The sequence below is a fragment of the Algibacter sp. genome (assembly GCF_039977455.1).
In the GTDB taxonomy this organism is placed as follows: Bacteria; Bacteroidota; Bacteroidia; order Flavobacteriales; family Flavobacteriaceae; genus Algibacter_B.
Genome location: NZ_JBDWDG010000032.1, coordinates 57,672 through 100,937, shown reverse-complemented (window position 1 = coordinate 100,937; position 43,266 = coordinate 57,672). Strand labels below are relative to the sequence as shown.

Genomic DNA, 43,266 nt, shown 5'->3' with positions numbered 1-43,266 from the left:
ACCAACTGCACCTAGTGTTAATGATGCTTGTGGAAATGTTATTGATCCTGTAATTACTGCAAGTACAGATCCTGATTGCGAAGGTCAAAAAATATATACGTTCACCTATACAGACTGTGCTGGAAACGAAGCGGTTTATACGTACACATATACCATCGAAGTACCAAATGCACCTATTGTTCCGGCTAATGATTCTTCAACCGTAGAGTGTCTTGCTAATGCAACGCAACCAACTGCTCCAGAAGTAACGGATGCCTGTGGTAATGATATAGTACCTGTAATTACACAAAGTGCAGATCCAGATTGTGAAGGCGAAAAAATATATACATTCACGTATACAGATTGTGCGGATAATGTATCGGTTTATACCTACACATATAATATTGATGTTAATACAGCACCTTTAGTACCAGAGAACGATGAATCTACAGTACAGTGTCTTGCCGATGCAGTTCAGCCCACTGCACCAGAATTATCTAATGCTTGTGGCGATAGTATTGTTCCTGTAATAACTGAAAGTACAGATCCTGTTTGCGAAGGTCAAAAAATATATACGTTCACTTATACGGATTGCGCTGGAAACGAAGCCGTTTACACCTATACTTATAACATAGAACTTAATGCATTTATTTTACCACCTAATGCTATAGAAACTGTTGATAATTTAGATGAAGCTGTTGAGCCTACACCACCGACGGTTACCGATAACTGTGGTAACGAAATTACACCGTCAGAACCAACAAAATCAGAAACTCCTGATTGTCAAGGCTCGGTAGTTTACACATATACTTATACCGATTGTGCTAATAATACAGCGGATTGGACATACACATATACTATTGAACTAGCACCTTTTACAGTGCCAGAAAACGAAAGTTCTACAGTAGAATGTTTAGCAGATGCCACGGCACCTGTACCTCCTACAATTAACGATGCCAATGGTACTGAAATTACACCGGTAATGACTCAAAGTACGGATCCTGAATGTGAAGGTGATAAAATTTACACCTTTACATATACCGATTGTGCTGGTAATACCGGTATTTGGGAATATACGTATACAATTAATACAATAACATTACCTACGGTACCTACAAATGATAGTTCTACAGTACAATGTCTTGCAGAAGCTACACAACCAACTGCACCTAGTGTTAATGATGCTTGTGGAAATGCTATTGATCCTGTAATTACTTCAAGTACAGATCCTGATTGCGAAGGTCAAAAAATATATACGTTCACCTATACAGACTGTGCTGGAAACGAAGCGGTTTATACGTACACATATAACATTGAAGTAGCAAATGCACCTATTGTTCCTGCTAATGATTCTTCAACCGTAGAATGTCTTGCTAATGCTACGCAACCAACTGCTCCAGAAGTAACGGATGTTTGTGGTAATGATATAGTACCTGTAATTACACAAAGTGCAGATCCAGATTGTGAAGGGGAAAAAATATATACATTCACGTATACAGATTGTGCCAATAATGTTTCGGTTTATACATATACATACACTATCGATGTAACCACTGCTCCTACGGTTCCTGATAATGCAGAATCTACAGTACAATGTCTAGCTAATGCTATTCAACCTGAAGCACCAGAAATAACTAATGCTTGTGGCGATAGTATTGTTCCTGTAATTACTGAAAGTACAGATCCTATTTGCGAAGGTCAAAAAATATACACGTTCACTTATACGGACTGTGCTGGAAATGAAGCCATTTACACCTATACTTATAACATAGAACTTAATGCATTTATTTTGCCTGACAATGTGGTTGAACCTATTGATAATTTTGATGACGCAGTAGAACCAACACCACCAACAGTAACAGATAACTGTGGTAACATAATTACTCCATCCGAACCAACAAAATCTGAAACTCCAGATTGCCAAGGCTCAGTAATTTATACATTCACTTATACCGATTGTGCAAATAACACAGCAGATTGGACCTTTACTTACGGAATTGAATTAGCACCATTTACAGTCCCTGAAAATGAAAGTTCAATTGTTGAATGTATCTCTGATGCTATTGTTCCAACACCTCCAACGGTGTTTGACTCTAATGGAGATGAAATTACACCAGTAATGACTCAAAGTACAGATCTTCAATGTGAAGGAAACAAAACATACACGTTTACTTATACAGACTGTGCTGGAAATACTGATATTTGGGAATACACCTATGAAATTAATCTTACTGTAGCACCTGTTGTACCAAATAATTCGGGTTCTACAGTTAATTGTATTGACGATGCCGTTTTACCTATAGCACCAATAGTTACAGATTCTTGTGGAAACGCTATTATACCAACAGTTTCTCAAAACCAAGACCCTGAATGTGAAGGTGAAAAGATTTACACATTTATTTATACGGACTGTGCAGGAAATGAATCGGTTTTCATTTACACCTATACTATCGAAGTGCCAAACGGCCCTATTGTTCCAGATAATGACAGCTCAACAGTAGAATGTCTAGCTAATGCTACGCAACCTGTAGTGGCCGAAGTATTTGATTCATGTGGAAATGAAATTATACCTGTAATTACTGAAAGTCCAGATCCAGATTGTGAAGGTCAAAAGATTTATACATTTTCATATACGGATTGCGCTGGAAATGAATCTATTTTCACATATACTTACACTATTGATATAACAACTGCGCCAGTTGTTCCACAAAATGATGGTTCGATAATAGAATGTATTGAAGATGCAACACAACCAGTAATTCCGGACGTAACAGATCCTTGTGGTAACGATATTACTCCTGTTATCACTCAAAGTCCCGATCCAGATTGTGAAGGGGATAAAGTTTATACATTTACCTTTACCGATTGTGCAGGTAACCAATCTGTTTATGTTTATACATATACCATTCAAAAAACGGCTCCCGAAGCACCTACTAACGATAGTACTACCGTAGAATGTCTTGAAGAAGCCTTACAACCTACAGCACTTGTGCTAACAGATGCTTGTGGTAATAATATAACACCTATTATAACAGAAAATGAAGATCCTGTTTGTGAAGGTGAAAAGATATATACCTTTACTTATACAGACTGTGCGGGAAATGAAATTGTTTATACGTATACTTATATAATTAAGGATACAACTCCACCTGTAATCACAATACCAGAAAGTGTAACCGCAGAATGTAGTGACGATTTTTCTCCATTAACATTAAATGAAGCTACAGCAATTGATAATTGTGATCCAAACCCAATTATTACATATAATGATGTTAGAACTAATGGGACATGTAGCGGTGTTTACACTATTGTTCGTACTTGGACTGCAACAGATGCATGTGGGAATTCAGTAAGTAGAGATCAAGTAATATCAATTGCAGATACAATTGCTCCAACATTCGATCAAGATACATTACCAGGAGATATCGTTGTAGAATGTGATGCTATTATAGCACCAGAAACGTTAACAGCAACCGATAATTGTGGTACGGCAGTAGTAACAGTTCAAGATGAAAGAATTGATGGAAATTGTCCTAACAATTATGTAATAAAGCGCTCTTATATTGCAACCGATGACTGTGGTGTTTCAAATATTCATGTTCAAACTATAACAGTACAAGACACCACACCACCTGTTTTTGTCGAAAATTTACCAAGTCCCAATATAGTTGTTGAATGTGATGCTATTCCAGAGCCAATAATATTAACGGCTACCGATACTTGTGGTAATGCTACAGTTAGCATAACGGATTCTAGAACCAATGGAGGCTGCTCAAATAACTATACAATAACACGAAGATGGGTGGCTACGGATGAATGTGGATTAACAACAACGCATACACAAAATATTATTGTTCAGGATACCACTGCTCCAACGTTTGTTGATGCTTTACCTGAAAATATAGTCGTGGAATGTGACATGGTTCCAGAACCATCCACCCTAACAGCAATGGATAATTGTGGAGAAGCTATTGTAACAGTAAGTGATGTAAGAACGCAAGGCGATTGTCCTTCAAATTATATCCTTGCACGTACTTATTTAGCAACCGATGAATGTGGATTAACAACGTCGCATACCCAAATAATAACTGTTCAGGATACCACTGCTCCAATTCCTACAACAGAATTTGAACCAGTTCTAAATGTGAGTTGTACGGATATTCCGGAAGCCATAACTATGGAATTTTCTGATAATTGTTCTTCAACGGTATTCCAAGAATTTAATGAAACAAATTCTTTTGATGAAAATGTTATTGCAGATTACCAAATTGTAAGAACATGGACAGTAAGTGATGAATGCGGAAATCAAGAAGTTTATACACAAACATTAAATGTAGCACTTGATGAAATCATAAATGAAGTGGTTGCACAAGATATATGCTTTGATAATGGTGTGGTTAACTTAGATGGCTTTTTAGCAGAAAATGTAATTGGTGGTTCATGGGAGCTTATTGAAGGAAGTCCTGTAGCAACCATAAATGGAAGCATCTTTGACCCTACCAATCTTGATACTATTTATTCTGAAGAGTTTAATCCTAATACCGAGGGTATGGAATACATTTTAAGGCATACTGGGTTTCAATCCGGATGTTTAAATATAACCGATGTAATAATGATAGTTGATGCTAAATGTAGAGTATTACCTTGTGGCGCAAAAGACATTAGTATTTCAACGGCTATAACACCAAATGGTGATAAATTTAATGAAACATTTGATATTGAAGGTATTACTTTATGTGGCTTTGTTGCAGAGGTAAAAATATTTAACCGTTGGGGCGCACTAGTTTTCGAATCTAATGAATACACATTAGGAAGTGAAAGAGAAGGTAATGCTTTTGGAGTATTCGGAAAATGGAATGGTTCTTCAACCAAAGCATCCTTCGGAAACAATGGAAAATTACCTAACGGAACATATTATTATATCATTAACTTAAGAAATAGTGGATTGGACCCAATTACTGGTCCTGTATACTTAGGAACCAAATAAAAACTTAACCTATGAAGTTTATTAAATTTAATATAATCGCTATTGCATTATTAAGCTGTACGATTGGAGTTGCCCAACAATTACCCCAATTTACGCAGTACATGTATAACACTATTTCAATTAATCCTGCTTATGCAGGTAGTAGAGAAGCTTTAAGTGTTGTTGGATTGCATAGAAGTCAATGGGTCGGTTTTAAAGGCGGACCAATTACACAAACGTTATCAATTCATACACCGCTAAGAAATGAAAGAATTGGATTAGGTTTGTCATTAATTGAAGATGATTTAGGTCCGCAAAATTTCACGTATTTATATGGAGATTTCTCATATAATATACCAACTGGAAGAAATGGAAAATTAGCCTTCGGTTTAAAAGGTGGTTTTACCCAATTTAGTTTCGATACCAATTTCAGATTGGATGAAGATAACCAAAGTGACCCCTTAATATATGGAACTGAGGATAGATGGTCTCCAAATATTGGTGCCGGTATTTATTGGAGCACTAACCGTGTTTATGCAAGTTTATCTGCTCCTAGAATATTAAATAATGGTAGTAATAACAATCGTAGTTTTGAAGCTTTAGATAATATAAGTTATTATTTTACTGCAGGTGGTGTTATTGATCTTACAAAAAGTATTAAATTTAAACCAGCTACATTAATTAAAGCAACTAATGGTGCTCCCGTATCTTACGATTTAACTGCAAATTTCTTATTTAACGAAAAATTTTGGGTAGGTGGTTCATATCGAATAAACGAAAAAACTGCTGCCATTGGTGGCATCGTAGATTTTCAAGTATCTAGACAATTACGTGTTGGATATGCCTATGAAAAACCAACATCAGAAATTGCAGATTATACAACAGGAACACACGAAATTTTACTTATGTATGAGTTTAAATTCTTAAGTTCTAAATTAAAATCACCAAGATATTTCTAATCCTAACTTATCTATGATCACTAAAAATTACATATTAGTTTGTATGGCTTTATTGCTTAGTCTTTCTATGTTCCCTCAACAAAGAAAACAAAAGAGAGCAGACACTTTATTTAATAAATTCTCTTTTGTTAAGGCTGCCAAACTTTACAGAGAACTTGTTCAGGATAATTACAACAGAAACTATGCCACCAGAAAACTTGCGGATAGTTATGCCCTTTTAAGAGACCCTAGAAATGCATCTAGATATTATAAAAGTGCCGTAAAACAAAAAGACGTTCCAGTTGAATATTATTATAAATATGCTCAATCGTTACGTGGTATGAAAAAATACGACGAATCTCAAATATGGCTTCAGCGCTACAAAGATTCAGGAGGGGTTCTTGATACCAATGATTTTTCGAAAGACCTAAATTTTATAACAAGTGTATTTGGTGCAAAACAACAGTATTTTTTAGATCGTGTACGCTTTAATTCAAAATATAGCGATTTTGGAGCCTTCGAGCATGATGGTTTAGTTTATTTCGCATCGGCAAGGGATGAAGGTGTAGCTATTAAACGCTTATATGGCTGGGATGAACAGCCCTTTTTAGATATTTATGTTACCAAAGCTGGCTCAAAAAGAAATGTAGATCATACCGCCAAATTAAAGGGCGATATAAACTCCATATATCATGATGGTCCTGTAGCTATCACTAAAGATGGTAAAACCATGTATTTTTCTAGAAACAATTTCAAGGATGATATTGAGCTGAAAGATAAAAATGGACTTACCAATATGAAAATTTATCGCGCTACCAAAGTTGATAGTTTATGGACAAACGTAGAAGACCTTTCCATTAATAGCGATGAATTTTCAACACAACATGCCGCTTTAAATATTGATGAAACAAAATTATATTTTACTTCAGATAGACCTGGGACCTATGGTGGCTCCGATATTTGGACTGCCGATATTGCTCCTGATGGAACATTAGGAAACGTTCAAAACCTTGGAGATGTGGTTAACACAGAAAATGCAGAAGGATTTCCTTTTATAAATAATGAAGGGGTTTTATTCTTCTCTTCCGATGGTCATACCGGTTTAGGTTTATTAGATATCTATGCCGCCATAAAAGGTGAAGATGAAGAAAGTATTGTCGATGTAATTAACCTTGGTGTACCTTTAAATTCTAATAAAGATGATTTTGCTTTTACGATGAATCAAAATGGCATTACTGGATATTTCGCATCTAACCGTCAAGGTGGTAGAGGAAGTGATGATATTTATGCCTTTAATAGAGAACCTGCTTTACATGTTGAAGGTGTGGTTACTGATGCCATTAACACGTTCCCTATTGTTGGGGCGAAAATTACATTGTTTGACGAAAACGATAACCAGATTGCCTTTATGGAAACCGATGAAAACGGTTATTTCCAAATTAATATAGATAGAAACCAGGATTACAAAATAGTTGCCAATCAAGATAAATATATTGAAGATTATAGAGAATTTACGTCAAAAAACTTACAAACAGAGTTAACTTCAATTGGAGCCAACTTATTACTTAACCCAGTTCAAGATGTAGTTAAGCTGGCAGAAATAGATTTAAATACTATTTACTTTAACTTTGATAGCCATACCATTAGGGCCGATGCCGAAGCACAGTTAAATAAAATTGTGAACCTCATGCAAAATGACTATCCAGAAATGATAATCCGAATTGAATCGCATACCGATTCTAGAGGAGCACTATCATACAACGATAAACTTTCTATTGATAGAGCCAATAGTACTTATAAGTATTTAATTTCTAAAGGCATTGATCCTGCTAGAATTACTGAGCACGAAGGTTTTGGAGAACGTAGATTAACTAATGGTTGTGAAGATGGTCAAAAATGTGAAGAAAAAGATCATCAATTAAACAGACGTACACAATTTATAGTAGTAAAAATGGAATAGAAAAATTATTGTAAAGCAAATGTATTCTAACAAATAGTATGTGTTTGCTATATTATATTTTAATATTTTTTTAATTAAACAAGACCCCAAATGAAATTAAAAAACTATACCGCAACAGTTTTAGCACTGATAATATCAGTGTTTAGTTGGGCACAAAATGCTCAGCAACAAAAAGCCGATAACCTATTTAATAAGTTTGCTTTTGTGCAAGCTACAAATGCGTACCACAATTTAATAAACCAAGGCATTAATACAGATTATGCGACAAGGCAATTAGCAGACAGTTATGCTTATTTAAGAAATCCAGATAGTGCCGTAATCTATTACGAAAAGGCTGTAAAACAAAACCACGTACCTATCGAGTATTACTATAACTACTCACAGGCTTTACGTGGTGTTGGCGACTACGAAACGTCTAGAACATTAATGAAACAGTTTAAAGATGCTGGAGGAAATATTCAAGAGGCTAGATATCTAAAAGATTCAGATTTTTTAAATGCCATTTTTAATGCTAAAAAGCAATTTACTTTAAAGAGTGTTAAGTTCAATTCTAAATTCAGTGAATTTGGTGCCTATAAACACGGTGATAAAATTTATTTTACTTCTGCAAGAGATAAAGGCAATATCAAAAAACACATTAATTCCTGGAATGAAGAACCTTTTTTAAATATTTACGCCATAAATGCCAACTCTAACGATACCCTTATTGGCAATAAAACTAAATTAAAAGGCCCTGTAAACTCTATATATCATGATGGTCCACTTACCATTACTAAAGATGGTAAAACCATGTATTTTTCCAGAACAAATTTTATAAAAAACGTATTAGGTGGCAATGATAACGGTATATCTAACCTTAAAATATATAAGGCAACTTTGGTAAAAGGAAAATGGAAAAACATTGAAGAATTACCTTTTAATAGTAACCATTTTTCTAATGGACACCCTGCTTTAAGCGAAGACGAAACTAAGCTATATTTTACTTCTGACCGATCTGGAGGACATGGTGGTTCAGATATTTATTATGTCGATATCAATAATGGGGTCTTTGGTAAACCTAAAAATCTTGGTAGTGTTGTAAACACTAATAAAAATGAAAAATTTCCCTTTGTTAATACTGAAGGTGTTCTATTCTTTTCTTCTGATGGTCACCCAGGATTAGGATTGCTAGATATTTATGGGACTGTTACAGATGAAAATAAAATTATTGTAAGTGTTATAAATCTAGGGACACCTGTTAATTCGAGTAAAGACGATTTTTCATTTTTCATGGACGAAGATGGATTATCTGGATATTTAGCATCCAATAGAAAAGGTGGTTCTGGTAGCGATGACATTTATGCTTTTGAAAGAAATACAAAATTAAAACTTGAAGAACCTAAATCAATAAAGAAGGTAATACCTGAAAACGACAGTTTAACTTTAACACCAAATAATGGTAATGAAACCCAAGGAAACGACCCCAAGGTGGTTGATTTCGCTCCTATTTACTTTAATTTTAATAGTGCTTCCATTAGAAATCAAGACAAAATAGCCTTGGATAATATTATAAATACTATGGTAAATATTTATCCAAACATGACTATAGCCATTGAATCTTATTCTGATGCTCGAGGTCCTGAAACTTATAACGACAAATTATCTCAAAAAAGAGCAACTACTACTTATGAATATTTAGTATCCAAAGGTGTCAATCCTATAAGAATAACAAGCTATAAAGGTTTTGGTGAGGAAAACCTATTAAATAACTGCTATAGCAACACCAAATGTACTGAAGATCAACATCAACAAAATAGACGCACACAGATTAATGTAGTAAAAATGAATTAATATCAAACGAACTACATCACATCAACTAAAAAACCATCAAAAGAAATAACTTTTGATGGTTTTTTAATTTACAATTTTATGAGTTAAAGAAATTTAACACCCCGTGTATAAAACTTGTTGGCTACCCCATAAAAAATTAAATCCTTTTTTTGTAAATTAATTAAAAATAAAGAACCTAGTTTAGACGACCATAGTCTTTTGTTTTAATACTTTATGAAAAACGAAAATTTTTATATTAATAAACAAGAACCAAACAAAGGCTGTTTGTTAACATTACGGGCTATTATTTTAAAGCAGGACGAACATGTAACCGAAACAACAAAATACGGTATGCCTTGCTTTTGCTATAAAAATAAGATGTTTTGTTATTTATGGATGGATAAAAAAACAGAAGAACCTTATATACTTTTTGTTGAAGGCCAATACTTAAATACTCCTGAATTGGAAATAGGAAGTAGGAAACGAATGAAAATTTACAGAATAAACTCAAATAAGGATTTGGAAATAAACCGCATTGAATTCTTATTAAATATAGCCTTAGACTTATACAGAACGGGTAAGATTAAAACCTAATGGTCTATAAATTTACTTAAATTAATGAATAAGGCATACAATAATAAATTAAATGTTTATTCTTCAACTATAAACGTAAAAAAACCTCACGGATCGAGAGGTTTTTAATTTGGGGCTATTAATTATAACTAATTTAAAACATTTTTAAAGCTATTAAAAAGGTTTTTTGAGTACGTATTTTAAACAATAAACCTTATTTTTTTATAAAAATATTGGTATAATACCATCTACCTTCTGCATTCTTTTCGGCCGATACATCAAAATTTGTAAAGTCTCCTTCTAAATTTTCTTTATGTGCTTCACTTTTTAACCAAGCTCTAACAACAGACTCTGCCGAACTATATCCATAAGCCACATTTTCCGAAACATTTTTAGCACCTGCATTTGCCTTTAAATAGTCGCTACGTGTAAAAAAATTATGATGCGAGACGTCACCACTATCAACCATATAATCTGTGTGACTATAAGCTACAGATTTTACAATATTCATTTCAGACAACGTATTTAAACCTACTGAAGATCTATGGGTATTTATAAGCTCTAAAATTTCAACTTCAATTGCTTTGGCTTCTTGCTCTACAATACTTAATTCAATGTCTGTAGAATTGTTTTCATCGCTATCGGTACTACATGAACTAAAGGTTAGAACAGCACATAAGGCTATTACGGGTAATTTTGTAAATAACTTCATAGGTTAAGTTAATTAGATTTGGTTCTGTAAAATTAACCCTATACTATGAAATAATCGTTAATGAAATGTTAAAATCGTCTAAAAACATGTATTTCGTCGATTTTATATGTTTTTCATCGTTGAAATACAAAATTTGAATTGAAATTCATGTATTTCAACGTTGTTTTAAGGAGATAGTCGATTTACTAACCAATTGTAATCCTCTTGAAGTTGATACCGAATTCGATCGTGGAGCCTATTTGGTCGCCCCTGCCAAAATTCGATTTCAACAGGCTTAATAATATAACCACCCCAATAATTTGGTCTCTCAATATCTTTACCTTCATACTCCAATTCCAGATCCTTAAGCTTGTTTTCTAAAAACTGCCTATTTGGAACAAGTTCACTTTGGTTAGAAGCTATCGCTCCTAACTGACTACCTCGAGGTCTTGACTCAAAATAACCATCACTTAAATTATTAGCGATTTTTTCAGCTTTACCTTTTATAATAATTTGTCGTTCTGCACCATGCCAAAAAAAAGAGATACAGACATTAGGATTAGCAGCTATAGCCCTACCTTTTTCACTATTATAATTCGTGAAAAATATAAAACCTTCGTACGTGAATCTTTTAAGTAAAACAACCCGGTTTTTAGGGAAACCATCCAAACCAACTGTAGATACGGTCATGGCGTTGGTTTCGTCTTCTGTAAAATGTTTATCAACTTCGTAAAACCACTTTTGAAATAATTCCATAGGATTTTCCGGAACATCATCTAATAACAATGCCCCTTTTTCGTAAGATTTTCTATAATTACTTAAATCTTTTTCCATAGTATGCAAATTAAATGATTTTTAAAAAAACTACTATACATTTTTATTTTTTTTAATATTCTCATTTATAAAGGGTTCAATATTCGAAGCCCAAAACAACGATATTTCTGCCTTAAATTTTGTTAAAACATCTTAGAAACACCCCATTTTATAAGGCCTATTTTATAGAATTCAGTAATTTCGCGTAACCCTAAGCAACAATTATGACCATTGCGAATTACTCCAATTTTAAAACTTTTAAATTCACCAAACTAGAAATGCCTTTCGGGAATTTTTTTATTTGCGATAAATTTTGCGTTGGGGAAATACATGAGGGAGTTCATTATGATTGGGATAAACTTTTTGAAGTTATGGAAATTTTACAAGACTTTTATAGTAAGGATACTCAATTTGCCTATATTTCAAACAGAATAAACCACTACTCTACTGATCCCAGTAATTGGACTAAAGTTGAAAAAAGTAGTTATAATCTTATTGCAAGCGCTATTGTTATTTATAACAACTCCACTTATATGAATGCTTCAATAGAAAAACAATTCACTAATTTAAGTATTAAACGCTGTATGTCTTTAGAGCAAGCTATAGATTGGATCCTAAATTTAAATGAGTTTAATTAAAATTCAAAACTTTTACCATCTTCCGCTAATTCTACAGCTTTAAATACGGTTTTAGCTTCGTCTTTAAAAGCATCAATACTGCCATAACGTGTTGAGTAGTGTCCTAATATTAAAGTGCCTATATCAGCTTGTTTTGCAATCAAGGCAGCCTCTTTAGCAGTAGAATGTTTCGTTTTTACTGCTAAATGTGCATGTTGTTCCAAAAAAGTAGATTCGTGATATAATACATCCGTACCCTTTATAAGGGGTACAATATCTTCCTTATACATCGTGTCACTACAAAAGGCATAACTTTTAGGTTTAGCACCTGGTTTTGTAACGCTTTCATTTCTTATCATAACACCATCTTCATTTTCAACATCAAAACCTTGAGTAAGCTTTCTATAGTATGCTATATTAATATTGGCATCTTCAACAGCATTCATTTTTAATTTACGCAAGCCTTCTTTTTCTTTAAACAAATAGCCATTTGTATAAATTCTATGGTTTAGTGGAATGGTAAAAACTTCTACCTTATCATCTTCAAAAATTAACTCTGATTTTGTTGAAGTTAATTCATGAAAATACAAATTATAGTTTGTCCAGGAATCGGCTAACTTCATTTGTAAAACCACAATTTCTTTTATCCCCTTTGGACCATAAATATGTAAATCTGTTTCACGTGTAAGTAGTCTAAACGTAGAAATTAAACCTACCAAACCAAAAAAATGATCGCCATGTAAATGCGAAATAAAAATATGTTTAATTCGGTTAAACTTAATTTTATGTTTTCGTAATTGTACTTGAGTACCTTCGCCACAATCAATTAAAAACATGTGGTTATTAATTTCTAAAACCTGCGATGTTGTATTATTTAATGTGCGTGGTGTTGCGCTATAACATCCTAAAATAGATAATTTCATAAGCTACAAATGCTTTTTATAAGTTAAGGCTTCCGCTAATGAAAATTTATTTTTAAAGCTAAACGCATAAGGTGTATCGCCATTTTTGTTTAAAAAATCTAAACGGTGTTTAGCATCTTGAAAAGTAGGTTCATAGCCTTTTGGCACATACCAAAATGCCATATGCATCAATTTCATTTTTTTACTAAACCATTCTTTTTTACGTTTAAAAACTTCTATGTGTCCAGATTTATAAGTGTAGTTAAAGAGCGCATCTAAATTTTCCCAAACGGATATATTAATTATAATGTCATCATCTTTAAAAACTAGATTAGCCTCGTCTTTATCTTCATCCTTTAAACGCCAAATAAAACCTTCAGACGCGTCTGCAATAGCATTCATTTTATCCACATTATTGACAAAATCTTGCATAATTGGATCGTCCATTGGTGCTAATCGTCTAGCAATATTAACTTGAGCGAGATGATATTCATCCATTTTACAGTCCTAAATCCCGTTCCATGACATCCATTTCAATAATATCATGTGCTTCTTGAATAGTAGGCACAACAACTAATTCATCTGGGACAGTATCTAAATTTATTTTATTAGAAACTATTACGAAAGAATGTTTTGTTGCCTTATGTGTTTTTGATAAATCCAAAAATTCTACAATTTCGGCTTTAGTAAGTTTATCTAGACTTGTTAACGCCACAATTATATTATTGTTTTTATATTTTGGGTATAGCGCTTGAAGTTTTTTAACTAACTCAATAAGTGAAACTTTTTCTTGAGTGATTATTACTGTATTTCCATCTTGGTCAAAAATCATAATTTATTGTTTTATTTTAGAGGCCAGTAAATAAATTACGGCCATTCTTACTGCAACACCATTTTGTACTTGGTCTAAGATAATAGATTGTTTTGAATCTGCAACATCGCTAGTAATTTCTACACCTCTATTTATTGGTCCTGGATGCATAATTGTAATCTCTTTATCTAAAGAATCTAATAAATCTTTATTAACACCATACTGTTGAGTATATTCCCTAGTTGAAGGGAAATAACTAATATCCATACGCTCGTTTTGCACACGAAGCATATTTGCAACATCGCACCAGTTTAAGGCCTTACGAAGATTAGTTTCTACTTTTACACCAAGTTCATTTATATATTTAGGAATAAGGGTTTTTGGTCCGCAAACCATAACTTCTGCGCCTTGTAATTGTAATGCGAATATATTAGACAATGCCACTCTACTGTGTAAAATATCACCCACAATGACTACTTTTTTACCTTTAACTTCACCTAGTTTTTCGCGAATAGAATACGAGTCTAATAAGGCTTGTGTAGGATGCTCATGCGCACCATCGCCCGCATTAATAATACTTGCGTTAACATGTTTAGATAAAAATACACCAGCACCAGGATTTGGGTGTCGCATTACTACCATATCTACTTTCATAGATAGAATATTGTTTACCGTATCAATTAAGGTCTCTCCTTTTTTAACCGACGATTGCGCAGAAGAAAAATTAAGTACATCGGCAGATAATCGTTTTTCGGCAAGCTCAAAAGATAACTTGGTTCTTGTAGAGTTTTCAAAAAATAAATTGGCAATGGTTATATCTCTAAGCGATGGGACTTTTTTAATTGGCCTATTTATAACTTCTTTAAAATGGTCGGCAGTTTCAAAAATAAGTTGGATATCTTTTTCTTGAAGATATTTAATTCCTAATAAGTGATTTACACTTAATTCGCTCATGGTATTTTATATTCAGTTGGCAGCCTTAGTCTGCAATTACACTCGATAATTTAAAATCTATTTCTCTCTCTTTGTTGCCTCCCGTAAAATTGAGATGCACCATTGCTTCCTTCAAAAAATGATAATCCTTCAAAACAGGAAGCATACACTTAAATAATTTTTCGGCATTTTTACCGTAAGTAAAAAACTTCCCATGAGAATCATCCAACGCTATTTCATGCATATCGTGATTACCCAATTCTACAGGGATAATTCGCATTAATTTCGCATCTATTTCTTGAATAACTTCTAAGCTATCAAATTTTCCAAATTCTATAATTACAGAATCTTGCTTTTCAACTGGCTTAAAATTTAACTCATCAATTTTCAAAAGTTCCTTATTTGTTACAATCTTTTAGCGTCTATCTTAGCTCTTCAGTCTTCTATTAATCCTACTTTTCAATTAAGTAAACCGCATCTTCATTATCATGCTCCTTCCAATTTACCCTTACCTTCTCATTATTAATTACATCTACCTGTCTACCTCTATAATTAGGCTGTATTGGTAAATGTCTGCTAAAACGTCTATCAATTAATGTAAGAAGCTCAATTTCGTTAGGTCTACCAAACGATTGAATGGCTGTTAAAGCTGCTCGTATGCTTCGTCCGGTATATAAAACATCGTCAATAAACACAATGTTTTTATCCTCAACAATAAAATTTATTTTTGTTTTATTAGCTTCTAGCGTTTTGTCCCCTCTACGAAAATCATCTCTAAAAAAAGTGATATCTAAATGACCTAACTTAACATCTTTAACCTTATAATCTTCGCTTAAAATTTTGGCTAACCTATCTGCTAAAAACACGCCACGAGGCTGTAAACCAATAAGAACGGTATTAGAAAAGTCGTTGTGTTTTTCAATAAGTTGACAAGCCAATCGGTGAAGAATGATGTTTACCTCTTTTGCGTTAAGTAAAACTTTTTGACTCATATTGTATCCAAACGTATTTGGAGAACAAATATAATGCAAAAAGTTAGAAGTTAAAACCAATACTACCATCTTTATTTGGGTGCAACCCAAAAAGGGTCGGGCTATCCGTTACAAGTCCTCGCACCTCCTCTGTTGGGCTGTTGGCTTTCTCTACTATCGCTTGCGCGCTTGAATTAATATAACCATATCCATAATTAAATTCGATATTTAAACTAAGTTACAATAAAAAAGCCTCTCGAAATCGAGAGGCTTTTTAATATAGATTAATGTGATTCCTTTTTTCAAAGGAATTTTTAACGGATTACTTTTTCCCGTCCATTTTATCTTTAAGAGCTTGTAAAGCATCATTAGCATCACCTAAAGTTGGTTTAGCTTCGGCAGCTTGAGAAGCTTGCTTTTTAACAGCAGCTTTTACGTTAGCCATTTCTTCAGCTTTAAAAATTGCAGTATGCGAAGCAACTACTCTTTTAAACTCTTTATTAAATTCAATAATTTTGAATTCAGTTTCTTCACCTTTGTTAAGTTTAGAACCGTCTTCTTTCTCTAAGTGACGAGAAGGTACAAAAGCAACGATATCTTCGTTAAACTCGATTGTAGCACCTTTATCAACTATCTCAGAGATAGCAGCTTTATGTACTGTACCTAAAGCGAATTCAGTTTCATACTTATCCCAAGGGTTATCAGTTGTTTGTTTATGACCTAAACTTAATTTACGTCCTTCAACGTCTAATTCAAGTACAACAACATCTAACTTATCACCTACAGCACAGAACTCAGATGGATGCTTAATTTTCTTAGTCCAAGATAAATCAGAGATATAAATTAATCCGTCAATTCCTTCTTCTAATTCAACAAAAACACCAAAGTTTGTAAAGTTACGTACAATACCTGTATGCTTAGAACCTAATGGGTATTTAGTAGTAATATCAGTCCATGGATCTGGAGTTAATTGCTTAATACCAAGAGACATTTTACGATCTTCTCTATCTAAAGTTAAGATTACTGCATCAACTTCATCACCAACAGTAACGAAATCTTGAGCAGAACGTAAATGTGTAGACCAAGACATTTCAGAAACGTGAATTAATCCTTCAACACCATCAGCAACTTCAATAAATGCACCGTAATCTGCGATTACAACTACTTTACCTTTTACTTTATCACCAACTTTCACCTCTTCTGCAAGAGCTTCCCATGGGTGTTTAGATAATTGTTTAAGACCTAATTGGATTCTAGATTTGTTTTCATCAAAATCAAGAATTACAACATTTAATTTTTGATCTAACTCAACAATCTCATTTGGATGGTTAATTCTAGACCAAGATAAATCTGTAATGTGAACTAATCCGTCAACACCACCAAGATCGATAAATACACCGTATGAAGTAATATTTTTAACAATACCTTCTAATACTTGACCTTTTTCTAATTGACCAATAATTTCTTTCTTTTGTTCTTCAATATCGGCTTCAATAAGCGCTTTATGAGAAACTACTACGTTTTTGAATTCGTGGTTGATTTTCACAACTTTAAATTCCATAGTTTTATTTACGTACTGGTCGTAATCTCTAATTGGTTTAACGTCAATTTGAGAACCTGGTAAAAATGCTTCAATTCCGAAAACATCTACAATCATACCACCTTTAGTTCTACACTTAACAAAACCGTTAACGATTTCACCAGTTTCGTGTGCTTTATTTACACGATCCCAAGCCTTAATTACACGAGCTTTTCTGTGAGATAATATTAATTGTCCTGTTGCATCTTCACGCACATCAATTAACACTTCTACTTTGTCTCCTACTTTTAAGTCTGGGTTGTAACGAAATTCGTTTAAAGAAATAACACCTTCAGATTTTGCATTGATGTCAATAATAGCATCTCTATCAGAAATGTGTACTACTGTACCTTCAACAACTTCATCATCTAAAGTGTCAACGAAATTTTCAGCTACTAATTTTTCAAATTCTTTAAGTTGTAAATCATCAACTTCATCAATACCTTCTTGGTAATTGTGCCAGTTAAATTCTTTTAAAAACTTTTCAGGATTTGCTTTTGCTTCAGATACCACTGGAGCTTCTACTGCTGGAGCTTCTGTTGCTTCAACTTCAGCTTGTTTTGCTTTTTCAGCCATTTAATTAATTTCTGCGATAATTATAAAGTATTTCTTTTTTCGAAATCGCTTTTTTATCGCTTTTGTATTCTGTTATGTTTCAGGGATTTTAAGCGAATAACACACAGAAGTGTTATATTATTTTTAAGTTTCATTCCTTTTATTATCCTGACGATTCGCTAAAAGGAGTGCAAAAATACATAATATTGATATAATTACCTAAAAATGAACAAATAAAATAAATGTGACTAAAACCTTATGATAGTGTCTTAATTTTAGAACATTAGAACTATTACTAAAAAACATTTAATTAATTGAATCGAATAATTTAGTATATTGTTCTATACAATTATTTACAAATAAATATTACTAAATCATGGTGAAAGCAAAGTATCAAGACGTATTAAACTTAGGTGAAGCGTTAAATATTCAAAACGGAGATGTAACTGAAGAGAATGGGGTTCTTAAAATTAAAGGAACTGCTAATACACAGTATGAAAAAAATATTCTTTGGGACAAAATTAAAGAAATAGGCGGTGAAAACCCTACTGATATTATGGCGAACATAACAGTAGCCGATGAAACCGTTTTTGCTAGACATACCGTTAAAAGCGGTGAAACTTTAGGTAAAATTGCTAAGCAATATTACGGTAACGCCTCAAAATATCAAGCTATTTTTAAGGCTAATTCAGATATTTTAAAGAATCCTGATGTTATTCATCCAGACCAAGAATTAATTATTCCTAACTTATAGGATTACATAATATATAAAACTAAAAAGCGAATCTTATTTAAAGTTCGCTTTTTTACTTTTATTTAAATGCTATAATGTTAGTCTAAATCTTCAATAGTCCTATTTGCCAATTGAAGTATTTTATTAAATTGCTCATCTAAAGTCATGTGAGAATTATCAATTTCAATCGCATCTTTTGCTTTTACTAAAGGCGAATCTTCTCGATGTGAATCTATATAATCGCGCTCCTGAACATTTTTTAATACATCCTTGAACTCAACATCATCGCCACGTTCTACAAGTTCTTGATAGCGACGCTCTGCCCTTGTCTCTGCTGATGCTGTCATAAATAATTTAAGTTCTGCATCCCGAAATACTACTGTACCTATATCTCTACCATCCATAACAACACCTTTGTCCTTTCCCATTTCTTGTTGTTGTTCTACTAGCTTTCTTCTAACTTCTGATATCGAAGCTACTTTACTAACAAAACTTGAAACCTCCAGAGTTCTAATTTGCTTTTCAATATTAACATTGTTTAAGTACACTTCGGCAAATCCTAAAGTATCATTAAATTTAAAATTGATTTTAATATTTGGTAATTGATTAATTAAAGCCTCCGAATTAAAATTGGTTGAATTAATTAACCCGTTTTCCATAGCGTAATACGTTACCGCTCTATACATAGCACCCGTATCTACATAAACGTAACTTAAATGCTTTGCTAATTGTTTTGCTACAGTACTCTTACCTGTTGATGAAAACCCATCGATAGCTATGGTAATTTTATTCATTTTATAAATTTAAAATACAAATGTAAAATTAAGAACTTAACTATTGAAGACTTTAAGAACTTTATTATCGTAAATCTATTTGCAATCCAAAGAAATTGGAATTCCCTGCACTAGTATATTTAGCATGCGTATAACTAAAACGCATTTTATTCATTTTTATAGAAATTCCGGCTGATAGCCCTGAAAAGTTACGTTGATCTACAATTCTTAACTCCTCGCCTCTTCTAAAATTATACCCTAATCGAATATTAAAACCACTTTCTGGAAATAATTCTGCACCTAGAATAGTATGTCGAATTACTTGACCAATAAAACCAATTTCTTCGGAGGTTTGATTTCCTGACAAATCACTTGTTGATCGTGCTGGATTTGAAGTTGCAATAGGCCACTCTTGTAAATTTTCTAAAGTAACATGCCATCGTATAGGAACATGTTCTAGTTTTTGAGACATTCCAAAGGCGACTTCAAACGGTAAGCGCTCCTTTAAATCGGCATAGGTTGTTATTTGAGTTCCTAAATTTCTTATTACCAAAGTAGCATTAAAATCCAGATACTCATCTATATAAATAAGCCCCACATCTATGGCCGCACCTAGAGAACTATATTGTTCTAGTTTCGATGTTATTAATTTAGCGTTAGCACCAAAATAAAAATCTGAATACCCTATTTGCGAAGCATAACCAAAAGATAATGCAGTATCATTGCCCGAAAACGTTCCTGTAGAATTACCATCTTCATCATAACCGTCAAAAGAACCATAATTTACATAAGTAATTCCAGCATGAAAGGTTTGTGTACGCCTATCAATGGTATAAGCATAAGAAGCTGTACCATATCCAATACCACCTAAATAACTTGTATAATTTAAAGCTAATTGATTATCCATTTCCACATTAATGGTGGCAGGATTAAAAATAGCTTGTGAAACGTCATAATCTACATTTGTTAAAACCTTACCTCCTAAAGCGGCTTGACGCGGCGACGATACCAAATTTAGAAACTGGTATGTAGCTTCTCCTCCTATTTGAGCAAAGGAGAGCGAAGTAAAAGTTAAAAAACAAAATGTGGTAATTTTTCTTAGCATATTTTCGACACAAAGTAAATGAATCTATACTAAAACGTTGGCATCTATAATTTATTTTTTTTTCGAAAAATTAAAACTATTTTAAAATTATTTTCTTAACCAATAGCTAATATATTGCTTTTCAATACATTTAAGCGTTTAATAGTCTTAACACCAAAACCTGTTTTTCTTGAAATACCATAAATCGTGTGTCCGCTTGCTACTTTACAAGTACTATTTTATTTACCTTGTTTAAGGTAAATACAGTTCCCGTAGTTGAACAACATGAAAATTCAACCTTTCAATTGAACTTTCATGTTGTTTTTTTGGGATTAACAATGCAATAGTTTCTTTAGAATCTTAAAAAAAATGCCCTCATGGTCATTTAATTTAACTTCTTTTCCATTAAATAGTTCGTCCTTATATACTACTTTACCTTAAGATGGTAAACTTATTTTAAATATTAAAACCTGTATAAAAAGAATAAAGCCTTATAATTTCTTTGCATTCTGCACTTTTTGTTTTGTAATTGCAATATCTATAACCTCGCTCATTTCTGTTACATAATGAAAGGTTAAACCTTTTAAATATTCTGGCTTAATTTCTTCAATATCGCGTCTATTATCTTCACACAATAATATTTCTTTAATACGAGCTCGCTTTGCGGCTAATATTTTTTCTTTAATTCCTCCTACCGGCAATACTTTACCACGTAGGGTAATTTCTCCTGTCATGGCTAAACTCTTCTTAACTTTCTTTTGAGTAAAAAGAGACACTAAAGAAGTTAACATAGTTACACCAGCACTAGGACCATCTTTTGGAGTAGCACCTTCTGGTACGTGAATATGTACATTGTATTTTTCAAAAATACTAGTATCTATTCCAAAACTATCTGCATTAGATTTTATGTACTCCATAGCAATGGTAGCAGATTCCTTCATGACTTTACCTAAATTACCAGTAATAGTCATAGCACCTTTCCCTTTAGAAAGAATAGACTCAATAAATAAAATATCACCACCTACACGTGTCCATGCTAAACCAGTTACAACACCTGCAACATTATTATTTTCGTATTTATCACGCTCCATTTTTGGACCGCCTAAGACCTTAATAATATCCTCGTTTGATACTTTTATGTTATAATCCTCTTCCATAGCAATATTTTTAGCTGCATAACGCACCATTTTTGCTACTTGTTTTTCAAGACCACGAACACCAGACTCACGAGTATAACCTTCAACAATTTTTTCTAATTGCGGTTTTCCTATTTTTAAATGGACTTCGGTTAAACCATGTTCTTTCAACTGTTTTGGTAATAAATGGCGTTTAGCAATTTCTACCTTTTCTTCAATAGTATAACCAGTTACATTTATAATCTCCATTCTATCTCTTAGTGCAGGCTGAATGGTAGATAAACTATTAGAAGTGGCTATAAACATGACTTTAGACAGGTCGTAACCCATTTCTAAAAAGTTATCGTAAAACTCACTGTTTTGTTCCGGATCTAAAACTTCTAACATTGCTGAAGATGGATCACCTTGATGAGAATTTGATAATTTATCAATTTCATCCAAAACAAAAACAGGGTTTGATGTTCCCGCCTTTTTTAAGCTTTGAATAATACGTCCAGGCATAGCACCTATATAGGTTTTTCTATGACCACGAATTTCTGCCTCATCACGCAATCCACCTAATGAAATACGAACATACTCTCTACCTAAAGCCTCGGCAATAGATTTACCAAGCGATGTTTTACCAACACCCGGAGGTCCGTAAAGACAAAGAATTGGCGACTTCATATCATTACGAAGTTTTAAAACAGCCAAATATTCTATAATTCTTTGTTTAACATCTTCTAAACCAAAATGATCTCTATCAAGAATTTTCATGGCACGTTTAAGGTCGAATTTATCTTTACTAAATTCGTTCCATGGTAAATCTAAAAACAATTCTAGATAGTTTCTTTGAATAGAATATTCTGCAACTTGCGGATTCATACGTTGCATTTTAGCAATTTCTTTTTCAAAATGCTTCGCAACTTTTTCGTCCCACTTTTTTTCTTTTGCCTTAACCCGCATTTCTTCTAACTCACCATCATGACTAACACCACCCAATTCTTCTTGAATGGTTTTCATTTGTTGGTGCAAGAAATACTCACGCTGCTGTTGGCTCATATCCATCTGAACTTTAGATTGGATATCATTCTTAAGTTCTAATTTTTGAAACTCAACATTCATATACTTTAACGTGGTTAAAGCACGTGTTTTTAGCTCATCAATTTCTAAAAGTTCTTGTTTTTCGTCGACACTTAAATTCATATTTGAAGACACGAAGTTGACTAAAAACGAATTACTTTCAATATTTTTTATGGCAAAAGAAGCCTCACTAGGTATGTTCGGACTTTCCTTAATAATCTCTAAAGCTAAATCTTTTATAGAATCAATAATTGCCGTAAATTCTTTATTCTTTTTAGCCGGTTTAGCTTCTTGAATATCTCTAATGGTAGCTGTCATGTAAGGTTCCTCAGTAAGTACCTCGGCAACTTTAAAACGTTTTTTACCTTGAATAATAACGGTTACGTTACCATCAGGCATTTTTAAAACTCTTAAAATTCGGGCTACTGTACCAGTTTCAAAAATGTCTTTTGCTCCAGGTTTTTCAACCGATTCATCTTTTTGAGCAACTACACCAATGACTTTTCCGCCTTTATTAGCATCGTTTATTAATTTAATTGAGGCATCTCTACCTGCTGTAATAGGAATAACAACACCTGGAAACAATACCGTATTTCTTAAAGATAAAATAGGTAATGTTTCTGGTAGCTCTTCATTATTGATTGCTTCTTCGTCCTCCGGTGTCATTAACGGAATTAATTCTGAGTTTTCATCAAACTCCTGTAGTGACAAACTGTCAAGGGTTGTAAATTTAGATTTTTTCATATATATTTTTAGGTCAATCTGTCATTAAATCCAGATTAATCATTTTTTAAAATTTTAACAATAACAGTAAAATACTGAATTTTAGATGTTTTCTGTATAAAAAATATGCATAACTATTAGTTAAATTCAATAGCTATGCCAATAATTACAATTAAACTCTAAAAAGGCAATAATTCTTGTAGTTAGATCTTCCCTAACTTCTTTAAAGTAAACAAAAGAACAATAGGAACAGCCAATAAAACAATCATGAGTAAATTGGTTTCAAATAACCAAGGTGATAATAATAAGGTAATTATATAACCGCCAACCGCTCCACCAAAATGGGCATCATGCCCAATGTTTCCTATTCTGTTTTTCATACCATAAATAGAATATAATAAATAGCCAATACCAAACAAATACGCAGGAATAGGAATTGGAATAAAAAACATATACAGACTCATTCCTGGTTGTAAAAGTATTGCAGAATAAATTATACCACTTACCGCACCACTGGCTCCTACGGCACTATAATGATATTCATTTTTATGAAAATAAAGTGGTAATAAACTTCCAACCATAAGGCTGCCTAAATAAACAAGAAGAAACTGAATAGAACTTAAATTAGCTATAACAACATCGGCAAAAAAGAATAATGTCAACATATTAAAAAATAAATGTTGCGTATCGGCATGTAAAAATCCTGAGCTAAACATCCGTATTTTTTCACCACGCTGTACAGCACCTACTTGAAATTTATATTTATCGAAAAAACCAAAATCGTTAAATCCCTTATACGAGATTATAACATTTGCTGCAATAATTACAATGGTTACAATATTCAAATTCCCCATAAGGTCTAAACGTTTATTCTTAAATTAATATATATTTGCGGTACAAATCTAAAACTTATTCATGCAATTTCTAGTTTATATTCTGGTTTATCCGTTTTTATGGATAATATCTATATTACCATTTAGAATATTGTACTTTTTATCCGATTGTTTTTATATTTTGGCTTATTACATAATTGGCTATAGAAAAAAAGTGGTTTATGATAATTTAAAACTAGCTTTCCCTGATAAAACAGAACAAGAAATTTTAAAAATAAGAAAACGTTTTTATCATCATTTATGTGATATGATGTTTGAGGCCATAAAATCTATTACTATTTCTGAGGCTGAAATGCATAAACGTTATGTTTTTACAAACGTTGAAGAAATTCTAAAACTTGAAAAAGAGCAAAGAAGTATTGTATTATTTATGGGCCATTATGCTAGCTGGGAATGGATTTTTATTTTACAAACCCATATAAACCATAAAGGCTATGCTGTTTATAAAAGGCTAGCTAATAAGTATTTTGATGCACTAATAAAACGTATTCGAGCAAAATACAATAGTTATTTAATGACTACTAAAGAAACGATTCCTACCCTACTAAAGGCAAAAAGAAATAAAGAATTAACACTTAATGGGTTTGTTTTCGACCAATCTCCAAAGCTTCATAAGGCGCTATATTGGCAAGATTTTATGGGCGTAGAAGTTCCAGTTCATGTAGGTGCCGAAATACTTGCTAAACGGTTAGGAATGGCAACCCTATTTTTAAAAGTAAAGAAAGTAAAACGTGGTTATTATGAAGCGAGTTTTACTGATATTATTAGAAATTCCAAGGATTATAAAGATTTTGAGCTTACAGAATTATATCTTAAACGTGTAGAAGCCCAAATTTATGAAGCTCCAGAATATTATTTCTGGACGCATAAACGATGGAAACATATGGGTAAGAAACCCAAGGAATAAATTCCGAACAAACAATCAATTCTAAATTCCAAAATGCATTTAAAGCGGGAGTAACTCACTAACTCAAGCAGATAGTTTAGCCCCGATTGAAACGGCATCCTTTTTAAAATTAAAGAAAACCTTAACTTTAAGGCATAGTTTATTATTGGTAAATTCCTTTACTCTTACTCTCGCCAAGGACTTTTTAAAAAGATAAAGTGGAAAGCGGGAAACAGCTTCTAAAACTATTAATTATAAAGCTTGTTTATTAAATAGAAATCGGCTAAAACTAGTGCTGCCATAGCTTCTACAATAGGTACAGCTCTTGGAACCACACAGGGGTCGTGACGTCCTTTACCTTGCATCTCGACTGTATTACCAGCTTTATCGATGGTTTCGTATTTCTGAATTAGCGTTGCAACTGGTTTAAATGCTACGTTAAAATAAATATCCATTCCGTTGCTTATACCACCTTGAATACCTCCTGAATAGTTGGTTTTTGTTGACCCATCATTATTAAAAGCATCGTTATGGTCGCTTCCGTACATAGTACTACCGTGAAAACCGCTACCATACTCAAACCCTTTAACGGCGTTTATAGACAACATCGCTTTACCTAACTGGGCATGCAATTTATCGAACACAGGTTCGCCTAAGCCTACAGGCACATTTTTAATTACGCAGCTTACAATACCACCCACGGTATCACCTTTTCCGCGTACTTCTTTAATATACGTTTCCATTTTTGCTGCCATATCTTGGTCTGGGCAACGTACAATATTCGACTCTACTTGTGTAAGATCTATTTCGTTATATGGCGTATCTAATTTCATGGTGCCAACGCCCGAAACGTAAGCTGTAATTTCGATACCTTTTAACATTTGTTTTGCAATGGCTCCAGCGACAACACGACATGCAGTTTCGCGTGCAGAACTTCGTCCGCCACCACGATAATCGCGAACGCCGTACTTTTTATCGTACGTATAATCGGCATGACTAGGTCTGTAGCTATCTTTAATATGCGAATAATCGTGAGATTTCTGATTGGTATTTTCAATAACAAAACCAATAGAAGTTCCTGTGGTTACACCTTCAAAAATACCAGAATGGAATTTTACGGTATCTGGTTCTTTTCGCTGCGTAACAATGGCAGATTGTCCTGGTTTTCTTCGATTTAATTCATTTTGAATTTCATCTAAATCTAACTTAATTCCTGATGGACATCCATCAATTACACCACCTAAAGCAGGTCCGTGAGATTCTCCATAAGTTGTTAAATTAAATAGTTTTCCGAAGGAATTACCAGCCATAATTTCAATTTTTGGCTAAGTTAAATCTATTCTTATAAATACGAAAATGAAATCGTATTTAGCTTCATCCTTTTCATAGCCAAATGCATAACAATTAATTAACAATCATCTGACATTTAATTAATTATAGGGTAATGATTACATAATACAAAAAGTTGTTATTTGTCATGTACCAATACCACCACACTTGAAAATAAAACGAAAAATAGAAATTGCCGTAATATCCGATGTGCATTTAGGCACCTACGGTTGTCATGCCAAACATTTATTAACCTACTTAAACAGTATTGAACCTAAAAAACTCGTACTTAATGGTGATATTATTGACATTTGGCAATTTAGTAAACGTTACTTTCCAAAATCGCATATGAAAGTCATTAAGAAAATAATGACCATGGCTTCTAACGGTGTAGAAGTTATTTACATTACCGGGAACCATGACGAAATGTTAAGAAAATTTAGCGATACTTTTATCGGGAACATTTCTATTGTAGATAAAGTTGTTTTAGAACTCGATGGACAAAAAGCTTGGTTTTTTCATGGTGATGTATTCGATATATCTGTTCAAAATGCAAAATGGTTAGCTAAACTTGGTGGCTATGGATATGATTTATTAACACTTTTAAACAAAGGTGTTAATTGGTATTTAGAAAAAAGAGGAAAAGAGCGTTATTCACTATCAAAACGAGTTAAGAATGGGGTTAAAGGCGCTGTAAAATATATTAATGATTATGAAAGAGTAATTTCGGAATTAGCAATTGAAAACGAGTATGATTATGTAATTTGTGGGCATATCCATCAACCTAAAATGGAATATTTTGAGAATAAACATGGTAAAACCATGTATTTAAACTCTGGCGATTGGGTAGAAAATTTTACAGCTTTAGAATACCAATTTAAACGTTGGAAAATCTACAATTTTAACAAAGATAAGCTAGCGCCTTTTGTGGTTATTGACAAAGATGATGAAGACTTAGAATTGAAAGATTTAATTGCTGCAATAACCATTGTAAATCAAGCAGAAAAAAAGAAAAAATCTAAAAAGCCTAAAACCAAGTTTTAAATAAGTGCCTCTTTCAGTATAGTAACCGGATGTTTTGCAATACGATTAGTTCCATCCTTAATTTGATGTCTGCAACTGGTTCCGTTTGCGGCAATTAAAGTGCTACTTGGAGCCTTTCTAACAGCCGGAAACAAGGTTTGCTCGCCTACCTGCATACTAACCTCATAATGTTCTTTTTCGTAACCAAAACTGCCTGCCATACCGCAACAGCCACTCGGGATAATGCTTACTTTATAATTTGTTGGTAAATTTAATACCTTAAAACTAGATAATTGATTACTCATAGCCTTTTGGTGGCAATGCCCGTGAAACTTTATGGTTTTACACTCTAACGTAAATTGCTCTGGCGTTATGTTTCCTAATTCTATTTCTTTTTGAATAAATTCTTCTATTAAAAATGTGTTTTTAGATAACGCTTCCGCGGAATTAGTATCGTCTGCCAATTTTAAATACTCGTCTTTAAAGGTGTATATTGCTGAAGGTTCAATCCCTATAAGTGGCGTTTCTTCTGAAACTTTATCCTTAAATAGAGTCACGTTTTTATTAGCATGTGCTTTAGCTTCTTCTAACAAACCTTTTGATAAAAACGAACGACCAGATTCTGAATTATCTATAATTTCAACATTATAATTTAAGCCTTTTAAAAGCTCCAATGCATCTTTACCAATAGCAGCATCAAGCATATTTGTAAACTCATCATTAAACAAATACACCGTTTTTATATAACCTCCACGTTTTCCAGTTTTTTTAAAGGCTTGATAATAGGTGTTTAAAGTAGGTTTTGATAGTAACGGTAAACTTCTTTCTTTAGCTATTCCAACAGCCTTCTTTAATAAAGTCGATGTCAAATTATTCGAAAACATAAAATTTGATAACCCTGTAGTTTTACTTCCTAAGTGATTCAATCTATTGTTATAAGCAAACAATTTAGTTCGCAACGACACACCATTTTCTTTTTGATATTGATATTGAAATTCGGCTTTTAAGGCAGCCACATTAACGCTGCTTGGGCATTCGCTAGAACAGGCTTTACAGCTTAAACACAAATCGAAAACATCTTTTAATTCCTCGTGATTAAATTTATTTGATTTCTCCGAGTTGGTTAAAAACTCGCGTAACGCATTGGCGCGGGCTCGGGTTGTATCTTTTTCATTTCTAGTAGCTCTGTAACTTGGACACATGGTACCGCCAAACTCTGGTAATTTTCTACAATCGCCAGAACCATTACATTTTTCCGCTTCACGTAAAATCCCTAAAGAACTTGAAAAATCTAAAAAAGTATCTATTTCAGGCTCTACCCTATTTGGTTTATATCTTAAGGATTTATCCATGGGTAACGCATCAATTATTTTACCAGGATTAAAGATGTTGTTGGTATCAAAAGCTAATTTAATACGTTTTAAAATGTTGTAATTGGCTTCACCAATCATTAAAGAAATAAACTCAGACCGTACAATACCGTCGCCATGTTCCCCACTCATGGAACCGTTATAGGATTTTACCAAATGTGCCACATCCGTGGTTATTTTACGAAATAACTCAACATCGTCTATCCTTTTTAAATCTAAAATAGGACGTAAATGAATCTCTCCTGCTCCGGCATGTGCATAATAAATAGCGTCTTGTTTGTACCGTTTCATAAGTAGCGAAAACTCAGAAATATAATTTGCCAAGTCTGGTAAAGCTACTGCTGTGTCTTCAATACAAGCGACTCCTTTTTTATCTCCAATAATATTTCCTAATAAGCCTAAACCAGCACTACGTAAATTAACTGCTTTATTAATGTCATGACCTATAAGTTTAGGATAAGCATAACTTAAACCCGAATCGATAATTGTTTTTTCAAGTTTGCAAGCTAATAATTTAACACCTTCTAGTGTTTCTCCTTTCACCTCACACATTAAAATAGCTTTAGGATCTCCAACTATAAATTGTCTATTTTCTTGCTGGGTTTTATTATGTTTTGTACAATCTAAAATGGTTTTGTCCATCATTTCACAAGTGTACAAATCATGTTCCATAACAGGTTGTACGGCTTTCATACAGCTTTCAATGCTATCAAAATGAGCCGCCACCATTATAGATTCTGCTGGTGGTAATTTATCAAGTTTTAAAGTAATTTGAGTTGTAAAAGCTAATGTACCTTCACTTCCTGAAAGGAGTTTACACATATTAAATTTTTCAGATGTCTCTAAAAACACTTCAGATTTTATCAATTCGTCTATCGCATAACCTGTGTTTCTTCGGTGTATTTCTGGTTTTGGGAAATTTTGTGAAATACTATCCCTAACCGATTCCGATTTTAATTCGTTGTAAATGGTTTTATATATATCACCTTCTAAAGATTCTAGTTTAATTTTTTCGTGGAAAGCTTCCGAAGACAATTCATTAAACACAACAGCCTTACCATCACTTAAAATGGTATGCATTTCTACAACTTTATCTCGTGTAACGCCATATTGTATAGACGTTGTACCAGAAGAGTTATTACCAACCATCCCTCCTATCATACATCTGTTAGAGGTTGATGTGTTGGGACCGAAAAACAAACCATAAGGTTTTAGATAAGTGTTTAAAGCATCGCGAACAACACCAGGTTGTACCGTAACCGTTTTGGCCCTTTCATCGAGTTTAATAATTTTAGTAAAATACTTTGAAACATCAACCACAATACCATCTCCAACACATTGTCCTGCTAATGATGTTCCTGCCGTTCTGGGAATTAAGGAGGTATTGTTATCCTTAGCAAACTTTATTAGTGCTTTTAAATCGTCTTCATTTTTTGGAAAAGCTACTGCTAATGGCAGTTTTCTATAAACCGAAGCATCCGTGGCATAAATCGATTTTATTAAATGATCGTGATACAAGTCGCCCGATAATATTGATTTTAAATGATTTAAATGCATTGCGTTAAAAAATATATGATATGGGTAAATATAAACACAAAATTGGCGTTATTTTTGTTTAAGATTAAATTTTTAAAAAAGGTCTTTTAACGCAAAACGACCGTATATTATAACATTAAACTAAAAACAACATTTATGAAAAAATTATTTTTATTATCAGTTGCAGTATTAGGTTTTGTATTTACTTCAAACGCTCAGGACATCTCAGAGAATGCCATTGGATTACGTTTAGGAGATAGTCAAGGTTTAGGTGCAGAAGTATCATATCAACATGCCTTAGGTTACAATAATAGATTAGAAGCCGATTTAGGTTGGAGAAATGGTAACAACTTTAGTGCTGTAAAAATTACTGGTATTTACCAATGGGTTTGGGCTTTAGATGGAGATTTTAATTGGTACGCTGGTGTTGGTGGTGGTTTAACTTCCTTCTCAGGAAGAGAAGAACAAGATGGAAACAATGGTACTGGATTATTTGCGGCTGGAGATATAGGAATAGAATATAATTTTGATATTCCTTTACAATTATCATTAGACTTTAGACCAGAATTTGGTAGTAATGATTTTACAGACAATACAATTTTCGATATCGCTTTAAGTATTCGCTACAGATTCTAAGAATATTGAATATATATATTAAAAAAGCACCTTTTTAAGGTGCTTTTTTTTTGTTTTTATACCTAATGTCTTAATTTTTTTTCAATTCTATTTAAGGATATTTATAAATTTAAAATGTGTTTTAAGGTTTTAAATACTTTTTGTGCTTAAAATTTTATTTCTATTATTTACTAATTCCATAATTTCTTCGGTAGATAAGTAGTATCTTTTTATTCGAGCCTTATACTCCGGCTTAATATCGGAATGGTTTAATATGAAATTTTTAGTTTTTAATATATATTTTTCCATGCCATGTTTTACTGCAAACATATCAGCAGCTCTTTCCGCTTCTATAATATGGCTATCAGAAAATAAGTATTTCAATCCAAACCATATTAAATTAAGCTTACTTCTGTTTTGGTAATCCATAATATGTCCTAATTCATGACCAATCCAACCTATTAAAATATCAGACTCAATATGCTTAGTTAAGAATTCTTTGTCTGCTATTTTGAACGTTTTACTAATTAAAATTATATAACTTCTTTTCTTTTTTCTTTTAAAAAAACTTCCAAATGTTGGTCTAGCCTGCATTGTAGATTTTTTTATGTTTTTCTTAAATTTAAATATGATGCTTATACCCTTCAAATCTGGGTAAAACTTCAAAGCTTGCTCTGCAACAGATTTAATAGACTCGGGAATAATATGTGGTGTTTTCATAGTTTAAGTTTTATATAATGGTGATGTTTTTATTTATACTCATTAACAAACGTTTCCCATTCTTTAAATTTATCTTCTCCCATAACACGTTCCATTTTTACTTGACCTCCTTTTTTCTTGTTTACACCGCTCCATTCGTGAAAAATTGCTGGATTTATCACTTTTGCATTAACGCCTTTTAAAGCTTTACTTCTTGCTACTTTATAATTTTTATTAGCATCTTTTAAAAACCCATCCAAAGCCACAGAAACTTCAGTACTATTAAGATTTTCGTTTTCACTTCCTAAATACCAAAAATGATAAAACTCACCATCTTTTCCACGTTTAGCACAAATAGTATATTCTGGTATTTTTGTTGAGAATTGATCTTCTAACTTTTTCATGGCGTCATCCATTTTATTAACAGAAAGTTGAGACCCAACCGTGTTTAAAAAGAATTTAGTACGCCCAGTAATTTTTATTTCTGCGCGATCTACGTTAGTAAATTCAACAGTATCGCCAATTAAGTAGCGCCATGCGCCACTAACCGTACTAATTATTAATACATAATCTTGTTCTTTTTCAACTTGCTCTAAAGTTAAGGCAGGCGCATCTTGTGCTAAAGAGCCATCTTCATTTATATATTCTGGTTTAAATGGTACAAACTCAAAATAAATACCACTATCGGTATTTAATTTCATAGCATCTGTTTCTGGACGTACTTGAGTTGCCAAATACCCCTCGGAGGCTAAATAGGTATCTATAACCGTTACTGGTTTTCCCATTAAAGCATTAAAACTTTTTTCGTAGGGACTAAAAGCAACTCCTCCAGAAGTATATACCTGTAAATTTGGCCAAATGTCATGGATATTATCTAGCCTATTGTAGTCTATTACTTTTTGCAACATCAATTCAATCCATGAAGGAATACCACTTAAGGCACCAATATCCCAATCTTTTGCACGTTCAGCAATACGCTGCACTCTAGCATCCCAATCATCAATTTTTGCAATGTCTTCTCCGGGTTTATAATAACTTCTAAACCAGTAGGGAATATTACTTGCACTTATTCCACTAATTTCGCCTTCAAAGTGGTTATTATTTTCCTCTAAATCTGTAGAGCTACCTAGCATCATGATTTCTTTTTCAAAAAAATCAGCCGGTAAATCAAAGTTTTTCAATGCAAACACTTGTTTTATACCTGATTCCCTTATGGCCGAAATCATATCATTGGTAACAGGAATACGTTTGCTTGTTTTTCCTGTTGTACCCGAACTTAATGCGAAATAAGATGGGGCTCCCGGCCATGTAACATCGGTTTCTCCTTCATGTAACTTACTCCACCAAGAATAATTAATTTCGTTATAATCAAAATAAGGAACTGTATTGGCATAGGCAGATAAGATATTATCTGATTCTAAAATTTTAGAAAAATTATAATACGCACCAAATTGGGTGTTTTGGGCGGTGTTTAGTAGTTTTTTTAGTACAACTTTTTGAGATTCAATAGGATTAGTCTCTTTAGATAACGAACCTTTTAACTCAATTACGCCTTTAATTATATTTCCTAGAATAGCCATGTTTTGTTTTTATTCAAAGATCAATAAAAACAAGGACTAGGCTTAACGTAAATACTAAAAAAAGTATCTCAAACGCCTTTGATTATAACACAAAACACTTAGCCAATGTATCTTCATAAATAGCCTCGTATTTAGGAACAATAGCATGTAAATCGAATTTTAAAGCTTCTTTACGTGCATTTTCTTTAAAGGTTTTTAAACGTTTTTCATCACTTAAAATGTAAAGTGCATTTTTTGTCATATCGTCAATATCGCCAACATCACTTAAAAAACCAGATACACCATGAATATTAACTTCTGGCAATCCTCCTGTATTACTAGAAATAACAGGCACTCCTGAAGCCATAGCTTCTAAGGCGACTAAACCAAAACTTTCAGTTTGGGATGGTAGAAGAAACAAGTCTGAAAAACATAAAATTTTATCGATTTCATTACTTTTTCCGAAGAATACAACTTTATTTAAAATATCTAATTCTTTACAGCGCAATTCTACTTGTTCTTTTTCGGGACCTTCACCTATAAACATTAGTTTTGCAGGCATTTCCTTCTGAATATTATAGAAAACACTAATAACATCCTGAACGCGTTTTACGGGTCTTAAATTACTAATATGCGTGATTATTTTTTCATCATCATTCGCCATCATACCTCTTTGGCAATCGGTAAAAGCATGATTATATTTTTCTAAATCTATAAAATTTGAAACTACCGAAATATCATTTTTAATATCAAATAACCGCAGTGTATCTTCTTTTAAACTTTTTGAAACGGTAGTTACGGCATCGGATTTATTTATACTAAAAGTTACCGCAGGTTTATAAAATGGATGGCTACCAACTAATGTGATATCTGTGCCATGCAATGTGGTTACAATAGGCACTAATATGCCTTCTTCTTGCAACATTTTTTTTGCCATATAGGCTGCATATGCATGTGGAATAGCGTAATGTACATGAAGTATTTCTATACCGTGGAGTTTAACCATGTCCACCAATTTACTAGATAAGGCTAATTCATAGGGTTGATAATGAAATAAGGGATATTCGGGAACTGTAACTTCATGATAATGCACATTATTGCTAATCAACTCTAACCTAACTGGCTGATTGTAGGTTATAAAGTGTATTTCATGACCACGTTTAGACAATTCTAAACCCAGTTCTGTAGCAACAACGCCACTACCACCAAAAGTTGGATAACAAACAATACCTATTTTCATGTCTTATGTTTTAAGTGTCCTAAGTTTTAAGTGTCTAAAGTGTAACTTTAAATACTATCAACTTAAAACTATAAGTAATTTTAATCTTCTAGAGCTTCATAAATTAAGCTTTGAATATCTGTTCTAATATTCTCCCTTAACAATAAGTTTTTTCCAGCATGCGGATACGTTCTATTTGCCAAAAACACATAGACAATCTCTTCTTCCGGATCTGCCCAAGCATAAGTTCCTGTAAAGCCAGAATGCCCAAAGCTTGTCATTGAAACACAACCACAGGTTGGCCCAGAATCTCCTAATTGTGGTTTATCAAAACCTATACCTCGCCTATTATTATTTCGGCAATAATAGCAGGTATTAAACTTATCGACTGTTTCAGGTTTTAAATAACGTTTTCCGCCATAATACCCTTTTTGTAAATACATTTGCATAATCTTAGCAACATCGTTAGCATTACTAAATACCCCTGCATGCCCACCAACGCCGTTTTGCATTGCAGCTCCCATATCGTGCACATAACCATGTACTTTTTGATATCTATAATAATCATCAACCTCAGTAGGAACTATTTTTTTACTACTGATTTTGTGGTACGGATTATACAAGGTATAATTTGCTCCTAACGACTCATAAAAATGCGATTGTACTAACTCGTCTAATGTTCTGTCGTAATGATGTTCAATAAATTTCTTTAAAATATAATATGGGAAGTCGCTATAGCGATATCTTTTAGTTTCTAAAAGCTCGGAATTCCTTATTATTTCGGGTAAAGAATCCTGATAATCAGTTCTTAAGAATAAATTTTTCGTGACTTCAATATTAAATTCTGGACTGCGAACTTTTCTATAATATTTTTTACTAGGACGTTTGGTAACCGAATCTAAAGTATGATAATAAAACGGCTCCCAAGGTCTTAATTGGGCATAATGCGATAACATACTTTTAAAAGTGACATTGGCCTTATTGGAGTTTTTATACTCCGGTAAAATGGTAGATAACTTAGTATCAAGTGTTACTATGCCTTGCTCCTCAAGTTCCATTAACAACGGTAATGTTGCTAGAATTTTGGTTAGTGAAGCTACATCATAAATATTATCAAACTCAACTTTTTCTTTTCCGCTATAGGTATGCTTACCAAAATTCTTATTGTAAATTACTTTTCCCTTTCTAGCCACCAATAATTGTATTCCAGGTGTCATTTGTGCATTAACCGCGTAATTGGCTAAGGAATCTAGTTTTTCTAATTTTTTAGAACTCATACCTACACGTTCTGGAATGGTATATCCTAAATTTTTAAGTTCGTTATATTTTATGCCCTCGCCTACTTTAAAATAATTACCTATAGAAACCGGCAATGTTCCTTTTGCGGCTAAAGCTCCAAAAATAAGTTGTGCTGATTTACGCTGAGCAATTTCGCTATTCTGGTAGCTTACAATAATACCTTCAATATTCTCAATGGTATTTAAGCTAGAAAGCGCATAAGGTTTTACAAAGGCATCTAAAATAACAGTATGGGATTGCGCCATTTCGTTAAGCCAAACCAATTCTTTATTACTAAATTTATACGACTTCCAGGGATTTTCATTAGAACGATGAAACCCAACAATAACTGTATTATACGGTTTTAATTTATTCATTAAAGTGAACAAATTATCGGATTCTATTTCATGTACTTTGGTATATTTTTTTAATTCATCGAGGAATGGTGCTCCAGAATCGTCACCTAGTTTTACGTAAGCAATATTTTTAGTTTCCAAACGGCGTAGCGGAAGTATCTCTTCTTTACTCTCAACTACAGTAATAGCATTTTCAAGCAATTCTTCATATAATATATCATCCTTTAATCTATTTAAATCATTTGATAAATTATAAAGCCCAATAGGTTCGTAATTATGAAGTCCAACTTTATATTTTGCTTGCAGAATTTTTTTTACTGAATGTTCTAAACGTGCCTCAGTAATTTCTCCTTTGTTATAGGCTTCAATAATTTTAGAAACTCCGATACCTACATTTTCAGACATAAGCATCACATCATTTCCGGCTTTAAATGCGGCTAAATCGATATCTCCCGTTTCACTAAAATTGGCTGCACCTTTCATGGTTAAAGCATCTGTATAAATTAGTCCTTTAAAACCTAGGCGTTCCTTTAAAATATCGGTAACAATGTGTTTTGATAAAGACGACGGATAGTTTTCTCGCGTTTCTAAACTAGGCACATTTAAATGCGCTACCATAACACTTGATAAGCCTTCGGTAATCAATTTCTTGTAAGGATATAACTCAATAGAATCTATACGTTTTTCATTAAAACTTACAGTAGGTAAGGTTTTATGCGAATCTTGATCGGTATCTCCATGCCCAGGGAAATGTTTGGCATTTGCCAAAACACCTGCATCTTGCATACCTTTCATAAATGCTAGTGCTTTTTCTGTTACATTGTCTCTATCTTCACCAAAAGACCTGTTTCCAATAATAGGGTTCTTAGGATTTGTATTAATATCTACAACTGGTGCGAAATTAAAATGCACGCCTAAACGTTTACAGTGTTCGCCTATTTGCCTTCCGGCTTGTTCCACCAGTTTATTGTCTTTTATCGCTCCAAGTGTCATATTCCATGGAAATGCATAGGTAGAATCTAAACGCATACTTAAACCCCATTCGGCATCCATTCCAATAAGTAATGGTATTTTAGATAGCGATTGTAACTCGTTATTTAACCTTGCTTGTCTGTTTGGCCCACCTAAAGAATATATAATACCACCAATATGATGGTCTTTTATGGTTTGAACCACTTTGTTTTTGGTGCTTTGGTCTTGATTAGACATAACTTGCACCATATACAACTGCCCCACTTTTTCTTTTAAAGTCATGGCAGCATATACGCTATCTACCCATTTTTTTTGAGCTTCAACGTCTTTAGTTAACAAGGGATTTATTAAGGTTTGTGCAATAACCGGTAATACAAGTAAACACGTAATTATTGTAATATAGATACGACGCATAAAAGATTTGTTAAGGGAAATTATCAGTAATACTAGTAAACACTAATAATCATGCCAAAATAATACTTTTAAAAAGAAGATAAAAAGACTTTAAGATAGATTTATAAAGAAGTTTAAAACAATATTTATAAATCCAGTTTAGGTTTATAGGATTTAATTACTTCATAAAAACTGCAAGAGACCGCATCAATAAAAATTTATTGAGTTATAAATAATCCAATTATCGTATTATTATATTCGGACACCGTATTCTAACCTTGTAATAATCCTACGGACACCTAATAATAAATGATGTTGAACCGTCCATATTTTAATAAGACGTACTTATAAATAAGTATTAAAAAACAGTAGCTAAAAAAACAAAGCTTTAGTACATTAAAGCCCCCTATTTAATAAAACGCCCATGCCAACTTTCGCTTGCAGGAACTTCCCAGTTTTCATTAAACTCTGCTATATTATTGACTAAATTATTGAACACAATAGTATTTTTAGATACTGCTTTATCTTTAGCCATTTTTCTGAAATCTGAGAGTGTTTTATGTGCCACGAATTCACCCTGTTTGTAGGACACGTTCATTTTATCCATTAAATCGACATTATATTCTTTTTCTAACTGTTGAATAAAATGCACAGACGAATCGATTGAACACCCAGTTGCCTTGTTTACATCTTGATTTAAAGCTAGCACTATAAAACGCTTATATTTAATAGTATAACCGGCTTGTAAATCGCTACCATGCGCTGTCCAATTTTCTATAAAAATATTAAGTTTAGCTCGAATTTCTTCAAGTTCAACCTCTGAAAATGAACGATTGGCTTGGTAAATCCAAACTCTTGATTCTTCTGGTAATGTTGTAAAATCTACTAGCATTTAATTAAATAATTTGGGTTCTTCCGTTTGCAGGAATAAATTCTTTTATAAACCTTGAGCATTTGCTATTAATTCGGCAATGTCCAATACTTCCACTTCGCTTTCTTTTTCTTTGGCTTTAACACCATCTGTCATCATAGTATTACAATACGGACATCCGGTAGCTATAATATCAGGATTAGTTTCTAGCGCACCTTCCGTACGAAGCACATTAATATCCATATCGCCTTTTTCGGGTTCCTTAAACATTTGAGCCCCTCCTGCACCACAACACAAAGCTGTACGTTTATGCTTTTTCATTTCGATAATGTTGGCCTTAGTTTGATTTAGAACTTCTCTAGGCGCATCGTATTCGTTATTTGCTCGACCTAAATAACAAGGGTCGTGAAATGTTATTCGTTTCCCTTTATATTGATCGTTTAATCCTTGTAGCCTACCCGCTGCAATAAGTTGATTAATAAATTGGGTATGATGTAAAACTTCGTACTGTCCACCTAAACCTGGATATTCATTTTTTAAACAGTTAAACGAATGCGGATCGCAGGTAACTATTTTTTTTATTTCGTAAGCGTTTAAAATCTCTATGTTTGTAACGGCTTGCATTTGAAATAGAAATTCGTTTCCGGCACGTTTTGCTACATCGCCCGTATTACTTTCTTCGGTACCTAATACAGCAAAATCGACATTGGCTTTGTTTAAAATTTTAACAAATGCTTTTGTTATTTTTTTTGCTCTATCATCAAAACTACCTGCAGACCCTACCCAAAATAATATTTCTGGTTGTTTTCCTTCGGCCATAAAATCGGCCATTGTTGGTACTTTTAGTAATTCGCTCATAGTATTTTATTTAATACCTACTTTGTTTTTACACTTTCTAGGATTATTATTAAATGTTGGTTGCTGCGTTAGGGATTGTAGCGGCATACTTTTTTTTGCTACCATAAATGGCAAAAAAAAATATAGCGTAAAGCCCGACCCTTGCGGTAACGCCCAATTTATTTTATTCGTCTTTCCAGTTTAACCTATCCATTTGATTGTAAGGCCAAGGTGCACCATTATTCTCGATATTAGTCATCATATTATTTAATTCTACTGGCGCAGCAGATTGCTCCATAACTAAATAACGACGCATTTCTAGGATAATAGAAAGCGGATCGATACTTACCGGACACGCCTCTACACAAGCATTACAGGTGGTACATGCCCAAAGTTCTTCTTTAGTAATATAATCGCCTAGCAACTGTTTGCCATCGTCTTTAAACTCACCATGGTTAGTATCTATGTTTTTACCTACTTCCTCTAACCTATCGCGAGTATCCATCATTATTTTTCTTGGCGATAATTTTTTACCTGTTAGGTTTGCAGGACATTCGCTAGTACACCTACCACATTCTGTACAGGTATAAGCGTTTAATAATTGTACCCAGTTTAAATCTTGAACATCGCTAGCTCCAAATTTTGCTGGTATTTCCTCTTCGGCACCTTCATCAGGCACCGCAAATGGATCTGCATTAGGATCCATCATCATTTTTACCTCGTTGGTTACGGCATCTAAATTATTAAACTGACCTTTAGCTTTTAAATTACCATAATAGGTGTTTGGAAATGCTAACAGTATATGTAAATGTTTTGAAAAGTATAAATAGTTTAAGAACACTAATATCCCAACAATATGCATCCACCAAGCACCACGCTCAATGCCATGCAATGTGCTTTCTGAAAATCCGGAAAACCATGGTGTGATAAATTGGCTAACTATATTTCCTGAGTTTAAAGCTTGAAATTGCAGATCGGTAGCATTCATGACTAAAAACAGGGTCATTAACACCATTTCAAAATACAAAATGTAATTACCATCGTTTTTAGGCCAAGTTGTCATTTCACTTTTCCAGAAACGCGCAATTTTTATAACGTTTCTACGAATCCAAAATACAATTACTGCGACAAAAACTAAGCAGGCTAAAATCTCGAAGGTACCTATAAGAAAACCATAAACCGATTGTGGCAGTACACTTAAACCAATGCGGTGTGTACCCAATAAACCATCAATAATAATTTCTAGAACTTCAATATTTATAATAATAAAACCGACATAAACCACGACGTGCAAAAACCCCGAAATTGGGCGGCGTACCATTTTACTTTGTCCTAAAGCAATCATGGCCATGTTTTTCCAGCGTTGCGATTTGTTATCGCTAACATCCTTATCTTGTCCTAATTTGATATTCCTAATTAGTTTTTTTACATTTTTTGCAAAAAAGCCAATGCCCAAAATTAGTACTATTGCAAATAGCAAGTTTGGTATATATTCCATAGTGTTTAGTTAGATTCTGGTTCTTCGTAAGGAATTTCTTTTTTAGAAAGAATTCTAGTGTAGCGGTTTGGATGTAATTTAAAATCTAATAATAAAGATTCTAATTCGCTAGTTGCGCCTTCTAAATTATTATATAATTCATCATCCTTTAACAGTTTACCCATGGTGCCTTTACCTTGTTCTAAATTAGCCAAAATAGTATTAAAGTTAGCTAAGGTAGCTTCTAAGTTTTTTACTGTTTGTCCTAAATCTGATTGAGACAGGGACCCTGTAATTTTAGTTAAATCGCTAGTTGCCTTTTCAGCATTTGTTAATACAGCATCAATTTTAGCTTCATTGGCCTGCATTAACTGGTTTAATGAATTTGAAGTCCCTTTAAAAGAATCTATAGTAGCACTTAATCCAGCTATACTTGTTCTTAAATGTGTTTTAGTTTTCTCATCGAATATATCATTTATGTTAGCAAGCAACGAGTCTGCACCAACCATCATAATTTCTATTTTTTCCTGTAATGGCGTTAAACGTTGGTTTACTAGTTCGGTTAAACCCGCTTTTATTGTTCCCTCTAAAACAGCATTATTTTCAGCAATTTCTGCACCATCAAAGGCTGGAATAATTGCAATAGCCTTTCCTCCTATTAACCCTGTTTCATATAACTCTGCCCTACTATTTTTTGAGAATTTAAACTCGCTATCTACTAAAAGCTTAATTAAAAGTTTTCCTGAACCATCACCTTTAAAGTCTATATTAGTAACCTGACCTACGGCTAACCCGTTAATAGTAACAGGTGTTGATGGCACTAAGCCTTCAACGTTCTCGTATTCTGTATAAAAAGTAAGCGAGGAGTTAAAAAGATCTCTTCCTTTAAGGTAATTAAAACCATAGTACAATAAAATGATACCTAATAATACAAGTACGCCTGTTTTTACTTCTCTTGTTATTTTCAAAATTGAATGTCTTTTAGATAAACAAATTTAATATAAATTTAAGAAGTAAACCTCTAATTACTTATTGATTTTAAAGCTTCGGTAAGGGCAATCTTTTTACCTTCTTTAAAAGCGACAATAAAACTAGATTTATAGCCTTTACTTTTGGTCTCTTGCTCTAGAACTTTAACCTTTTCATAATCAGAAGAATTACCGTAAAAATACTTATACAAACCACCCTCTTTTACTCTAGAAATGGCGCTTAATCCTTTAAAATTATAAGGTTTGGTTTCCAAAGCTTTTGAACTTGCCGCAATTTGAACTTTAAAAACGATATTAGTTGAATTACTTGTGCTTGGTTCTGGTGTGTTATTGTTTATTTGGTAATTAGCAACATTGGTCTCTAAACTTTCTTTATATTCCAAAATAGCATCTTTAATAGCGTTAGCCATTTGAATTTGTCCCTTCTTAGAATTTAAATATGCACCTTCATTTTTATTGGTTAAAAACCCTAATTCTACCAGTACACTTGGCATAACAGTTTGATGCAAAACAATAAATCCTGCTTGTTTTACCTTTCTGTCTTTTCGATTTAATTTGCTTGTAAACTTTTTTTGAATTAAACCGGCCAATTGAATACTTTGGTCTAGGTACTCCTCTTGACTTAAAAGAATACTCATTACTGATTCTGGTGAATTAGGATCGAATCCTGCATAATTTTTTTCGTAATCCTCCTCCATAAAAATTACAGAGTTCTCTTTTTTAGCGACCTCAAAATTGGTTTTATTTCGATGTGTTCCTAAAACAAAAGTACCTGCACCATAAGCTTGTGAGGTATGCGAATCGCAATGAATAGACACAAATAAATCTGCCTTTTCCTTATTTGCTATTTTACCTCTAACAAATAAATCGATAAAAACATCTGTTTTGCGCGTATAAACGACCTTTATATCTGGGTTCTTTTCTAATTCTTTACCAACGGCTAATACTGTTTTTAGTGCAATATCTTTTTCTTTATAACCATTACCTAAATTTCCAGGATCTTTACCACCATGACCAGCATCTAAAACAACCACAAATTTATTAGCCTTAGTTTGCACATCGCTTGTTATAAATGAAGATAATGTTAATACTATTATAAAAGATACGAAAATTAATAAGTTGTTCGTTTTCATTTGATGAATACTATTTTTTAAATCGTTTACTGTTTAAATCGTTTCAAGGTCGCCTTTATTAATTACCTTATTGATTGAACTATTTATTTGATTTTAACGGCCAAAAAAGTGGGTTTATTTTAATTTTAAATTTTTAGTTGATTATTAAATCAATCACAAAAAAATATATGTAATTTTGACTTTTCAAAAACCGAGCCATACTTTTACAAAAATACATTTAAAA

At 33.0% G+C, this 43,266-nt stretch carries 35 protein-coding genes (1 of these 35 cut by a window edge); 11 read left to right on the top strand and 24 right to left on the bottom strand.

Going from position 1 to position 43,266, the window contains the following annotated elements:
• The 5 genes from ABJM36_RS16295 to ABJM36_RS16275 all read left to right on the top strand — a co-directional run.
• On the top strand, window positions 1–4,966 hold a 4,966-nt coding region (locus tag ABJM36_RS16295; RefSeq protein ID WP_348452637.1), incomplete at its 5' end, for a gliding motility-associated C-terminal domain-containing protein.
• 11 nt (window positions 4,967–4,977) lie between these two features.
• Window positions 4,978–5,904 (top strand): type IX secretion system membrane protein PorP/SprF, encoded by a 927-nt coding sequence (locus tag ABJM36_RS16290; RefSeq protein WP_348452635.1) that lies wholly within the window; start codon window positions 4,978–4,980, stop codon window positions 5,902–5,904.
• A gap of 43 nt (window positions 5,905–5,947) precedes the next feature.
• Complete coding sequence (locus ABJM36_RS16285; protein WP_348452633.1) at window positions 5,948–7,843, top strand: OmpA family protein; 1,896 nt, start codon at window positions 5,948–5,950, stop codon at window positions 7,841–7,843.
• A 90-nt stretch (window positions 7,844–7,933) separates the two neighbouring features.
• A complete protein-coding gene (locus tag ABJM36_RS16280; RefSeq protein ID WP_348452631.1) occupies window positions 7,934–9,673 on the top strand; it encodes an OmpA family protein in 1,740 nt (579 codons plus the stop codon).
• Window positions 9,674–9,886: 213 nt separating this feature from the next.
• Window positions 9,887–10,246, top strand: a complete 360-nt coding sequence (locus ABJM36_RS16275) for a DUF1801 domain-containing protein (protein ID WP_348452630.1) — start codon at window positions 9,887–9,889, stop codon at window positions 10,244–10,246.
• Between the two features lie 193 nt (window positions 10,247–10,439).
• On the opposite strand, the gene ABJM36_RS16270 is transcribed toward ABJM36_RS16275, so the two are convergent.
• Window positions 10,440–10,937, bottom strand: coding sequence for a CAP domain-containing protein (locus tag ABJM36_RS16270; RefSeq protein ID WP_348452629.1), 498 nt, complete (start codon window positions 10,935–10,937; stop codon window positions 10,440–10,442).
• Between the two features lie 165 nt (window positions 10,938–11,102).
• Window positions 11,103–11,750, bottom strand: a complete 648-nt coding sequence (gene pdxH, locus ABJM36_RS16265) for a pyridoxamine 5'-phosphate oxidase (RefSeq protein ID WP_348452628.1) — start codon at window positions 11,748–11,750, stop codon at window positions 11,103–11,105.
• A gap of 203 nt (window positions 11,751–11,953) precedes the next feature.
• Between pdxH and ABJM36_RS16260 the strand changes: the two genes are divergently transcribed.
• The gene (locus ABJM36_RS16260) at window positions 11,954–12,367 is read left to right on the top strand and encodes a hypothetical protein (RefSeq protein WP_348452627.1); all 414 of its coding nucleotides are present in this window, start codon (window positions 11,954–11,956) and stop codon (window positions 12,365–12,367) included.
• Here the strand turns inward: ABJM36_RS16260 and ABJM36_RS16255 are convergent.
• The 7 genes from ABJM36_RS16255 to rpsA all read right to left on the bottom strand — a co-directional run bounded on the left by ABJM36_RS16255 (window position 12,364) and on the right by rpsA (window position 18,118).
• A complete protein-coding gene (locus ABJM36_RS16255) occupies window positions 12,364–13,269 on the bottom strand; it encodes a ribonuclease Z (protein WP_348452626.1) in 906 nt (301 codons plus the stop codon). The two genes, ABJM36_RS16260 and ABJM36_RS16255, sit on opposite strands and share 4 nt — an antisense overlap.
• Window positions 13,270–13,272: 3 nt before the next feature.
• Window positions 13,273–13,746, bottom strand: a complete 474-nt coding sequence (locus ABJM36_RS16250; protein ID WP_348452625.1) for a DUF3291 domain-containing protein — start codon at window positions 13,744–13,746, stop codon at window positions 13,273–13,275.
• A gap of 1 nt (window position 13,747) precedes the next feature.
• A complete protein-coding gene (locus ABJM36_RS16245) occupies window positions 13,748–14,080 on the bottom strand; it encodes a ribonuclease Z (protein WP_348452624.1) in 333 nt (110 codons plus the stop codon).
• A gap of 3 nt (window positions 14,081–14,083) precedes the next feature.
• Window positions 14,084–15,013 carry an aspartate carbamoyltransferase catalytic subunit gene (locus tag ABJM36_RS16240; RefSeq protein WP_348452623.1) on the bottom strand — a complete coding sequence of 310 codons (930 nt, stop codon included), beginning with the start codon at window positions 15,011–15,013 and terminating at the stop codon, window positions 14,084–14,086.
• Between the two features lie 25 nt (window positions 15,014–15,038).
• Window positions 15,039–15,383, bottom strand: a complete 345-nt coding sequence (locus tag ABJM36_RS16235; protein ID WP_348452622.1) for a hypothetical protein — start codon at window positions 15,381–15,383, stop codon at window positions 15,039–15,041.
• A 61-nt stretch (window positions 15,384–15,444) separates the two neighbouring features.
• Window positions 15,445–15,984 (bottom strand): bifunctional pyr operon transcriptional regulator/uracil phosphoribosyltransferase PyrR, encoded by a 540-nt coding sequence (gene pyrR, locus ABJM36_RS16230; RefSeq protein WP_348452621.1) that lies wholly within the window; start codon window positions 15,982–15,984, stop codon window positions 15,445–15,447.
• 301 nt (window positions 15,985–16,285) lie between these two features.
• A complete protein-coding gene (gene rpsA, locus ABJM36_RS16225; protein ID WP_348452620.1) occupies window positions 16,286–18,118 on the bottom strand; it encodes a 30S ribosomal protein S1 in 1,833 nt (610 codons plus the stop codon).
• Window positions 18,119–18,473: 355 nt separating this feature from the next.
• Here rpsA and ABJM36_RS16220 point away from each other — a divergent pair, with 355 nt between their 5' ends.
• Window positions 18,474–18,851 (top strand): LysM peptidoglycan-binding domain-containing protein, encoded by a 378-nt coding sequence (locus ABJM36_RS16220; RefSeq protein WP_348452619.1) that lies wholly within the window; start codon window positions 18,474–18,476, stop codon window positions 18,849–18,851.
• A gap of 77 nt (window positions 18,852–18,928) precedes the next feature.
• Here ABJM36_RS16220 and cmk read toward each other — a convergent pair whose 3' ends face one another.
• The 4 genes from cmk to ABJM36_RS16200 all read right to left on the bottom strand — a co-directional run bounded on the left by cmk (window position 18,929) and on the right by ABJM36_RS16200 (window position 24,462).
• Complete coding sequence (gene cmk / locus ABJM36_RS16215) at window positions 18,929–19,624, bottom strand: (d)CMP kinase (RefSeq protein ID WP_348452617.1); 696 nt, start codon at window positions 19,622–19,624, stop codon at window positions 18,929–18,931.
• A gap of 64 nt (window positions 19,625–19,688) precedes the next feature.
• Complete coding sequence (gene porQ / locus ABJM36_RS16210) at window positions 19,689–20,708, bottom strand: type IX secretion system protein PorQ (RefSeq protein ID WP_348452615.1); 1,020 nt, start codon at window positions 20,706–20,708, stop codon at window positions 19,689–19,691.
• A 470-nt stretch (window positions 20,709–21,178) separates the two neighbouring features.
• Window positions 21,179–23,629, bottom strand: coding sequence for an endopeptidase La (gene lon, locus ABJM36_RS16205; RefSeq protein ID WP_348452614.1), 2,451 nt, complete (start codon window positions 23,627–23,629; stop codon window positions 21,179–21,181).
• 182 nt (window positions 23,630–23,811) lie between these two features.
• On the bottom strand, window positions 23,812–24,462 hold the full coding sequence (locus ABJM36_RS16200) for a rhomboid family intramembrane serine protease (protein ID WP_348452613.1): 651 nt from the start codon (window positions 24,460–24,462) through the stop codon (window positions 23,812–23,814).
• Between the two features lie 61 nt (window positions 24,463–24,523).
• Here ABJM36_RS16200 and ABJM36_RS16195 point away from each other — a divergent pair, with 61 nt between their 5' ends.
• Window positions 24,524–25,408 (top strand): lysophospholipid acyltransferase family protein, encoded by an 885-nt coding sequence (locus tag ABJM36_RS16195; protein ID WP_348452612.1) that lies wholly within the window; start codon window positions 24,524–24,526, stop codon window positions 25,406–25,408.
• A 227-nt stretch (window positions 25,409–25,635) separates the two neighbouring features.
• On the opposite strand, the gene aroC is transcribed toward ABJM36_RS16195, so the two are convergent.
• Window positions 25,636–26,697 (bottom strand): chorismate synthase, encoded by a 1,062-nt coding sequence (gene aroC / locus ABJM36_RS16190; RefSeq protein WP_348452611.1) that lies wholly within the window; start codon window positions 26,695–26,697, stop codon window positions 25,636–25,638.
• A 187-nt stretch (window positions 26,698–26,884) separates the two neighbouring features.
• Between aroC and ABJM36_RS16185 the strand changes: the two genes are divergently transcribed.
• Window positions 26,885–27,760 carry a UDP-2,3-diacylglucosamine diphosphatase gene (locus ABJM36_RS16185; protein ID WP_348452609.1) on the top strand — a complete coding sequence of 292 codons (876 nt, stop codon included), beginning with the start codon at window positions 26,885–26,887 and terminating at the stop codon, window positions 27,758–27,760.
• Here the strand turns inward: ABJM36_RS16185 and ABJM36_RS16180 are convergent.
• Window positions 27,757–30,666, bottom strand: coding sequence for an FAD-linked oxidase C-terminal domain-containing protein (locus ABJM36_RS16180; protein ID WP_348452608.1), 2,910 nt, complete (start codon window positions 30,664–30,666; stop codon window positions 27,757–27,759). The genes ABJM36_RS16185 and ABJM36_RS16180 overlap by 4 nt on opposite strands.
• Before the next feature lie 135 nt (window positions 30,667–30,801).
• On the opposite strand from ABJM36_RS16180, the gene ABJM36_RS16175 reads away from it, so the two are divergent.
• On the top strand, window positions 30,802–31,281 hold the full coding sequence (locus tag ABJM36_RS16175) for a hypothetical protein (RefSeq protein WP_348452607.1): 480 nt from the start codon (window positions 30,802–30,804) through the stop codon (window positions 31,279–31,281).
• 129 nt (window positions 31,282–31,410) lie between these two features.
• Here the strand turns inward: ABJM36_RS16175 and ABJM36_RS16170 are convergent, their stop codons facing one another.
• From ABJM36_RS16170 to ABJM36_RS16130, 9 genes are all read right to left on the bottom strand, one after another.
• Window positions 31,411–31,980 (bottom strand): hypothetical protein, encoded by a 570-nt coding sequence (locus tag ABJM36_RS16170; protein WP_348452606.1) that lies wholly within the window; start codon window positions 31,978–31,980, stop codon window positions 31,411–31,413.
• Between the two features lie 29 nt (window positions 31,981–32,009).
• Complete coding sequence (locus tag ABJM36_RS16165) at window positions 32,010–33,539, bottom strand: GH3 auxin-responsive promoter family protein (protein ID WP_348452605.1); 1,530 nt, start codon at window positions 33,537–33,539, stop codon at window positions 32,010–32,012.
• A gap of 82 nt (window positions 33,540–33,621) precedes the next feature.
• Entirely contained in the window at window positions 33,622–34,758 is a 1,137-nt protein-coding gene (gene bshA, locus ABJM36_RS16160; protein WP_348452604.1) for an N-acetyl-alpha-D-glucosaminyl L-malate synthase BshA, read from the bottom strand.
• Between the two features lie 80 nt (window positions 34,759–34,838).
• Window positions 34,839–37,757, bottom strand: coding sequence for a glycoside hydrolase family 3 N-terminal domain-containing protein (locus ABJM36_RS16155; RefSeq protein ID WP_348452602.1), 2,919 nt, complete (start codon window positions 37,755–37,757; stop codon window positions 34,839–34,841).
• Window positions 37,758–38,142: 385 nt separating this feature from the next.
• Complete coding sequence (locus ABJM36_RS16150; RefSeq protein ID WP_348452601.1) at window positions 38,143–38,628, bottom strand: ABC transporter ATPase; 486 nt, start codon at window positions 38,626–38,628, stop codon at window positions 38,143–38,145.
• Window positions 38,629–38,673: 45 nt separating this feature from the next.
• A complete protein-coding gene (locus ABJM36_RS16145) occupies window positions 38,674–39,465 on the bottom strand; it encodes a (Fe-S)-binding protein (RefSeq protein WP_348452600.1) in 792 nt (263 codons plus the stop codon).
• A gap of 163 nt (window positions 39,466–39,628) precedes the next feature.
• Window positions 39,629–40,942: a (Fe-S)-binding protein gene (locus ABJM36_RS16140; RefSeq protein WP_348452599.1), complete on the bottom strand. Its 1,314-nt coding sequence runs from the start codon at window positions 40,940–40,942 to the stop codon at window positions 39,629–39,631.
• A 5-nt stretch (window positions 40,943–40,947) separates the two neighbouring features.
• Complete coding sequence (locus tag ABJM36_RS16135; protein WP_348452598.1) at window positions 40,948–41,889, bottom strand: MlaD family protein; 942 nt, start codon at window positions 41,887–41,889, stop codon at window positions 40,948–40,950.
• Between the two features lie 53 nt (window positions 41,890–41,942).
• The gene (locus ABJM36_RS16130) at window positions 41,943–43,043 is read right to left on the bottom strand and encodes an N-acetylmuramoyl-L-alanine amidase (protein WP_348452597.1); all 1,101 of its coding nucleotides are present in this window, start codon (window positions 43,041–43,043) and stop codon (window positions 41,943–41,945) included.
• Window positions 43,044–43,218: 175 nt separating this feature from the next.
• Between ABJM36_RS16130 and ABJM36_RS16125 the strand changes: the two genes are divergently transcribed.
• Window positions 43,219–43,266, top strand: partial view of a putative LPS assembly protein LptD gene (locus ABJM36_RS16125; RefSeq protein ID WP_348452596.1) — the 5' portion only. 2,706 nt of this gene lie beyond the right edge of the window; 48 of the gene's 2,754 nt are visible here — the first part of the coding sequence; its start codon is at window positions 43,219–43,221; its stop codon lies beyond the right edge, outside the window.

Bases quoted from the DNA above. Each gene is read 5' to 3' on its own strand.
- ABJM36_RS16140 (WP_348452599.1), bottom strand. From the start codon at position 40,942: ATGGAATATATACCAAACTTGCTATTTGCAATAGTACTAATTTTGGGC.
- ABJM36_RS16200 (WP_348452613.1), bottom strand. From the start codon at position 24,462: ATGGGGAATTTGAATATTGTAACCATTGTAATTATTGCAGCAAATGTT.
- lon (WP_348452614.1), bottom strand. From the start codon at position 23,629: ATGAAAAAATCTAAATTTACAACCCTTGACAGTTTGTCACTACAGGAG.
- pdxH (WP_348452628.1), bottom strand. From the start codon at position 11,750: ATGGAAAAAGATTTAAGTAATTATAGAAAATCTTACGAAAAAGGGGCA.
- ABJM36_RS16245 (WP_348452624.1), bottom strand. From the start codon at position 14,080: ATGATTTTTGACCAAGATGGAAATACAGTAATAATCACTCAAGAAAAA.
- ABJM36_RS16195 (WP_348452612.1), top strand. From the start codon at position 24,524: ATGCAATTTCTAGTTTATATTCTGGTTTATCCGTTTTTATGGATAATA.
- porQ (WP_348452615.1), bottom strand. From the start codon at position 20,708: ATGCTAAGAAAAATTACCACATTTTGTTTTTTAACTTTTACTTCGCTC.
- ABJM36_RS16145 (WP_348452600.1), bottom strand. From the start codon at position 39,465: ATGAGCGAATTACTAAAAGTACCAACAATGGCCGATTTTATGGCCGAA.
- aroC (WP_348452611.1), bottom strand. From the start codon at position 26,697: ATGGCTGGTAATTCCTTCGGAAAACTATTTAATTTAACAACTTATGGA.
- cmk (WP_348452617.1), bottom strand. From the start codon at position 19,624: ATGAATAAAATTACCATAGCTATCGATGGGTTTTCATCAACAGGTAAG.
- ABJM36_RS16275 (WP_348452630.1), top strand. From the start codon at position 9,887: ATGAAAAACGAAAATTTTTATATTAATAAACAAGAACCAAACAAAGGC.
- ABJM36_RS16170 (WP_348452606.1), bottom strand. From the start codon at position 31,980: ATGAAAACACCACATATTATTCCCGAGTCTATTAAATCTGTTGCAGAG.
- ABJM36_RS16250 (WP_348452625.1), bottom strand. From the start codon at position 13,746: ATGGATGAATATCATCTCGCTCAAGTTAATATTGCTAGACGATTAGCA.
- ABJM36_RS16180 (WP_348452608.1), bottom strand. From the start codon at position 30,666: ATGCATTTAAATCATTTAAAATCAATATTATCGGGCGACTTGTATCAC.
- ABJM36_RS16260 (WP_348452627.1), top strand. From the start codon at position 11,954: ATGACCATTGCGAATTACTCCAATTTTAAAACTTTTAAATTCACCAAA.
- ABJM36_RS16130 (WP_348452597.1), bottom strand. From the start codon at position 43,043: ATGAAAACGAACAACTTATTAATTTTCGTATCTTTTATAATAGTATTA.
- ABJM36_RS16255 (WP_348452626.1), bottom strand. From the start codon at position 13,269: ATGAAATTATCTATTTTAGGATGTTATAGCGCAACACCACGCACATTA.
- ABJM36_RS16165 (WP_348452605.1), bottom strand. From the start codon at position 33,539: ATGGCTATTCTAGGAAATATAATTAAAGGCGTAATTGAGTTAAAAGGT.
- ABJM36_RS16280 (WP_348452631.1), top strand. From the start codon at position 7,934: ATGAAATTAAAAAACTATACCGCAACAGTTTTAGCACTGATAATATCA.
- ABJM36_RS16220 (WP_348452619.1), top strand. From the start codon at position 18,474: ATGGTGAAAGCAAAGTATCAAGACGTATTAAACTTAGGTGAAGCGTTA.
- ABJM36_RS16155 (WP_348452602.1), bottom strand. From the start codon at position 37,757: ATGCGTCGTATCTATATTACAATAATTACGTGTTTACTTGTATTACCG.
- rpsA (WP_348452620.1), bottom strand. From the start codon at position 18,118: ATGGCTGAAAAAGCAAAACAAGCTGAAGTTGAAGCAACAGAAGCTCCA.
- ABJM36_RS16150 (WP_348452601.1), bottom strand. From the start codon at position 38,628: ATGCTAGTAGATTTTACAACATTACCAGAAGAATCAAGAGTTTGGATT.
- ABJM36_RS16285 (WP_348452633.1), top strand. From the start codon at position 5,948: ATGGCTTTATTGCTTAGTCTTTCTATGTTCCCTCAACAAAGAAAACAA.
- pyrR (WP_348452621.1), bottom strand. From the start codon at position 15,984: ATGAGTCAAAAAGTTTTACTTAACGCAAAAGAGGTAAACATCATTCTT.
- bshA (WP_348452604.1), bottom strand. From the start codon at position 34,758: ATGAAAATAGGTATTGTTTGTTATCCAACTTTTGGTGGTAGTGGCGTT.
- ABJM36_RS16290 (WP_348452635.1), top strand. From the start codon at position 4,978: ATGAAGTTTATTAAATTTAATATAATCGCTATTGCATTATTAAGCTGT.
- ABJM36_RS16175 (WP_348452607.1), top strand. From the start codon at position 30,802: ATGAAAAAATTATTTTTATTATCAGTTGCAGTATTAGGTTTTGTATTT.
- ABJM36_RS16240 (WP_348452623.1), bottom strand. From the start codon at position 15,013: ATGAGCGAATTAAGTGTAAATCACTTATTAGGAATTAAATATCTTCAA.
- ABJM36_RS16270 (WP_348452629.1), bottom strand. From the start codon at position 10,937: ATGAAGTTATTTACAAAATTACCCGTAATAGCCTTATGTGCTGTTCTA.